At 72.5% G+C, this 57,671-nt stretch carries 44 protein-coding genes (2 of these 44 running past the window's edge); 20 read left to right on the forward strand and 24 right to left on the reverse strand.

What is annotated here, in order from left to right; all coding sequences use genetic code 11:
* The 7 genes from ACZ6I3_RS12285 to ACZ6I3_RS12315 form a co-directional block, all read left to right on the forward strand.
* Positions 1-1,112: the 3' portion of an FAD-dependent monooxygenase gene (locus ACZ6I3_RS12285; RefSeq protein ID WP_469413996.1), read on the forward strand. It extends 55 nt beyond the left edge of the window; the window shows 1,112 of its 1,167 coding nt (coding positions 56-1,167); the start codon falls outside the window, past its left edge; its stop codon occupies positions 1,110-1,112.
* Positions 1,109-2,551 carry an MFS transporter gene (locus ACZ6I3_RS12290; protein WP_469413997.1) on the forward strand — a complete coding sequence of 481 codons (1,443 nt, stop codon included), beginning with the start codon at positions 1,109-1,111 and terminating at the stop codon, positions 2,549-2,551. Before ACZ6I3_RS12285 ends, ACZ6I3_RS12290 begins: the two co-directional genes overlap by 4 nt.
* Positions 2,552-2,610: 59 nt before the next feature.
* Entirely contained in the window at positions 2,611-3,102 is a 492-nt protein-coding gene (locus tag ACZ6I3_RS12295) for a nuclear transport factor 2 family protein (protein WP_469413998.1), read from the forward strand.
* Between the two features lie 81 nt (positions 3,103-3,183).
* Positions 3,184-3,483 (forward strand): WXG100 family type VII secretion target, encoded by a 300-nt coding sequence (locus ACZ6I3_RS12300; RefSeq protein ID WP_469414000.1) that lies wholly within the window; start codon positions 3,184-3,186, stop codon positions 3,481-3,483.
* A gap of 86 nt (positions 3,484-3,569) precedes the next feature.
* Entirely contained in the window at positions 3,570-3,860 is a 291-nt protein-coding gene (locus tag ACZ6I3_RS12305; RefSeq protein ID WP_469414001.1) for a hypothetical protein, read from the forward strand.
* Complete coding sequence (locus ACZ6I3_RS12310) at positions 3,847-4,566, forward strand: hypothetical protein (protein WP_469414002.1); 720 nt, start codon at positions 3,847-3,849, stop codon at positions 4,564-4,566. The genes ACZ6I3_RS12305 and ACZ6I3_RS12310 overlap by 14 nt, the downstream gene beginning before the upstream one ends.
* Positions 4,567-4,575: 9 nt before the next feature.
* Positions 4,576-5,946, forward strand: a complete 1,371-nt coding sequence (locus ACZ6I3_RS12315; protein ID WP_469414003.1) for a putative T7SS-secreted protein — start codon at positions 4,576-4,578, stop codon at positions 5,944-5,946.
* Positions 5,947-6,015: 69 nt separating this feature from the next.
* Here the strand turns inward: ACZ6I3_RS12315 and ACZ6I3_RS12320 are convergent, their stop codons facing one another.
* A complete protein-coding gene (locus tag ACZ6I3_RS12320) occupies positions 6,016-10,401 on the reverse strand; it encodes an FtsK/SpoIIIE domain-containing protein (RefSeq protein WP_469414091.1) in 4,386 nt (1,461 codons plus the stop codon).
* Positions 10,402-10,800: 399 nt separating this feature from the next.
* On the opposite strand from ACZ6I3_RS12320, the gene ACZ6I3_RS12325 reads away from it, so the two are divergent.
* A complete protein-coding gene (locus tag ACZ6I3_RS12325) occupies positions 10,801-11,763 on the forward strand; it encodes a hypothetical protein (RefSeq protein WP_469414004.1) in 963 nt (320 codons plus the stop codon).
* On the opposite strand, the gene ACZ6I3_RS12330 is transcribed toward ACZ6I3_RS12325, so the two are convergent.
* From ACZ6I3_RS12330 to ACZ6I3_RS12340, 3 genes are all read right to left on the reverse strand, one after another.
* The gene (locus tag ACZ6I3_RS12330) at positions 11,745-12,341 is read right to left on the reverse strand and encodes a sigma-70 family RNA polymerase sigma factor (protein ID WP_469414005.1); all 597 of its coding nucleotides are present in this window, start codon (positions 12,339-12,341) and stop codon (positions 11,745-11,747) included. The two genes, ACZ6I3_RS12325 and ACZ6I3_RS12330, sit on opposite strands and share 19 nt — an antisense overlap.
* A gap of 103 nt (positions 12,342-12,444) precedes the next feature.
* Positions 12,445-13,197 carry a LamG domain-containing protein gene (locus ACZ6I3_RS12335; protein ID WP_469414007.1) on the reverse strand — a complete coding sequence of 251 codons (753 nt, stop codon included), beginning with the start codon at positions 13,195-13,197 and terminating at the stop codon, positions 12,445-12,447.
* Between the two features lie 131 nt (positions 13,198-13,328).
* A complete protein-coding gene (locus tag ACZ6I3_RS12340) occupies positions 13,329-14,006 on the reverse strand; it encodes a uracil-DNA glycosylase (RefSeq protein WP_469414009.1) in 678 nt (225 codons plus the stop codon).
* 108 nt (positions 14,007-14,114) lie between these two features.
* Here ACZ6I3_RS12340 and ACZ6I3_RS12345 point away from each other — a divergent pair, with 108 nt between their 5' ends.
* Together ACZ6I3_RS12345 and ACZ6I3_RS12350 are read left to right on the forward strand one after the other, a co-directional pair.
* Positions 14,115-15,116 carry an N-acetylglucosamine kinase gene (locus ACZ6I3_RS12345; protein ID WP_469414010.1) on the forward strand — a complete coding sequence of 334 codons (1,002 nt, stop codon included), beginning with the start codon at positions 14,115-14,117 and terminating at the stop codon, positions 15,114-15,116.
* Between the two features lie 125 nt (positions 15,117-15,241).
* A complete protein-coding gene (locus ACZ6I3_RS12350) occupies positions 15,242-16,165 on the forward strand; it encodes a sirohydrochlorin chelatase (protein ID WP_468189070.1) in 924 nt (307 codons plus the stop codon).
* Between the two features lie 96 nt (positions 16,166-16,261).
* Here ACZ6I3_RS12350 and ACZ6I3_RS12355 read toward each other — a convergent pair whose 3' ends face one another.
* Entirely contained in the window at positions 16,262-17,290 is a 1,029-nt protein-coding gene (locus tag ACZ6I3_RS12355) for a lactonase family protein (protein ID WP_469414012.1), read from the reverse strand.
* Positions 17,291-17,406: 116 nt separating this feature from the next.
* Complete coding sequence (locus ACZ6I3_RS12360; RefSeq protein WP_469414093.1) at positions 17,407-18,897, reverse strand: FUSC family protein; 1,491 nt, start codon at positions 18,895-18,897, stop codon at positions 17,407-17,409.
* A 197-nt stretch (positions 18,898-19,094) separates the two neighbouring features.
* Here ACZ6I3_RS12360 and ACZ6I3_RS12365 point away from each other — a divergent pair, with 197 nt between their 5' ends.
* The 4 genes from ACZ6I3_RS12365 to ACZ6I3_RS12380 all read left to right on the forward strand — a co-directional run bounded on the left by ACZ6I3_RS12365 (position 19,095) and on the right by ACZ6I3_RS12380 (position 24,195).
* Complete coding sequence (locus ACZ6I3_RS12365; RefSeq protein WP_469414014.1) at positions 19,095-19,571, forward strand: Lrp/AsnC family transcriptional regulator; 477 nt, start codon at positions 19,095-19,097, stop codon at positions 19,569-19,571.
* Between the two features lie 44 nt (positions 19,572-19,615).
* Positions 19,616-20,311 (forward strand): HAD family hydrolase, encoded by a 696-nt coding sequence (locus ACZ6I3_RS12370; RefSeq protein WP_469414015.1) that lies wholly within the window; start codon positions 19,616-19,618, stop codon positions 20,309-20,311.
* 136 nt (positions 20,312-20,447) lie between these two features.
* Positions 20,448-23,276 carry a beta-L-arabinofuranosidase domain-containing protein gene (locus tag ACZ6I3_RS12375; RefSeq protein WP_469414018.1) on the forward strand — a complete coding sequence of 943 codons (2,829 nt, stop codon included), beginning with the start codon at positions 20,448-20,450 and terminating at the stop codon, positions 23,274-23,276.
* A gap of 151 nt (positions 23,277-23,427) precedes the next feature.
* Positions 23,428-24,195: a DUF4142 domain-containing protein gene (locus ACZ6I3_RS12380; RefSeq protein ID WP_469414019.1), complete on the forward strand. Its 768-nt coding sequence runs from the start codon at positions 23,428-23,430 to the stop codon at positions 24,193-24,195.
* Between the two features lie 45 nt (positions 24,196-24,240).
* Here ACZ6I3_RS12380 and ACZ6I3_RS12385 read toward each other — a convergent pair whose 3' ends face one another.
* Positions 24,241-25,029 carry a LysR family transcriptional regulator substrate-binding protein gene (locus ACZ6I3_RS12385; protein WP_469414021.1) on the reverse strand — a complete coding sequence of 263 codons (789 nt, stop codon included), beginning with the start codon at positions 25,027-25,029 and terminating at the stop codon, positions 24,241-24,243.
* A gap of 58 nt (positions 25,030-25,087) precedes the next feature.
* On the opposite strand from ACZ6I3_RS12385, the gene ACZ6I3_RS12390 reads away from it, so the two are divergent.
* From ACZ6I3_RS12390 to ACZ6I3_RS12415, 6 genes are all read left to right on the forward strand, one after another.
* On the forward strand, positions 25,088-25,471 hold the full coding sequence (locus ACZ6I3_RS12390; protein ID WP_469414023.1) for a DUF5997 family protein: 384 nt from the start codon (positions 25,088-25,090) through the stop codon (positions 25,469-25,471).
* A gap of 182 nt (positions 25,472-25,653) precedes the next feature.
* The gene (locus tag ACZ6I3_RS12395) at positions 25,654-26,982 is read left to right on the forward strand and encodes an ABC transporter substrate-binding protein (RefSeq protein ID WP_469414025.1); all 1,329 of its coding nucleotides are present in this window, start codon (positions 25,654-25,656) and stop codon (positions 26,980-26,982) included.
* Positions 26,979-27,890 (forward strand): carbohydrate ABC transporter permease, encoded by a 912-nt coding sequence (locus ACZ6I3_RS12400; RefSeq protein ID WP_469414027.1) that lies wholly within the window; start codon positions 26,979-26,981, stop codon positions 27,888-27,890. Before ACZ6I3_RS12395 ends, ACZ6I3_RS12400 begins: the two co-directional genes overlap by 4 nt.
* On the forward strand, positions 27,887-28,831 hold the full coding sequence (locus ACZ6I3_RS12405; protein WP_469414028.1) for a carbohydrate ABC transporter permease: 945 nt from the start codon (positions 27,887-27,889) through the stop codon (positions 28,829-28,831). The genes ACZ6I3_RS12400 and ACZ6I3_RS12405 overlap by 4 nt, the downstream gene beginning before the upstream one ends.
* A gap of 28 nt (positions 28,832-28,859) precedes the next feature.
* Entirely contained in the window at positions 28,860-29,768 is a 909-nt protein-coding gene (locus ACZ6I3_RS12410) for a 5-dehydro-4-deoxyglucarate dehydratase (RefSeq protein ID WP_469414029.1), read from the forward strand.
* On the forward strand, positions 29,765-31,015 hold the full coding sequence (locus tag ACZ6I3_RS12415) for a glucarate dehydratase family protein (protein ID WP_469414031.1): 1,251 nt from the start codon (positions 29,765-29,767) through the stop codon (positions 31,013-31,015). The genes ACZ6I3_RS12410 and ACZ6I3_RS12415 overlap by 4 nt, the downstream gene beginning before the upstream one ends.
* A gap of 37 nt (positions 31,016-31,052) precedes the next feature.
* Here the strand turns inward: ACZ6I3_RS12415 and ACZ6I3_RS12420 are convergent, their stop codons facing one another.
* From ACZ6I3_RS12420 to ACZ6I3_RS12500, 17 genes are all read right to left on the reverse strand, one after another.
* Positions 31,053-31,949, reverse strand: coding sequence for a peptidoglycan-binding protein (locus ACZ6I3_RS12420; protein WP_469414032.1), 897 nt, complete (start codon positions 31,947-31,949; stop codon positions 31,053-31,055).
* Positions 31,949-33,493, reverse strand: a complete 1,545-nt coding sequence (locus tag ACZ6I3_RS12425) for a DUF6519 domain-containing protein (protein WP_469414034.1) — start codon at positions 33,491-33,493, stop codon at positions 31,949-31,951. The genes ACZ6I3_RS12420 and ACZ6I3_RS12425 overlap by 1 nt, the downstream gene beginning before the upstream one ends.
* Positions 33,494-33,552: 59 nt before the next feature.
* On the reverse strand, positions 33,553-35,700 hold the full coding sequence (locus tag ACZ6I3_RS12430) for a hypothetical protein (RefSeq protein WP_469414036.1): 2,148 nt from the start codon (positions 35,698-35,700) through the stop codon (positions 33,553-33,555).
* Positions 35,700-39,503 carry a putative baseplate assembly protein gene (locus ACZ6I3_RS12435; protein WP_469414037.1) on the reverse strand — a complete coding sequence of 1,268 codons (3,804 nt, stop codon included), beginning with the start codon at positions 39,501-39,503 and terminating at the stop codon, positions 35,700-35,702. The genes ACZ6I3_RS12430 and ACZ6I3_RS12435 overlap by 1 nt, the downstream gene beginning before the upstream one ends.
* Positions 39,500-42,610 carry a putative baseplate assembly protein gene (locus tag ACZ6I3_RS12440; protein ID WP_469414039.1) on the reverse strand — a complete coding sequence of 1,037 codons (3,111 nt, stop codon included), beginning with the start codon at positions 42,608-42,610 and terminating at the stop codon, positions 39,500-39,502. Before ACZ6I3_RS12440 ends, ACZ6I3_RS12435 begins: the two co-directional genes overlap by 4 nt.
* Positions 42,607-43,011, reverse strand: coding sequence for a GPW/gp25 family protein (locus ACZ6I3_RS12445; RefSeq protein ID WP_469414041.1), 405 nt, complete (start codon positions 43,009-43,011; stop codon positions 42,607-42,609). Before ACZ6I3_RS12445 ends, ACZ6I3_RS12440 begins: the two co-directional genes overlap by 4 nt.
* Positions 43,008-43,352 carry a hypothetical protein gene (locus tag ACZ6I3_RS12450; protein ID WP_469414042.1) on the reverse strand — a complete coding sequence of 115 codons (345 nt, stop codon included), beginning with the start codon at positions 43,350-43,352 and terminating at the stop codon, positions 43,008-43,010. Before ACZ6I3_RS12450 ends, ACZ6I3_RS12445 begins: the two co-directional genes overlap by 4 nt.
* Positions 43,353-43,368: 16 nt before the next feature.
* Complete coding sequence (locus tag ACZ6I3_RS12455; protein WP_469414044.1) at positions 43,369-43,905, reverse strand: phage baseplate assembly protein V; 537 nt, start codon at positions 43,903-43,905, stop codon at positions 43,369-43,371.
* Positions 43,906-43,947: 42 nt separating this feature from the next.
* On the reverse strand, positions 43,948-45,087 hold the full coding sequence (locus ACZ6I3_RS12460; protein WP_469414045.1) for a hypothetical protein: 1,140 nt from the start codon (positions 45,085-45,087) through the stop codon (positions 43,948-43,950).
* On the reverse strand, positions 45,080-45,454 hold the full coding sequence (locus tag ACZ6I3_RS12465; RefSeq protein ID WP_469414047.1) for a hypothetical protein: 375 nt from the start codon (positions 45,452-45,454) through the stop codon (positions 45,080-45,082). Before ACZ6I3_RS12465 ends, ACZ6I3_RS12460 begins: the two co-directional genes overlap by 8 nt.
* A gap of 8 nt (positions 45,455-45,462) precedes the next feature.
* The gene (locus tag ACZ6I3_RS12470; RefSeq protein WP_469414049.1) at positions 45,463-46,164 is read right to left on the reverse strand and encodes a hypothetical protein; all 702 of its coding nucleotides are present in this window, start codon (positions 46,162-46,164) and stop codon (positions 45,463-45,465) included.
* The gene (locus tag ACZ6I3_RS12475; RefSeq protein ID WP_469414051.1) at positions 46,161-46,844 is read right to left on the reverse strand and encodes a hypothetical protein; all 684 of its coding nucleotides are present in this window, start codon (positions 46,842-46,844) and stop codon (positions 46,161-46,163) included. Before ACZ6I3_RS12475 ends, ACZ6I3_RS12470 begins: the two co-directional genes overlap by 4 nt.
* Positions 46,845-46,883: 39 nt before the next feature.
* Positions 46,884-53,774 (reverse strand): eCIS core domain-containing protein, encoded by a 6,891-nt coding sequence (locus ACZ6I3_RS12480; protein ID WP_469414052.1) that lies wholly within the window; start codon positions 53,772-53,774, stop codon positions 46,884-46,886.
* Positions 53,771-54,016 (reverse strand): hypothetical protein, encoded by a 246-nt coding sequence (locus ACZ6I3_RS12485; RefSeq protein ID WP_469414053.1) that lies wholly within the window; start codon positions 54,014-54,016, stop codon positions 53,771-53,773. Before ACZ6I3_RS12485 ends, ACZ6I3_RS12480 begins: the two co-directional genes overlap by 4 nt.
* 98 nt (positions 54,017-54,114) lie before the next feature.
* Positions 54,115-56,391 carry an ATP-binding protein gene (locus ACZ6I3_RS12490; protein ID WP_469414054.1) on the reverse strand — a complete coding sequence of 759 codons (2,277 nt, stop codon included), beginning with the start codon at positions 56,389-56,391 and terminating at the stop codon, positions 54,115-54,117.
* Between the two features lie 32 nt (positions 56,392-56,423).
* Entirely contained in the window at positions 56,424-57,254 is an 831-nt protein-coding gene (locus tag ACZ6I3_RS12495) for a Pvc16 family protein (protein WP_469414055.1), read from the reverse strand.
* Between the two features lie 73 nt (positions 57,255-57,327).
* Positions 57,328-57,671: the 3' end of a hypothetical protein gene (locus tag ACZ6I3_RS12500; RefSeq protein ID WP_469414056.1), read on the reverse strand. 409 nt of this gene lie beyond the right edge of the window; 344 of the gene's 753 nt are visible here — the last part of the coding sequence; its start codon lies beyond the right edge, outside the window; it ends in the stop codon at positions 57,328-57,330.

Below are 57,671 nucleotides of genomic sequence, written 5' to 3' on the forward strand. Positions count from 1 at the left end.
TGGGCACCCGCGGCCACAGCGTCACCGTGGTCGAGTACGCCCCGAACCTCCGGCTCACAGGCACACCCATCGACATCCGCGGCGACGCGATCGAGGCCGTGGACAGGATGGGATTACTCGAGAAGGTCCGGAAGCAACGGGTCCGGATGTCCGAGCTCACCCAGTTCGTCGACAGCGCGGGCGAACCGGTGGCCCGGATCCCCCTGGCGGAGATCAGCGACTCCGACGACGACATCGAACTCCTCCGTGAGGACCTCGTCCGCATCCTCGCCGAGGCGCTCCCGGACAGCGCGGCGATCCGCTTCGGCGACTCGATCGAGACACTGACCGACGACGGCGTGAACGGCGGCGTCGACGTAGGCTTCGCATCGGGCCGCACCGGGCGGTACGACCTGGTGCTCGGTGCCGACGGCCAGCACTCCGCCGTCCGCAGGCTGGTGTTCGGGCCCGAGAAGGACCACCTCCGGCACCTCGGCGTCTACTTCGCCCTCGCCGACCACCCCGGCGAGGCGCGATCCGAGGGCGCCAACTCGATCTACAACGTCCCCCGCCGGATGGCAGGCCTCTTCCGGTACGCGGGCAAGGCCGTCGCGGTCTTCCAGTTCCGCTCGGAAGCGATCGACTACGACCATCACGACCTGGACGCCCAGAAGAAGATCCTCATCGACGCCTTCGCGGGCCACCGGTCGTGGCGGATACCGGAGTTGCTGGACGCGGCCCGCGCCGATCCCGGTTTCTTCCTCACTCCCGCGAGCCAGATCCACCTGCCCTCCTGGTACCGCGGCCGGGTCGCCCTCGTCGGGGACGCCGGGTACAGCCCGGCCTTCCTGTCCGGCCGGGGCACCTCGCTCGCGCTGACCGGCGCCCGCTTCCTCGCGGAAGAACTCGAACGGTGCGGCCATGACCACACCGCCGCGTTCGCGCGGTACGAGGCCCGGCAGCGCCCGTACGTCACGTTCGCCCAGGACCGTGTCCACAGCGGTCGCGACCGCATGCTGCCGGTCACTTGGGCCGCCATCGCCGCCCGCAACGAGGCGCTGCGAGCCCTGCGGACCACGCCCGGCAGCCCTCAGCGGACCACCCCCCGACGCACTGGAGAGAACGCGGAGTGAACGACACACTGGAAAAACCCGCCACCGGCGCCCAGGAGCAACGCTGGAGCAAGCGGCTCATCCTCTGGGCGGCCGTCCTCACCCTCGCCAACGTCTTAGCCGATGTGGCCATCGGCTCGCCCATGATGGTCCTGCCCCAGCTGATGGAGCACTTCGACACCGACCAGGCCGCCTGGCTGAACGCGAGCGCGTTGCTGGCCGGGGCCATCTGGTCGCCGCTGCTCGCGAAGAGCTCCGACCTCTTCGGCAAGCGCCGGATCCTCATCGGCACGCTGCTCCTCGCCTGCACGGGAGCGCTGGTCTGCCTCGTCGCCCCCAACGTCTGGATCTTCCTGGTGGGGCGCTTCCTCCAGGGCGCCGCCTTCGCCGCGGTCTTCATCACGGTGGCCCTCGCACGCCAGATCTGCACCCCGCGGGTGGCGATGGCCCTGGTCGGGCTCGTGACGTCCGGCTCGTCGATCGTCGGAATCGTCGAGCCGTTCCTGATGCAGCCGGTCATCGACGTGTTCGGCTACCGGAGCGTGTTCATCGTGGCGGCGCTGCTCGCCGCGGCGGCCGCGCTCTGCGTGCGTTCCTTCATCCCTGAGTCGCCGATCCGCGGCACCGGACGGATCGACGTGTCCGGGGCTCTCCTGCTCGGCGGCGGCCTCGCCGCGGTGCTCGCCTACACCAGCCTGGGGAGCGACCTCGGATGGCTGTCCGGGGGCATGGTCGCGCTGCTGGCGGCCGGTGCCGCCGCGCTGGCCGGCTGGGCGTTCCTCGCGCCGCGGGTCGACGAACCCATCATCGACGTCCGGGCCCTCACCCGCCCGATCCTGCTGACGCTGCTGGCCCTGGTACTGGCGGCAGGCTCGTTCCGGAGCATGCTGCAACTGACGGGCATCATCGCCCAGGTGCCCCCCGGCCTGGGGCTCGGTTACGGGCTGGGCGACGGCGAGGCGGTCGCCGTGCTGCTCGCCGCGCCGAATCTGGGCATCGTGATCGGCGGCACGTGCGCCGGATGGATCGCGGGGCGGTACGGTCCCGCGCTGCCCCTGCTCGGCGGCATCGCCGTCGGGACGGTGGCGACCTTCGCGATGCTGGCGGGCGTGTCGGTGCTCCCGCTGGCGATCGCCTGCGGCACCCTGCTCGGCGTGGCCGCCGGGGCGATCGGCGCCTCCGGCTACAACCTGGCGACCGGCATCGAGGCGCCCGAGCGGCAGGGCACGATCGCCGGTCTGGTGTCGGTCGTCCTCGCCCTCGGCTCGGTCGTCTTCAACTTCGCCGGGGGCGAGGTGCTCAAGGCGACCCTCGTTCCCGGGACCTCTGCCGACGGCGCCCCGGTGAGCACGGCGACCGGCGTGTACCTCTACGTCGCGATGGCGGGAGTGCTCTTCGTCCTCGCCTCGGTGCCCGCGGTCATGCTGGCACGCAAACGGCCCGCCGCGACGGCGACCTGACGGCTGGGTGGGTGTGACGGACCCTCCCTGACCCTCGCCCGCCGCCCTAGCGTCGAGTCATGAACGCTGAACAGGAGATCGCGGACCTGCACGGCCGGTGGGTGTTCGGCTGGGAGCGCGACGAGGGGGACGCGCCGTTCGACTTCCGGCGCACCTTCGGCGAGTTCTACGACTTCGGCTCCCCGGACGTCCGCCTCTACGACGACTTCGACCCCGAGCAGCGTGTGGCGACGACGGCCGCCGGCTACGGCTCGATCTGGGAGCCCGGCTTTCGCGGGATGGTCTCCGCGCATCATGCCGTCGACGACGGGCCGCATGTCATCGCGGGCCACGAACTGGCCGCGTCCACCCTCACCTTCGTAGCACGGATCACCATGCCTGACGGCGCCACGGACATACGCACCACGACCTCCCTGGTCTGGCGTTCAACGCCCGACGGCTGGCGGATCGTCCGCGAACACAACTCGACCAAGGTCCTGGTCGCAGGCGCTCTCGACGGCATGCTGCCGGTCAATCGGCGCGGGCAGCATCGCCGTTCCGCGCAGGGGTGAACCACCCCGGCAGGTGCCCCGTAGAGCCCGGTGTACGCGGTCCGACGGCCGCGGCGACATGGAGCGACGGAAGGAATCGGCATGGCCGGCGGCAACATCCAGATCAGCCCGGACGAGATGCGGGAGGCCTCGACCTGGCTGCAGAACCAGAAGGAGCTGATGCAGCAGAGCCTCCACGAGGCCAACACCAAGATGGAGGAGATGGTCGAGGCGGCCTACGCGACGCCGGGCTCCGAGACCAAGTTCCGTCCGTTCTGGGAGGAGTACAAGAACGGCACCCAGGAGGCGATCGAAGGGCTGCAGGGCGTCAGCGAGTTCATCAAGCAGGTCGCCGACGCGTTCGTCGACACCGACGACCAGACGTCCGGCTCCATCGGCTGAACGTGTCCCTCACGGCCGGTTTCCGCGCGCTGAGAAGCGTCGCGGACCGGCCGTAAGCGGTGCGAGGAAAGGAAGGGGAGTTTTCGATGTCGCGTATCCGCGTTCCGGTGGACGATCTCACCGACACGATGGAAGCGCTCCAGGACATCCGGGAACGGATCGACAACACCGCCCGGCTCTACCAGGTCGGGTCGTCGGAGGACGTGGGCGACTCCGAACTCGCCACGGGCGTCGACAACTTCGACAAGGCATGGGTGGCCGGCCACGAACGCGTCCAGGACAACGTGGACACGTTCAAGGAGACCACGCAGGGCATCGTCGACAACTTCACGCAGGCGGACCAGGACACGTCGAAGGAGCTCGATGACCCCGCCTGAGACAGACGAGGACAAGGGGCACGGGCACATGACGGACACGGCCACCGAGCGGCCGGCGGACTCGCCCACCGGATACAGGATCAACTTCCCCAAGAGCTGGTGGCACTTCGACCTCGACCCCAGCACCCGGGACGCGTCCATCCGCCGACGGGTCGAGAAGGCCGCGGCCGGCCGGGACGACATCGACCGCGAGCGGCTGGACTCCCTCATCCGTGAACTGCGCGGGACGACCCGGGAGGCGCATGCCCGGGGCGCCCTCCAGGCGGCGGGGATGCTCGCCTTCCTGACCGACGGCAGCACGCTGACCGCCACGACGGTCGTGCTGCGCACCGAGATCCCCGAGGGCGAGCCGACCGACCTGTCCCGGCTGATGGTGTCCGCCGGCGTCCACAACAACAAGACCTCGGTCGGCCGGGGCACAGGCGCCAACACCGTGGAGATCATGGAGGTTCCCGAGCTGGGCAGCGTCGGCCGGATGACCGCGGTCGAGGATGTGGACTACGCCGGCAGGGCCACCGTGCGCACGGGGATGCACCACGTCGTGGTGCCCGTACCGGGCAGCCGGACGCTTCTGATCATCTCCAGCTCCACACCCAACATCACGATGCTGGACGAGTTCTTCGAGGTCTTCGACGCCATCGCGGGAACCTTCCGGTTCCGGGACGGCGCCGGCCCCGAGGGCGTGGACATCGAGAACGGAAAGTGAGGTCGGGACATGGTGCGGCCACCGCTGTCCGAATGGGAGGACGTGTTCGGCTTCACGGAGGATCCGACACCGGGCGACCCGGAGATCCTCGAACAGCTGGCGTCCGAGTACCGGAAGGTCTCCCACGACGCGGATGACGCCGGATCCGTGGTCTCCCGGCTCGACTCCAGGGACCTGGGCGAGGGCAAGTCCATGGAGGAACTCCGCGACAAGCTCGGCGAACTGCCGGACCAGGTGGGCCGTCTGGCGTCGTCGTACGAGAAGGCGGCCGCCGCGGTGAAGGAGTACGCCACCCGGCTTCGGGAGTCGCAGGAACAGGCGGACAAGGCCCTGCGGGACGGCCGTGAGGCCAAGGACCGGCTCGCCTCGGCCGTGGAGGTGGCGACCGCCGCCGGTGCCAAGGTGACCGGTCTGGACAACGCCGAAGCACCGCCGCCCGACGACGAGGCGGCCAAGAGCAGCGCCCGGCGTGCCATGGCGGACGCGAAAGCGGAGCAGGACGAGGCCGCGAGGTCCGTCGAGTCGGCCGAGGCGGATCTCGAGGCTGCCCGGAGACTCGCGCTCGACGCGCAGGACCTGCGGGTCTCGGACGCCGGCCTCGCCCGTCGGCAGCTGGACGAGGCCGAGGGGGAGGCGGTCGAGGGGAAGAGCACGTGGGACAAGATCTGGGACATCGTCGGCGCCGTCCTTGGTTTCGTCGCCGGTGTGCTCGGAGTCCTTGCGCTGTTCGTCCCCGGTCTCCAGGCGCTCGGGGCCACCCTGCTGATCGTCGGCCTGGGAGCCGCCTCCCTGGGCATCACCATCGCCAAGGCGGTGTTGACCGGCGAAGTGGACATCGTCGGCATCGTCCTGGGCGTCGTCGGCCTGGCGTTCGGCGGAGCCGCGATCTTCAACAGCGCCAAGGCGGCGATCACGGCGGGGACGAGCCTGGGCAAGGCCCTGTCCGGGATCGGTCGCGCGTTCAAGGGAGCGGGGGCCTATGTGAGCAACGTCTTCAAGGGGCTCGGCAAGCCGCCGCCCGTCGTGCAGGACATCCCGCTCAACACACTGGGACCGCTCGGCAACGTCGGGGGCGGCGGCCTGGGCGCAGGCATGGGGCGGTTCACCGCCGGATGGAAATTCGTCCTGCCCGGGATGACGGGCCAGATCCCGGGAGGCGACATCCTCCTCAAACTGGGCCAGGGGCTCAAGGGCTTGATGCTCCTGGACGCCGGTCTGGGCTTCAAGACCATCTGGTACGGCCAGTCGTTCACCCTCCCCGTCCTGTCCGGCCTGAACGACAGCGTCGGAGCGGTGTACGGGATGATCACCGGAATCCCGGGGGGACCCGACGGCGCCACCGCGCAGGCGAAGGGCGACTTCCCGATGGAAGCGGGTTAGGCACGCCCACGCACGAGGGCTCCCGCACCGGCCGACGCCGGTGCGGGAGCCCTCCGCTCGTACGGCCCGTCAGCCACCGGCCGACGGCAGCACCGTCTCCGGGACCTGCACGGTCCGCAGCACGCCGTCGCCCAAGTGCAGGATCGCCCGCCCCGGACGGGCCGCGCCCAGCCGGCTGCGCGGCACCTTGACGCCGATCAGTTCGCCGTCGCTCATGTTCTGCGGCTTCAGCAGCAGCCCGCACCGGTTCCGGCGGGCCTCGGTGTGCCAGCCGGAGAAGCCGGAGGAGAGCCGGTCGGTCTGCCCGGCGATCACCAGGCCCCGGCCGGTCTCGGCACCGGACTTGGCGATCTTCGTGAGGACCGGCTCGGCCTTCGTCTTCAGCAGCAGGTCGGCGTCGTCGAGGAGCACCACGGCCCCGTCGGGCGAGGAGGCCAGCGCCTCCTCCAGGGCCGTGGGGTCGATGTCGGACTCGTCGAACACCGCGAGCACGCCCGGCCGCCCGGCCAGGCCGCGCAGCGGCGAGCGGGCGGGAGCTCCGATCACGACCGGGGTACCGGACGCGAGCAGCGACAGTGCGACCGTCGACAGCACGGTGCTGCGCCCGGACCGGGCCGGGCCCGCCACCAGGAACGTCGGCGTCATCGAGAAGTCCGGTCCGAAGGCGGTCAGTTCGTCGCCGCCGACACCGGCCACCGCCCATCGCGAGTGCGGCCACGGCTGCGGTGCGAACCCGGCCGCCTCCTCCCAGGTGAGCCGGTCCGGCAGGGTGTCGACACGGAACGGCCGGGTGGCGGCGGGCAGGTGAGCCGAGCGTTCACGGCACTGCTCGGCGATCCGCTGGAGCGCCGCGGCCTGCGCCTGTCCCCCGGGGTCGTCCGTGAGGAGCGCGATCTGCACCTCCGCCTTGTCGGCGGCGCGCAGGGCCCGGCCCGGCGGGATCTCGTCGGGCACCTTCCGCTGGGTCACGCCGATCATGCCGTACTCGGACTTGTCGTTCAGCTTCAGTACGAGCTTGTCCTCGGTGGAGTTGCCGACCCGGCTGGAGAACAGCGCCCGGTCGCCGGTCATCACCAGGTGGACGCCGACGCTCGCGCCGTCCCGGAGCAGGGTCTGCACCCCGGACAGCAGATTCCCGGAGTCGTACTCGCCGAGCTGCTTGTCGAAGACCTCCCACCGGTCGATGAACAGCACGATGTGCGGCGGCCGTTCGTCCTCGGGCAGCGCGCGCCTCAGTTCCGTCAGGTCGGCGCTGCCGCGGGCGGCGAGCATCTCCTGCCGCCGGCCGAGCTCCGCCGTCAGCCGGGCGAGCAGCCGGGCCACCCGGTCCGGCTGGGTGCGCTGGGTGACGGCGCCGACGTGCGGCAGTCCCTCCATGGCCAGCAGTGCGCCGTTGCCGCAGTCGATGCCGTACAGGTGCAGCTGGGCCGGGGTGTGGGCCTGGGCCAGCATGCCGGCGAGCGTGCGCAGGGTCTGTGACCGGCCCTGCCGGGGCGAGCCGATGATGTGCAGGTGTCCGAGCGTCGCCGGGTCGATCACCAGGGGCAGCCGGGCCTGTTGGGCGGGCAGGTCCACCACGCCGTACGCGACGGGCGCGAGGTCGTAGTCCGAGGGCGGGGCCGGCGGCAGTTCGCCGGTGACCAGCTTCTCGGGCAGCGGCGGCAGCCAGGGGCTGTGCTGCGCGGGGATGCCCATCTCCCGGTCCGCGTCGCGGATCGCCTTGACGAGTCCGGTGAGGTCGGTCTCCACTGCGGCGGGGGCGGCCGCGCCCGCACCGCGGGGCCGTGGCGGGAGGGGCTCGCCGAGCCGCTCCCAGCCGACCGTCACCGCCCAGGGTGTAGGCAGCGAGGTCGCCGCGGCGCCGGGCCGACGGCCGCCGACCCGTCCGGACTGGAACGGCACGAGGGAGTTCTGGCCGAGCCGTACGTAGGCGCGGCCGGGGTTGCTCTGCGAGATCCCGGCGGCTTCGGTGGAGTTGATGACGTCCTGGCTCTCGCCGGAGTCCGTCACCCGCAGCGCGATGCGCAGGTTGGTGTTGGCGCGGATCTCCGAGGAGACGACCCCGCTGGGGCGCTGCGTCGCCAGGATCAGGTGGATGCCGAGGCTGCGGCCCCGCTGTGCGATGTTGACCAGGCCCTTCACGAAGTCCGGCAGGTCGCGCACCATCGAGGCGAACTCGTCGATGACGATGAGCAGCCGGGGCATCGGGGTGTGGCCCGCCGGGTTCCGCTCCAGCGCGTCGACGTAGTCCTCGATGTCCTTGGCGCCGGCCGCGGCCAGGATGTGCTCGCGCCGGGTGAGCTCCGCCGTCAGCGACACCAGGGCCCGCTCCACGAGGTGGGCGTCGAGGTCGGTGACCATGCCGACGGTGTGCGGCAGGTCCACGCAGTCCTTGAACGCGGAGCCGCCCTTGTAGTCGACGAGGACGAACGTCATCGCGTCGGGACGGTTCGCCACCGCGAGGGAGGCGACGAGCGTCTGGAGGAGTTCCGACTTGCCGGAGCCGGTGGTGCCGGCGACCAGCCCGTGCGGGCCGTCGCGCCGCAGGTCCAGGTGGAACGGGCCGTCCAGGGAGACGCCCACGGCCGCCCTGGTCGAGCGGCCCCCGGCGTTCCAGCGGGCCCGGATGCCGTCGGCCTGCGGCGGGTCGAGGGCGAGTACGTCGAGCAGCCGCGCGGAGCCGGGCAGCACCGCGGCCTCCTCGTCGGCCCCGCCCGGGTCGCGCAGCGGGCCCATCGCGCGGGCCAGCGAGCGGCACCAGTCCTGCGACACCGCGTCGGGCCGGATGCCCCCGACGGTGCCCCTCCCGGAGCGTCCAACCCGCAGGGTTCCGCCGGGCTCCTCCACGGCGACGGCGTGGCACTCCTCGGGCAGCAGCCGCTCCTCGGCGTCCAGGCAGACCGCGCGGACGCCGACGGACGGTCCGTCGCGCAGGATCTGCGCCACGCCCGGCAGCGAACGCAGCCTGCGGGCCCCGTCGAGGACGACGAGCACATCGGGTCCGGCGGGCCGGCTGCGCCGGTCCTCCCGTCCGGCGCGCTCGGCGATCAGCGCGGTCAGTTCGGCGACCCGGCGGGCGCAGGACTCCGTGCCGTAGCCGATGCTGGCCGGGGTGTCGCCGGACTTCTTCCGCACATGCGGCAGCCAGCGCAGCCAGGACCAGCCGTCCCGGCCGGGTCCGCCGGTCGTCAGCAGGTGGATCTGGAGATCACGGGGGCTGTGCAGGACAGCGGCCTGGGCGACCGCCCACCGGGCCACGGAGCGCGCGGCCGGGCCCTCGCCGGCGATGCCCAGGACGTCGTGCTCACGCAGCGGCACGGTCACCGGCACGTCGTACGCGGTCCACGGGTCCTGACGGCGGTGTTCGTCCTTGGTCGGGTCCTGGAGCACCACGTCGGAGGGCAGGTCGGCGGTCCCGACGCGCAGTTCCAGGAAGTCGGCGTCCGAGGTGCGGCGTTCCCACAGGCGGTGCCGGGGGCCCACAGCGGTCAGGACGACCTCGGCCGGGTCCGGGAAGCCACGGCGCCGGGCGGTGCGTTCGGCCGTCAGGGCCTGCTCCGCGTCGCCCTCGATGCGCGCCTTCTTCTCCTCGTAGGCGGCGACCGCCTCGGAGTGGGACTGGCGCCCGGTGCGCCGGCTCCTCATGTAGTTGCCGACGATCACGACCGGGGAGAGCAGCCCGAACAGCAGCATCGTCCAGCGGCCGAGAAGCAGCGCCCCGGTCACCGCCATCACCAGCGGGGCGGCCGCGGCGAGCCACGGAAGCGGCCGGGCGCCGGGCGACGCGGGCGGGGAGGGCAGGGTGAAGCGGGTGGCGTTCTCGGCCGGCCGCAGCCGCGGGGGCCGGTTGTAGTCCCAGCCGGTGCCGTCCTCCGACGGCTCCACGGCCGCGTCCGGCTTCTGCGGGAGGGCGAGTTCGAGCAGGCAGTCGCCGACGAGGAGCTGCGCTCCGGCCGGCCAGGCGGCGGCCTCGGCCAGGTCCGCACGGTCCAGTTGGAGGGTGCCGCCGGCCGGCGCGGAGGCGTCGGGCGCCACGCGGCAGCGTCCTCCGGGGCCCACGGTCAGGACGGCGATCGGACGCTCCGGCACGGTGCGCAGCACCTGGGCGGCCCCGTCGCGCGCCAGCCCGATCCGGTACTCGCCGATGTCGAGCCGGTGCACGGCGCCCGCCCCGGTGCCGCCGACCGCGCGGACCTCCGCCAGCCCGTCCGGTTCGGCCGACGAGGTACCGGCCGGACGGCCCAGGCCCACGACGGCCGCGTGATGGAGCGGTGCGTCCCGCAGCCGCATGTCCGCGGGCAGCAGCCGGTCGCCCACGTACAGGCCGAGGCCTTCCGGGGGCCGGACGCCGCCGGCCCCGGCCAGCGCCTCCGCGACGCCGCCCACGGGCGTGTCGGGGTCGGCGTCGAGGTGGACGTCGAACGCGTCACTCTCCCCATCGACCACGGTCAACATCAACGACACGAAACGTCCTCCAGCCAGCGTGTTTGCGGGGGCGCTTGAGCCGTGCTCGGCAGCTCTCGCGCCACTGACGGGACCTACGGGGCCGGGGGGGGGGGGGGGGGGGGGGGGGGGGGGGGGGGGGGGGGGGGGGGGGGGGGGGGGGGGGGGGAGGCGTACGNNNNCTGTCGTTTTGTTGTGGCCCCCCCCCCTCCCCTACCGCCCCCCCCACCCCCCCCGCGCCCCCACCCCCCCCCCACCACGCCTGTCCTTGGGCCCCCCCCCCCCCCCCCCCCCCCCGGGCCCCGTAGACGCCTTCGGGTGCTCGGCTCCGGGACTCCGCCGCTGTGCCGCCCCTCCCCCGCTTTCGACCGTCCCGGCTCCGCCGCCGGGGTCCCGACAAGGAGTCAGAAGATGATCTGGTACGTCCTGGCCGTGGTGCTGGGGCTGGCGCTGATCGGAGCGGTGGCCGCGCTGGTCGTCACCGAGCGGCAGCCGCGCCCGCCGAAGCCCGTCGCCCCCTCGGCCGCCGTCGAGGGGCGGGAGGCCCTGGACGTGGTCGACGCGGGCCTGCGCCGGCTGACGGGCGAGTGCCTGCGCTCGGGCCGGTCGCTGCCCGACATGTACGCCGTCGTCTACTCCGAGGAGCGGCTCGGACTGCTGCTGGCCGGCGCGGAGGAGGACGCTCCCGCGCCCTGGACCGCCGAGGCGGACGGCGAGCGCTGGACGGTCTCGTCCGACGCCCTGCTCCGCCGCGGCCCGGAGGGCGAACCGGCTCTGCCGTACGCGCTGACGGTGACGGTGGGTCTTGACGGCGCCGACCGGGTGCTGGTCGACCTCTCCCGGGCGTCGGGGCCCGTCTCCGTGGCGGGACCCGACGAGGAGGTGCGCAGTCTGGCGCGGGCCGTGGTCGCCGAGGCGCTCTCCGGCCCGGTGGGGGCTCTCGCCGAGGTCACCCTGGTGGGATCCGTGGCCGGGGAGGGGCTCGTCGCCGACGACGTGCCGCAGGCCTCGCGTCTGCACACCGCGGCCAGCCTGGAGGAGGCGTTCGCCGTGGCGGCTTCGGCGGGCCCGGCACAGCCGGAGCCCGGATCCCCCGACGTCACCCAGATCTTCCGGCTGATCGAGGGCAGCAGCCGGATCGCCGTCCAGGGTGAGGCGCCACACCTGTTCGTCGTGGACGCCTCACAGCTCCCGCGGCGGGAGGGCGCGCTGGACGGCCTGCGGCGCGGGGACGCGCTGCTGGTGCTCGGCGACGCGCCCGCGGGGTGGCGCTGGCGGGCCGGTGCGGGCGGATCGCTCGACACCGGACCGCTCGGCCTGGAGATCACCCGGCACGTGGGGCGTCTCGCCGAGTCTCACCCGGCGTCGCGGTAACGGCCGTCCGTGTACAGCCCTCGGCTGTACAGCGCCTCCCGCAGGGCGCGGGAGGCGTAGAACGTCCGCGACTTGACCGTGCCCGGCGGCACTCCGAGGACGCGGGCCGTCTGGTTGACGCTGCGCCCCAGGTAGTGCACGTGCATCAGAACCTCGCGCTGCGGCGGCCGCAGGTCCCACAGTGCCTCCAGGAGCACCTGGGAGGTGAGCACGCGGTCCACGTCGTCGGACACCGTCGGGTGGGCGAGTTCCGGGTCGCCGGTCTCCGCCGGTCTGGCCTGGCGGGCCCGGAGATCGTCGATGACGATGTTGCGCAGCACGGTGAACAGCCACGGTCTCGCCGCGTCCGTGGTCGGATCGAGCTCCCCGGCGTGGCGCCAGGCGCGGATCGCGACCTCCTGGAGGACATCTTCGGCGCGGTGCCAGTCGCCGTGCAGTCGCCGTGCGGCGAACTGCAGCAACGCACGGCCGTGAACCTGGTAGAAGGCTCTGAGGAACTCCTCGGGACGGAGTTCCGCGGTGGGGGGACGGGGTGTTCGGTCTTCGGTCGAGGATTCGGTCGAAGTGCTGGCCGACAAAGGCCTTTTCCTCTCCTGTCGCCTGTGGGGGTGGCGACGGTGAACGCGCCCCGGTACCGCCGTCGTTCCGGCGGCCGGGGCGCGTCAGTCCGGTGCGCGGGTGTCAGTCCGGTTCGCGGGCGGAAAGCGAGTCCACCTCACCGGGCGTCAGTTCCCGGTCGTAGACGTGCACGTCGGAGATGTCGCCGTTCCAGTGGTCGGCGGCCTCACCCCCGATCTTGCCGCGTCCGATCACCACGTCACCGGTGGGCTTCTCCTTGCTGGAGGCCTCTCTGCTCCCCGCGAGTCTGCCGTCCACGTAGATCCGCATCCGGTGGTCCTGGTCGCTGTACGTGCCGGTGAGGTGGTACCAGCGGTCGGTCTGCGGCTGCTCGGCCTTCTCCGCGACGGTACGGGCGCCGGGGAAGCTGAACGCGAAGTTCTCGTCCTGGCTGGAGTACTGGAGAAAGAACGTGCTGACTCCGAGGCCGTCCTGGGAGACGGCGGTGTGGAAGCCGTTCGTGGAGGTGAGCCGCACGCGTGCGGCGACCGAGTAGTCCGCTCCGGTGGTGTCGACCGGGGAGGCGGCGTCCACGTATCCGTTGCCGTCCAGCCGTAGGGCGCCGCCCTCGGGACCGTCGTCGGTCCACTCCACGTCGCCGCTGACGACCGCGTCGTGCTCACCGGCCTTGGCGGTGCCGGACCGGTGGAGGGGCCACCACCCCGCGCCGCGAAGCGACTGGACGCTCGTGTCCGGCGAGGCGCGCCGCTTCTCGGGCTCCCCGGATTCCTGACCGCGCACCAACTGGGTGACGACGAAGGCCAGGGCGACGGTCAGTACGGCGATCGTGGTGATGAGTGACCATCTGCGCGTCATGATGCTCCCTGGTACGCGCGGCAAAGCAATGTCACTGGTGATCAACTGTCCGTTCTGGAAGTAGTTTGACGTACCACCAAAGTGTGACAGGCCGATGTGAACACCAGCGCAAGTGCCCCGGACACCCCGGCCTACGGCAGCCGCCACTCCACCGGCGCGTTCCCCTGACGCACCAGCAGGTCGTTGGCCTTGCTGAAGGGGCGCGACCCGAAGAAGCCGCGGTCCGCCGACATCGGCGAGGGATGGGCGGACTCGATCGCCGGCAGGTCCCCGAGCAGCGGCCGCAGATTACGGGCGTCCCGGCCCCACAGGATCGACACCAGCGGCTTGCCGCGCCCCACCAGGGCCCGGATGGCCTGTTCGGTGACTTCCTCCCAGCCCTGGCCCCGGTGGGCGCCGGGCTTGCGCGGGGCGGTGGTGAGTGCCCTGTTGAGCAGCAGCACCCCCTGTTCCGACCACGGCGTCAGGTCTCCGTTGGACGGCCGGGGCAGCCCCAGGTCCGTGTGCAGTTCCCTGAAGATGTTCTCCAGACTGCCCGGCAGCGAACGCACCTCGGGCGCCACCGCGAAGCTCAGCCCGATGGCCATCCCCGGCGTGGGATAGGGGTCCTGGCCGACGATGAGGACGCGGACGTCGTCGAACGGCTGCTGGAAGGCCCGCAGGACATTCGCCCCGGCCGGGAGGTAGGTCCGGCCGGCCGCTATCTCGGCCCGCAGGAAGTCCCCCATCGCGGCGATACGTTCGGCCACAGGTTCCAGAGCCTTCGCCCAGCCTGCTTCAACAAGTTCGTGCAAGGGTCGTGGTGCCACAGCGCGTCACCCTACTGGCACACAACCGGTCCCCGCACGAACGCGGAAGCCCGCACGCGCGGACGCCGCCCCGGGGCTACTCTTCCTCCCCGGAAGGAGGGGATCCCGTTGCGTCCAGTGACCGTGACCGGGGCGCCGGAGGGATCCGGGTTTCTCGCCGTGGACTCCGGGGGGTCCGGACTCCGGGCGGTGGTGGGAACCGCCGCGCGCGGGCCGCTGGCCCGGCGGGAGTCGGCGGAACCGGTCCGCACGGGCGACCGGGGCATCGACCCCGCGCACTTCATGGCGCTGCTCATGCCCTTGGCGCGTGCGCTGACCGCGGAGGCCGGGCCGGTGCGGCTGACCACCGTCGTCGTCGGCGCCGCCGGGCTCGCCTCCCTGGGTGACGCGCTGCGCGCCGAACTGCCGGGTGCCCTGGCCCGGGAACTGGGCGTACGGAGGGTCGCGCTGGCCGCCGACGCCGTGACCGCGTATGCGGGCGCCCTCGGCCCGCGTCCCGGTGCCGTGATCGCCGGCGGTACGGGGCTGATCGCGATCGGCACCGACCTGACCCGCTGGCGTCGTGCGGACGGCTGGGGGCATCTGCTCGGCGACTGCGGGGGCGGTGCCTGGATCGGGCGGGCCGGTCTGGAGGCCGCGCTGCGCGCCCATGACGGGCGCGAGGGCGGCTCGGCCCGGTTGCTGGCGAGCGCCGAAGAGGTGTTCGGACCCGTGGCCGGGCTGCCCGGCGCGCTGTATCCGCGGCCGGACCGGCCCGCCGTCCTGGCCTCCTTCGCACCCCGGGTGGCCGCCTGCGCGGAGGGGGACCCCGTCGCGGCGGGCATCCTGCGCCTGGCCGCGCGGCACATGGCCGACTCCGCGGCAGCCGTGTGCCCCTCCGGCGGCGAGGCCCGCGTCGCCGTCACCGGCGGCCTCTTCAAGCTGGGCGAGCCGCTCCTCGGGCCCGTGGACGAGGAACTGGCACAGCGGCTCCCGCACGCGCGCCGGGTGCCGGCCGAGGGCGATCCGCTGCACGGTTCCGTGCGCCTGGCGACCGAGCTGAGCACCGGCCGCCTCACCCTGCCGGGTGACGAGACGATGCTGTCCGTGACAACCCGGTCGGGTGAATGATCCGACCCGCATGATCCGTACGTAACTCAATCCGTACGTAACTCATCAGACAAAACCGGACGTATACCGCTCACCTGCACCCTCCCCGAACAGGAGAGCCCAGGAAACCAGTAACATGCGGCGCCATGAGTTCCCCCACTGGACCCGAGTCCGGCCTGCCAGTACGAATGCCGCGACCCCGCCAGCCGGGACGGCACCGCCGCCCCGAGCCGCTGGTGGCTCCCGAGGGCGCGCCCGCGCTCGTCCTCGCCGTGCCGGGCACGCCCAGTAGCGCCACGCGCAGCCTCGCCGAAGAGGTCGTGAGCATCGCCCGCTCCGAGCTGCCCGGCCTCGACGCCCGCATCGGGTACCTCGAAGGGGACAACGCGGAGTTCTTCACGCTCCAGGCCGTGCTCGCGCACGCCGCCGAGGAGCGCACCGCCCGCTTCGAGCAGGCGCGTGCCGCCGGCATGGACGTCAGGGAGCCCGACGGGCCCGTCGCCGTCGTCGTGCCGCTGCTCGCCGGCCCGGACAGCGCGCTGCTGCGCCGGGTCCGCCAGGCCGTCATGGAGAGCCACATCGCCGCGGAGCTGACCGATGTCCTCGGCCCGCACCCGCTGCTCGCCGAGGCGCTGCACGTGCGGCTCTCCGAGGCCGGTCTGGCCCGCGCGGACCGTGCCCGGCTGTTCACCGTGGCGACCGCCGCCGACGGCATCGTCCTGGCCTCCGTGGGCGGTGACGAGGCCGTGCAGGCGGCCGGGATCACCGGCATGCTGCTGGCCGCGCGCCTGGCGGTGCCGGTGATGGCGGCGGCCCTGGACCAGGAGGGCTCCATCGCGTCCGTCGCCGAGCAGCTCCGCTCCTCGGGCTCGCAGCAGCTGGCCCTCGCGCCGTATCTGATCGGCCCGGAGATCGAGCCGGGACTGGTCGAGGAGGCGGCCAAGGAGGCGGGGTGCTCCGCGGCGGAGTCGCTGGGGCCGTACCCGGCGATCGGGAAGCTGGCGCTGGCGAAGTACACGACGGCGTTGGGCATCACGCCGCAGCAGGTTCAGCAGACGCCGGTTCGCTGACGCGACCGGCGGTATGTCGGCCGGGTGCGGGTGCGCTGTGGCTTGTCGCGCAGTTCCCCGCGCCCCTTGTGGGGGGCAAGCCCCCCACCCCCCCCATCAGCCGATGATCACGCACGAGGCCGCAGTCACCCTGATCGAGCCCCCTCGTCGCGGGATGCCCGTGCGCGGGTCGGTCGCGAACCAGGTCACGTCGCCGGAACGCTCGTTGGCCACGTACAGGAAGCCGTCGGACGCGGTCAGGGCGCGTGGCCAGTGGCCGCCGCAGGGGACCGTGGTGACCAGGTGCAGTTCCTCCCCCACGACGGCGAACACGGACAGGACGTCCTCGCCGCGGGTGGCGGTCCATACGAAGCGGCCGTCGGGTGAGGTGACGATCCCCGAGGGGTAGGCGTCGCGCGCCGGTGCGCCCGGCAGCACCGGGGTCTCGGTCAGCGGTGTCAGCACGCCTTCCGCCGCGTGCCAGCGGCAGACGGTGACGGAGGGGCTCAGCTCGTTGACGACGTACGCGTACGAGCCGTCCGGGTGGAAGGCCAGGTGGCGCGGCCCCGAGCCGGGCCGCAGGGCGGTCTCCCGGTGCAGGGCCGGGGCGCCGTCGATCAGCGTGCACACCCGCACCGAGTCGGTTCCCAGGTCGACGCTGACGGCCCAGCGCCCGCTCGGGTCGGGCTGCACCTGGTGGGCGTGCGGCCCCTGCTGGCGCGGGGTGTGCGGGCCCCCGCCGGTGTGCCGGAGCGCGCCGGAGGCGGACCGCGCGAGAGTGCCGTCGGGGCGGACGGGGACGGCGGTGACACTGCCCGAGCCGTAGTCGGCGGTCAGGACGTGTCCGGCGTACAGGCTGAGGTGGGTCGGCCCGCCGGCGTCGAGCGGCACGGGCGGTCCGGCGGGCTCGGGCTTGTCCCCGGTCACGCGGTACGCGGCCACCGCGCCCGCTGCCGTCTCACTGACCGCGTAGAGGGTCTCCCCGTCGGACGAGAGGGCGAGCCAGGCCGGGTCGGGGACGGCGTTCACGCTGCTCAGGAAGGTCAGCGCGCCGCTGCCGGCATCGATCTCCGCCGTGACGATCCCGGGGCCGCCTGCCGCCGTGAACGACCCGATGAACGCCCGCCGCCCGCTGCCGTCCGCCATCGCTGTGCCCCTTCGTCCCTGAGCTGTCCGGAATGACCGCGCGGTCGATCATGCGCGGTCTAGACCAAAGGGTCAAGGGGGCGTGACGGCTCGCCGCTCGGGCGTCGACCAGGAGGTCAGGCGCCGACCAGCGGGGAGCCCGACGGCGTCCGCAGCGGCCGGGCCAGCTCCGCGAGGGCCCGTTCCAGACCGTGCAGGTGCGCCAGGACCGGTTCCGTCGCGGACGGCCCGTCCGTCTGGACCAGGACCTCGCCGCCCTCGGTGAGCGCCTCGACCGCGGCCTCCACGCGCCGGGCGGCGGTGGCCAGACGGGCGTCGTGGGAGGCCTCCGGGTCGGCGGCGACGGCGACCAGGCCGCGGACCTCCCGGGCGCAGTCGTCGAGGAGGGCGAGCACGTGCCGGGCCCGCCGCTTGCGGCCCAGCATCGGGTTCAGCGGGTGCACCAGCGGCGCGACCGAGAGCCGCACCCGGGCGAGCAGCTGCTCCAGCTCGGCCACCCGCGGGGCCGGGTCGGCGTCCGCGGCGCCCGCCAGCCGCCGGGCCGTCTCGACCGTGCAGGCGTGGACGCAGCGCAGGGCCCGCCGGATCCAGGCGTCGGTGACGCTGTGCGTGGTGACGGGCAGGACGAGGATCACGGCGAGTGCGGCGCCGAGCGCCCCTACGCCGGTCTCGGCGAGCCGCAGGGCGAGCAGGCCGGGGCCCAACACGCCGAGCAGGCCGTAGAGCAGCCCCGCGAGCAGGGTCACGCAGAGCATCATCCAGGTGTACGACACGGCGGCCGTGTAGAAGATGCCGAAGACGCAGACGGCGGCGAGCAGGGCCGTGGCCTCCGGGCTCCCGTGCACCGGCATGGCGACGAGCAGCCCGAGGGCGATGCCGATGACCGTGCCGAGCAGCCGCCGGAAGCCCCGGACCAGGGTCTCGCCGCGCGAGGTGGTGTTGACGAAGATCCACCAGGTGGCGCCGACGGCCCAGTACCAGCGCTGGCCGGACACCAGCTGGCCCACGACGAGGGCGAAGCCCGCTCCGGCGGTGGCCTGGACCGCCTGGCGGGTGGTCACCCGGGCCAGTCCGGTGCCGCCCGGCGGGGCGGGCACGGCGGGCGGGGGCAGGCGGCGCTCGTAGCACCACAGCCCGAAGCGCACCACGGCGGCGGCGAGGACGGACAGCAGGACCGCGGCGTACAGCTCGGGCAGCTGGTCGCCGGTGGCGTGCAGGAACTGCGCCACGAAGAAGGTCATGAAGGCGAAGACACCGAGGCTGTGCCCGCGCGGGCCCCAGCGGCGGGCGTACACGCCCGCGCCGACCACGGCGAGGAAGGTGAGGTCACGGGCCACCGGGTGGTCGTGCAGTCCGGCCGCGGCGGTGAGCACGGGCAGTCCGACGACGGGCAGCAGCGCGGTGGTGACGGCTTGGCCGCGGACCGTGGCGTCGGTGACGGTGAACAGGGCGAGCAGTGCGGCCAGACCGCCGGTGACGGCCCCCGTGAGGGAGTGTCCGGCGAGGCCACAGAGGGCGACCGCGCCCGCGATGCCCAGCACGGCACGCGTGGCGAACCGCAACCGCGTCCGCCCCGGATCCGGAGCCATGAACACCCTCTTCAGCACCACTTACCGCCCCCTTCGCACGCCAGGCATGAGCAAGCATGAAAAAGGCGCCGCGGGGTCCGCAGCGCCATCGACGCGTCCATATGACCACCCCGGACGCCACTGGCTCAACCGGCTCCTTCTAGACTGGGCCATTGGCACAGCCGCAGCGGCCGGAGGACGGCCGCCGCAGAGCCAACGGACGAGGAGGGCGCGGCATGCCCGTGGACGAGCTCGACACCCGCATCCTGCGGCTGCTGCTGGAGCAGCCGCGCACGAGCGTGCGCGAGTACGCCCGTATCCTCGGCGTGGCGCGGGGCACGCTCCAGGCCCGGCTCGACCGTCTGGAGCGCGACGGCGTGATCACCGGCACGGCGCCGGACCTCTCCCCTGCCGCGCTCGGCCATCCGGTGCTCGCGTTCGTGCACATCGAGGTCACCCAGGGCCATCTCGACGAGGTGGGCGACGCGCTGGCGGCGGTGCCGGAGATCGTCGAGGCGTTCTCCATCACGGGCGGCGGGGATCTGCTGACCCGGGTCGTGGCGCGGGACAACGCGCATCTGGAGGACGTCGTGCAGAAGCTGATCAGCCTGCCCGGGGTCGTCCGCACCCGCACGGAGATCGCCCTGCGGGAGCGCGTCTCCCACCGGCTGCTGCCGCTGGTGGAGTCGATCGGTCGCACGGCCCGGTCCTGACCCCCTCAGAGCCACTGGATCATGGCCTTTGACATGCTGACACCATGAGCAATCTCGCCGGCATATCGGTCATCTTCGATCTCGACGGAACGCTCGTGGACAGCGAGCCCAACTACTACGAGGCGGGCCGGCAGACCCTCGCCGAGCACGGTGTCCCCGACTTCAGCTGGGCGGACCACGAGCGGTACGTGGGCATCAGCACGCAGGAGACGGTCGCGGACTGGCGGGAGCGGTACGGTCTGCGGGCCTCCGTGGAGGAGCTGTTCACCGTCAAGAACCGCCGCTATCTCGAGCTCGCCCGCGGTTCCACGCGCGCCTACCCCGAGATGCGCAGGTTCGTCGAGCTGCTGGCGGCCGAGGACGTGCCCATGGCGGTGGCCTCGGGGTCCTCGCCCGAGGCCATCGAGGCGGTCCTGAGCGGCACGGGCCTGGACGCCAGCCTGCGGACCGTCGTCTCGGCGGACGAGGTCGCGCACGGCAAGCCCGCTCCCGACGTCTTCCTGGAGGCGGCCCGCCGGCTCGGGACGGACCCGGCCGGCTGCGTGGTGCTGGAGGACGCCGCTCCCGGCGCCGCCGCCGCGCACGCGGCGGGGATGCGGTGCATCGCGATCCCGTACGTCCCGGCGCAGGCGGACGCCCCGGAGTTCGCCACCGCCGGACTGCTCCTGCGGGGCGGCCAGGAGGAGTTCACGGCACAGACGGCGTTCGACTGGCTGACTGGCTCGGCAGGCCCTTCCTGAACTCACCTCTCCCGACCCGTTGACGCTCCCCCGTCCCCTCCTTAGGGTCTGGTCGATCACTCGCACGTCGTTCGATATATCGAATGCATTGAACGCGTCGAGTCCGTGGACCCGTTGGCCCCGTGGAGGAGCACACATGGCACGGCCCCTCTCCAGACGATCCCTTCTCCAGGCGGCGACCCTCGCCGCCGCCGTACCCGCGCTCTCCGAGGCGGCGACAGGCGGGGCCGTCGCGGCCCCCGCGACCACCGCCCCCGCGACCAGCGCCGACATCCCGGCCGCCTGGACCGTGCGGCCCTTCGGGTTGGAGGACGTCAGCCTCGGCCGGGGTGTCTTCGCCGACAAGCGGAAGCTGATGCTGGACCACGCCCGCGGCTACGACGTGAACCGGCTGCTCCAGGTGTTCCGCGCCAACGCCGGTCTCGCCACGGGCGGCGCTGTCGCCCCCGGCGGCTGGGAGGGCCTGGACGGCGAGGCCAACGGCAATCTGCGCGGGCACTACACCGGCCACTTCCTGACCATGCTGGCGCAGGCGTACCGGAGCACGAAGGAGCAGGTGTTCGCCGACCGGATCGGCACCATGGTCGGGGCGCTGACCGAGGTGCGGGCGGCGCTGCGTCGCGAGCCGGCGGTGCTGAGCGTCGCCGGGAGGTTCGGGACCGCCACGGACCAGGTACGGGGCTCCTACCAGTACGTGGATCTGCCCGCCGCCGTGCTCGGCGGGACCTCGGCCGTCACCCTCTCCGTCTGGGTACGGCCCACGCACGACGCCGACTGGACCCGTGTCTTCGACTTCGGTAACGACACCACGCGTTACCTGTACCTGGCCGCCCGCAACCAGACCGGCGTGCCGCGCTTCGCCGTCACCACGTCAGGAGCGGGCGGCGAGCAGGCCCTCGACGGCACGGCCCCGCTGCCGCTGAACCGGTGGAGCCATCTGGCGGTGACGATCGCAGGCGGCACCGGCACCCTCTACGTCAACGGCACCGCCGTCGCCCGGAACACCGCGATGAGCCTCACCCCGGCGGCGCTCGGCACGCTGAGGAACAACTGGCTCGGCCGCTCGAACTACTCCGCCGACCCCGTCTTCGCGGGCGCCTTCGAGGAGTTCAACGTCTTCTCGCGGGCGCTGACGGCCGCCGAGATCACCGAGTTGCAGGGCCGCCGGGCCGCCGACGCCTCGACGGGCCGGGGCGACCTGGCGTCGTACGCCTTCGACGAGACGGCCGGCGGGACCTTCGCGGACGCCTCCGGACGCGGACTGGCCGCCACCCTGCGCCGCACCTGGGGCGCACCGAGCCACCCCGGGTTCCTCGCGGCGTACCCGGAGACGCAGTTCATCGACCTGGAGTCGAGGACCTCTCCCGACTACACGAAGGTGTGGGCGCCGTACTACACCGCGCACAAGATCCTCAGAGGTCTGCTCGACGCGTACACCGCCACGGACGACGACCGGGCCCTGGACCTCGCGTCCGGCATGTGCGACTGGATGTACTCCCGGCTGTCCAAGCTGCCGGAGGCCACGCTCCAGCGGATGTGGGGGATCTTCTCCAGCGGCGAGTTCGGCGGCATCGTCGAGGCGGTCTGCGATCTGCACACGATCACCGGCAAGGCCGAACACCTCGCGCTGGCCCAGCTGTTCGACCTGGACCGGCTGATCGACGCGTGCGCCGCGAACACCGACATCCTCGACGGGCTGCACGCCAACCAGCACATCCCGATCTTCACCGGGTACGTGCGGCTGTACGACGAGACCGGCGAGGAGCGCTACCTCACCTCGGCGAAGAACTTCTGGGACATGGTCGTCCCGCACCGGATGTACGGCATCGGCGGCACCAGCACCGCGGAGTTCTGGAAGGCCCGGGACGTGATCGCGGGCACCCTGGGCGCGACCACCGCCGAGACCTGCTGCGCGTACAACATGCTCAAACTGAGCCGGACCCTGTTCTTCCACGCGCAGGACCCGAAATACATGGACTACTACGAACGGGCCCTGTACAACCAGGTGCTCGGTTCCAAGCAGGACAAGCCGGACGCGGAGAAGCCGCTCGTCACGTACTTCATCGGGCTGACGCCCGGTCATGTCCGGGACTACACCCCCAAGCAGGGCACGACCTGCTGCGAGGGCACCGGCATGGAGAGCGCCACGAAGTACCAGGACTCGGTGTACTTCGCGCAGTCCGACGGCAGCGCCCTGTACGTCAACCTGTACAGCCCGTCCACGCTGACCTGGGCCGAGAAGGGCGTGACGGTCACGCAGACCACCGGATACCCCAGGGAGCAGGGCAGCACCCTCACCTTCGGCGGCGCCCGCGCCGCCTTCACGCTGCGGCTGCGCGTGCCGTCCTGGGCGAGGGCCGGGTTCCGGGTGACCGTCAACGGGCGTGCGGTGCCGGGCACTCCGGCGCCGGGGAGCTACTTCGCCGTGTCCCGGACCTGGCGGGCCGGAGACACCGTCCGGGTCACCCTGCCGTTCCGGACGCGGGTGGAGAAGGCCCTCGACGACCCGTCCCTGCAGACTCTGTTCCACGGCCCGGTCAACCTGGTCGCCCGCGCCTCCGCGACGGAGTTCCTGAAGGTCGGGCTGTACCGCGACGCCGGGCTGTCCGGCGACCTGACCGCCTCTCTCACACCGGTGCCGGGCAAGCCGCTCCACTTCACGCTGGACGGGACCGAGTGGGCGCCGTTCGCCGAGGGGACGGAGGACCCGACCCACGCCTACTTCCGGCGCGTGGAGCCGAAGGTCGTCTTCGGCGGCCGGGACTCGGGCGTCGCGAACCCCGCCAAGGCCGACGGCACCACCCTGCTGGACGAGGTCTGGGCCGGGGCACCCTTCCGGAACAAGGGGGCGCTGGTGACGCGGGTACGGTCCACGGTGGACGCGTGGGTGACGGCCGGACTGCTGAGCAGGGCCGACGGGGACAAGGTCGTGAGCACGGCGGGAGCGGCCTCGTACGAAGCCTGAGGAGACGGAGCGACGTTCGGGTGGGCCCGGTGCTGTGCGGTTCCGGCACCGGGCCCCGTCACATCCGGAACTTTTTTGCGGCAGGGGTGATTGTTTCGCGTCCTGCGTCCGTACTTCTCGGTGTTGGGCCGTTCATACCCCAGGAGGCACGATGCGCATCTCGCGCAGCACGGCAGGAACCGCGTTCGTGGGCGGTGCGATGATCCTGACGCTCACCGCGCTCGCCTACCCCAGCATGCTGGGTGTGGAGAACGCGGCTTCCGGCCAGGACCGCATCATCGCCAACACCCAGTGGGGCCCGCTGACCGAGGCGGACCGCGACTTCGTGGTGAAGGTGCGTGCTGCCGGGCTGTGGGAGCACCCGCTGGGTCAGCTGATCATGGAGCGGAGCACGTCGCCGGAGATGAAGGAGGTCGCGGAGCACCTTCTCGTGGGGCACGGCAGGCTCGACGCGGGCTGCCGCAAGATCTCCACGGACCTGGGCATCACCCTGCCGAACGAGGCCTCGCCGCAGCAGCAGAACTTCGTGGCGACGGCGGAAGGAAGCACCGGCAGGGAGTTCGAGTCCACGGCCGTGACCCTCATGCGCATCGCGCACGGGGGCATCTTCCCGACGATCGCCAAGATCCGGGCGACCACCCGGAACAGCATGGTGCGGGAGCTCGCCGACACGACCAACGACACCGTGCTCGACCACATCACAGTCCTGGAGAAGACCGGGCTGATCAACCAGGAGCAGGTCAGCTTCCAGATCACCTCCCCGCCCAAGCTGCCCCAGGAGCAGACGACACCGCCGCCGCCGCAGCAGGGCGCGCCGGTCCGGGTGCTGCCGGTCCCCGAGAACCTGAAGGATCTGCAGACGGTCGCTCCCAACCCGTCCTACGGGGCGCAGCCGTCTCCGTCTCCGTCGGCCGGCTGAGCCGACGCCGGTCCGGGGTCCGCGCTCCCGCGGCGGGCCCCTGGACTAGGAACGGCGGCGGGGCTTGCCGCGCCCGTCGCTCTTGGGCGCGCCGCGCCCGCCCTTGCCGGTGCGCTTCCCGCCCGCGGACCGCCCTGCCGTCGACTTCCCGGACACCGGCTTCCCGGACACCGGTTTACGCCGGGCTCCGCCCCGGTCGGACGCCGCGGACTCGTCCGGCTGCTTGCGGCCCCGGGTGCTGTTGACCGTGCGGCCGCGGACGATGCCGATGAAGTCCTCGACCCGGTCCGTCGTCGCGTCCTGGGGCCAGGCCAGTGCCACGCTCGACTCGGGGGCGTCCTTGAGGGGGCGGTGCGTGAGGTCCTTGCGGTGGTGGAGGCGGGCGAGCGACAGGGGCACGACGAGGACGCCGATCCCGGCCGCGACCAGTTCGACGGCGTCGGCCGTGGTGGCGGGGCGTTCGACGGCGGGCTGTCCGGGGAGGCCGTCCCAGTCGAGGACGTCGTCGAGAGGGTGCAGCACGATGTCGTCGGCCAGGTCCTCCGGGGACACCTCGTCGACCGCCGTGACCAGGTGGTCCTTGGGCACCACGACGACCGTCTGCTCGGTGTACAGGGGGATCGCGCTGAAGACCGTCCGGTCCACGGGCAGCCGGACGAGGCCCGCGTCGGCGTCCCCGCCCAGCAGCCGCTCGGCCACCGCCCCGGCGGCCACCTGCGTCAGGTCCAGCGGGACATCGGGGTGCCGCTCGTTCCAGATACGCACCCACTTGCCGGGCATCACCCCGGGAACGTATGCGAGCCGGAACGAGGGAGAAACATCCGAGCCTGTCACCGGGCCAGGTTACCGGGCGTGGTCAGGGGTCGTGCACACGCTCGATACGCTTGATGCCATGACGTCGCACCAGAGCACCCAGACGATGAAGCCCGCCACCGCGGCGAAGAAGCTGGGTGTGTACCTCGAGGCCACACCCGCCGAGTTCCAGGAGGGTGTCGTCTCGCGCGCCGAGCTGAACGAGCTCCAGGCGAACCCGCCGCAGTGGCTGCAGGACCTGCGGCACAACGGCCCGCACCCCCGCCCGGTGGTCGCGGCGAAGCTCGGGGTCTCCATCGCGGGGCTCGCCCGCGCCGGTGTCACCGAGCCCCTCACCACCGAGCAGATCGAGACACTGAAGCAGGAAGGCCCCGAGTGGCTGGAGCGGGAGCGCGCCACCCAGGCGGATGTCCGCAAGGAAGCCGCCCGCATCAAGAAGAAGAACGCCGAGCGCCAGGCCTGACACCCGGCGCCCTCCCTTTCGGAACGGCCCCCACCGGATCATCCGGTGGGGGCCGTCGCTGTTGCTCCTGGATGTCGTCAAAGTTTTCGGCCATGTCTTGACATGGCGAGGAGACGATCCGTAGCTTGGCCGATCATTTAGATTCGTGAAGCGCGTTCACGAATATGAACGGAGCAACCACCATGCGGGATCGCCTGCGAAGTCACCGCCTGGCCGCCGCGCTCGCCGTCTCAGGACTCCTGTTCGGAACGGCCGCCTGCGGCTCCGGCTCCGGCAGCGCCCGGGCCGGTGATCCGAACACGCTGGAGGTGTGGACCCGGAGCGATCCGGAGTCCGCCCAGACCTACCAGAGGGTCTTCGCCGCCTTCACCAAGAAGACCGGCATCAAGATCGACTACCAGCCGGTCATGAACTTCGACCAGCAGTTGCAGAGCCGCGCGTCCACCAAGGACCTTCCGGACGTCATGATCAACGACACGGCCCTGATGGGCAGCTACCAGGCCCAGGGCCTGCTCAAGCCCATCACCCCGGACTCGATCGCCGGACATGACGAGATCACCGCCAAGTCCTGGTCGTCCACGGTGGGCCGCGACGGCAGGCACTACGGCATCCCGTACTCCCGTCAGGCCATGACCCTGTTCGTCCGCAAGGACTGGCGCGAGAAGCTGGGCCTGCCGCAGCCGAAGACCTGGCAGGACACCCTCGCCCTCGCCAAGGCCTTCGCGACCCGCGACCCGGACGGGGACGGCAAGAAGAACACGTACGGCATGGTGGTCCCGGGCAGCGCGCAGAACGGCTATGTCGCCTGGTGGGGTTCGAGCTGGCTGTGGCAGGGCGGCGTGCAGATCCTCCAGAAGGAGGGGTCGGGCTACCGGCCCGCCATGGACTCGGCGGCGGCCCTGCGCACCGTCACCTGGATGAAGAAGAACCTCTTCTGCGGCGACAGCGGTGTCATCCAGCCCAGCGCCCTGACCTCCGTCACCGCGAACACCACCAACTTCCAGGACGGCAACGCCGGGATGTACCTCACCGGTCCGTACAACATCTCCACGTTCGACCAGGCGCTCGGCAAGGGCAAGTACGAGGTCCTGCCCGCGCCCACCGGCCCGGCCGGGAACAACGACGTGCTGGCCGACGGAGAGAACATCTACTTCGGCGCGAAGACCGGGAAGGCGAAACAGGAGCAGGCACTCGCCGCGTTCCTCGTCTCCCCCGAGGGCCAGGAACTCGCCATGACCGGCGACCACCAGCCCGTCGTGCGCATCCCCGTCAACTCCACGCTCGACGCGGCGAAGGTGCGCGAGGACCCCCGCTGGAGCGTGGTGCAGAAGGCCTACGAGACGGCCTCCGTGCAGTTCCCCAACGCGCCCGACTTCGCTCCGGTCAAGCAGGACACCGCCGACGCGCTCAACGCGATCTTCACGTACTGCGGCAGCGACGTCCGCTCCGGCCTGAAGGAACTCAACGACACCCTCGCCGGTGACCTCAAGGACCAGGACCTGTTGAAATGACCGCGACCGTGACGACTCCCGGGCCGCGCAGAGCCCGGATCCTCGGCAAGAAGGCCGTACTGCCCTGGCTGTTCCTCGCCCCGGGCCTGCTGCTCGCCCTCGTCTTCAAGTTCCTGCCCATGGGCAAGGGCGTCTGGCTGAGCTTCTTCGACGTACGGCCCTTCCTCGGTGACAAGTGGGTCGGCCTCGACAACTACACCCGCGTCCTGACCGACCACCGCTTCCAGGACGCCATCGGCCACACCCTGCTCCTGGGCATCGGGATGTCCCTCGGCGGCATCGTCGCCGGCTTCGCGCTGGCGCTGCTGCTGGAGGGGCAGGCCCGGTCGCTGAAGCTCATCCGCACGGCCGTGTTCCTGCCCGTCGTCACCGCCACCGCCGTGGTCGGCGAGCTGTGGCGGCTGATGTACTACCCGACCTCAGACGGCCTCATCAACAGCGGTCTCGGGCTCCTCGGTCTGGGGCCCGTGCCCTACCTGGACAACCCGAACACGGCGCTGTGGGCCACGATGGCCATGGGCGTCTGGATGCTCGCCCCGTACAACATGGTGATCATCCTCGCCGGGCTGGCGGGCGTGGACCGCTCGTTGTACGAGGCCGCCGCGATGGACGGCGTCTCGCTGTGGCAGCGGCTGCGGCACATCACGCTGCCCGCGATCCGCCCCGCCCTCGGTATCGTCCTCACCCTCGCCGCCATCCGCGGGCTGCGCGTGTTCACCGAGGTGTACGTCCTCACCGGCGGCGGCCCGGCCGGGTCCACCGATGTGTGGATGACCCGCGCCTACACCCTCGGCTTCACCCGTAACGACATCGGCGGCGCCTCGGCCGCCTCCGTGATCCTGCTCTGCGTGACGCTGCTGCTCACCGTCACGGTCAACTACCTCCGCAAGAGGGGAGACGTGAGATGAGCGCCCCCGCCATCGACCCCGTCCGGACCCCGGTGACCGCCTCCCCCGCACGCGAGTCCGCCGGGAAGCAGCGCACCACCCCCGCCCGCTTCGACACCGCCCTCGGCTGGAGCGACCGGCCGGGCCCCGCCTGGGCGCTGCGCGTCCTGCTCTGCGTGCTCGCCCTGGGCGTCTTCGCGGCGCCGTTCCTCACGATCTTCTCGGGTTCCTTCAGCGAGAAGGCCAGCGGCTCCACCCTGTCGTTCCTCCCCCACCACCCGACCCTGTTGAACTTCCGGGTGGCGGGCGAGCGCGGCATCTGGGACTACTTCGGCAACTCGCTCGTCATAGCGGGCGGCGGGCTGCTGCTGCAGCTCGTCGTCTGCACGCTCGCCGCATACGCGCTGGCCCGGCACCGCTTCCGTGGACAGGCCCTGATCCTGACCCTGTTCATGCTGACGATGATGCTCCCCGAGGAGGTCATCGCCATCCCGCTGTCGCTGGTGCTCGGGCATGTTCCCGTGGTCGGCATCGACCTCAAGGGCACCGTCTGGGGCGTGATCCTGCCGCTCGGCGCATGGGGATTCTCGGTGATGCTGCTGACCGAGTTCATGAAGGACATCCCCACCGAGATCGAGGAGGCCGCCCGAATCGACGGCGTGGGCGAGCTGCGGATGCTGTGGCAGGTCGTCCTGCCGCTGTGCAAGCCCGCGCTCGGTGTGGCCGGGGTGCTCGGCTTCATCATGATCTGGGACCAGTACCTGCTGCCCCTGATCGCGGCCAAGGACCCCACCGACTACACGGTCACCGTCGCCCTGTCCATTCTGCGCACCGACCCCGAGGTCGGCTCCGGGGTGGTGCTGGCCGGTGCGGTCATCGCCCTCGTCCCCAGCCTCGTCGTCTATCTGCTCCTCCAGCGCTCGCTGGTCACCGGCATCGCCGCCGGGGCCACGAAGGGCTGACCACCCACCCCCCACGTATGAGGGAGACATGAAGTTCCACGGAGTGCTGTTCTTCCCGGTCACGCCGTTCACGGCGGACGGCTCACTGGACGAGGAACGGCTTGCCCAGCACATCGAGTCCGGTGTCGCCGCGGGCGCGGGAGGTGTGTTCGTCGCCTGCGGCACCGGTGAGTTCCACGCGCTGTCGCCCGAGGAGATCGAGCGGGCAACCCGGGTAGCCGTCGAGACCACGGCCGGACGTGTGCCGGTCCTCGCGGCGGCCGGCGGCCCCACCCCGGTCGCCCGGGACCAGGCCGCCCGCGTCGAACGGGCCGGTGCCGACGGCATCCTGCTGCTGCCGCCCTACCTCGTCAGCGCACCGCAGCAGGGTCTCGTGCGGTACGTCCGGGAGGTCACCGCCGCCTCGGACCTGCCCGTCGTCTTCTACCAGCGGGGCACCGCCCGGCTGAGCGCCGAGACCGCCGCCGAGATCGCTGCCCTGCCCGGGGTCGTCGGACTCAAGGACGGAATCGGGGACATCGAGCGGATGCACCGCATCGTCCGCGCGGTGCGTGCCGTGCCGGGCACGGAGGACTTCCAGTTCTTCAACGGCCTGCCCACCGCCGAGATGACCGCGCCCGCCTACAAGGGCGTCGGCGTCGAGCTGTACTCCTCGGCGGTGTTCGCGTTCGCCCCGGAGATCGCCCTGGCCTTCCACCGGGCTCTCGCAGAGGACGACGACGCCCTGGTCAACCGGCTCCTCGACGAGTTCTACGGCCCGCTGGTCGCCCTGCGCGACGAGGTCCCCGGCTACGCGGTGTCGCTCGTCAAGGCCGGAGTGACCTTGCGCGGCCTGGACGTCGGCGGCGTACGGGCGCCGCTGCTCGATCCGGAACCGGAGCATCTCGCCCGGCTCTCCGAACTCCTCGACCACGGACTGAAGGTGGCCGCCGCATGACCTCCACGCGCATCCGCGAGCTGATCATCACCCCGATCGCGTTCGGCGACCCGCCGCTGCTCAACTCCAACGGGGTGCACGAGCCGCTCGCCCTGCGGATCATCCTCCAGCTGGTGCTGGAGGACGGCACGGTGGGCCTCGGCGAGTCCCCGGGCGGCACGGCCCGCCTGGAGCGGCTGCACATCGCCGCGCGGACGGTCGTCGGCATGGACGTCTTCGACACCACGGCCGTGGCCGCCGCGATCGACGCGGCCCTGCTGCCGACCGTGCCCAGCTCGCACGAGCGCGGCTGGACCACCTCGGCGATCGAGGTGGCCTGCCTCGACGCGCAGGGCAAGCTGCTCGACCGCCCGGTCAGCGACCTGCTCGGCGGCAGGGTCCGCGACGCGGTGCCGTTCGCCGCGTACCTGTTCTACAAGTGGGCCGAGCACCCCGCCCTCGACGGCCGCCCGGCCATCACCGACGACTGGGGCGAGGCCCTGGACCCGGCCGGGATCGTGGAGCAGGCCCGGCTGATGCAGGAGCGCTACGGCTTCAAGTCGTTCAAGCTCAAGGGCGGCGTCTTCCCGCCCGACGAGGAGATCGCCGCGATGCGGGCGCTCGCGGAGGCCTTCCCCGGGCAGCCGCTGCGTCTCGACCCCAACACGGCGTGGACGGTGGAGACGTCGAAGTACGTCGCCCGTGAACTCGACGGTGTCCTGGAGTACCTGGAGGACCCGGCCAAGGGCATCGAGGGCATGGCGGAGGTGGCGAAGGACTCCCCCATGCCGCTCGCGACCAACATGTGCGTGATCGCCTGGGAGCATCTGAGGCCGGCCGTCGAGCAGAACGCGATCCAGGTCCTGCTCACCGACCATCACTACTGGGGCGGACTGCGCCGCACCCGTGAACTGGCCGCCGTCTGCGAGGCGTTCGGGCTCGCCCTGTCGATGCACTCCAATTCGCACCTGGGCATCAGCCTCGCCGCGATGACCCATGTCGGCGCGGCCATTCCCAACCTCGACCACTCCTGCGACACGCACTACCCGTGGAACTCGGCGGACGACGTGATCGTGCCGGGCGTGCTGGAACTGCGCGACGGGGAGGTCAAGGTGCCCACCGGTCCGGGGCTCGGTGTGGAACTCGACCACGACCAGCTCGACCGGCTGCACCGGCGGTACGTCGAGTCCGGGATGCGCAGCCGGGACGACACCGGCTATATGCGGCGCTTCCAGCCGGAGTACGAGCGGCTGCTCCCCCGCTGGTGACACCCGTGCGCCCCTCCCCGAGGAGGGGCGCACGCTCTCACTTCCCGGACCGGGGCACCTTCAGCCGGTCCCAGGTGTGCTTGCCGGGGATGCCGTCGGCGTCCCGTCCGGAGAAGCCCTGCTTCTGCTGCCAGAGCGCGTAGGACCGGCGGTCGGCCTCGGACCAGTCGGGGCTCGGCCCCTCCTCGTAGCGGCTGCAGCCCTCGGCGACCAGGCGGCGGCCCATCGCCGTGATGATCGGGGAGCGCTGTCCGACGTGGAAGAACGCGGCGCCCGGGAACGGCTCGTAGGACGGCTTGGGCGCGGGCTCGGGCTTCGGGTCCGGCTTGGTGCTGCCCCCGGCGCCCTTCAGCCGGTCGGAGATGCGCTTGCGCATGCCGTCCATGGTGAAGCCGCGCGGGTCCACCTTGCCCGGCTGCCACTCCTTGTGCCCGATGACGGACCGCTCGGACCAGCCGTGGTGGCGGCAGATCGCCGCCGACACCTTCTCGATGGCCTCCTTCTGCGCCTCGGGCCAGGGGTCCTTGCCGTTGCCGAGATTGACGCACTCGAAGCCGTAGAAGTGCCGGTTGCCGTCGGTGTCGGCCTCGTTGTCGCCCGGCAGCTTCGACTCGTTGACCACGGCGCGCAGGACGTCCCCGTCGCCGAGACCGGCGTGGTTGGCGCGGCCGTTGCCGACCAGGTGCACATGGCCCTTCTTGTCGATGACGCCGTGGCAGAGCGGACCGGGCAGGCTCGCGTGGCCGTCGTAGCAGATGTCGACGGAGGCGGCGGTGCCGGAGGTGACGGTGTGGTGGATCATCACGCCGTTCACCGGGCCCCAGGGGCCCTTGCTGTTGCGGTTGTGGGTGCGCCAGCTGCGGACCTCGTGGACGGTCACGCCCTCGGCCCGCAGGATCTCCACCAGCTTCGACGCGCTGAGCGGCTTGGCCATCAGTTGTCTCCTTCGACGGCGGCTTCCGCCTCCGCTGTGGTCTGGGACCTCCCCTGTGAGGGGTCCTCGGCGGCCAGCTCCTCGCGGCGGGCCTGTTCCTCCGCGGCGAGGGTCGCCTCGTCGGCGGCCGGCATGCTGGTCGCCAGCGGGCCGAACGCCAGGCGCAGATCGACCGCGCTGCCCTCGCCCTTGACGAGGGCCAGCGGGGCGAAGTGCCGGGCGATGCCGGCCGGTCCGCGCAGCAGCGGGCGGCGGGCCGGGTCGACCGGCCATTCGACGCCGCCGGTGGCGGTGCGGGCGGGCACGATCCAGTGGTCGCCGGTGCGGTAGGCGCCGCCCTTGGCGAAGTACACCTCGACGCCGTCCTCCAGGGGCAGCCACTCGCCCTCGGTGACGGGGATCGCGCCGCCGCGCAGATCGGTGCTGCGGCCCTTGCGCCTGGGGCCGCCGCGGTGGTCCCAGCGGCGCAGGTACGGGTTCAGGTGCGCCAGCCGTCCGACGCCCGGGTCCGGTTCTGCCGAGAGGCGGACACGGCGGCCGGGCAGGTCCAGTTCCTCGACGCGCAGCAGCGGCAGGGGCTCCAGGCGGGAGGCGTAGGCGGTGTCGGTGAACTCCACGTGGTCGCCGACGTCCAGGTCCAGCTTGTCGTCGTGGCCGAGGGACGCCAGCCGAACCCAGGTGCCGTCGAGTTCGTCGACGGGGAAGACGACGGAGCCGTTCTCCCGGGACCACTTGAAGGTGGCGTCCTTCGCCTCGCCGCCGGCGTGGACCTCCACCCGGTACAGCTGGTTCTCCGGGCCCCGGTAGCGGGCGTCCGGCTTGACCAGGCACGGCTCCTCGTCCGCGTGGCCGGGCCGCTCGCTGCGGGCGGCGAGCCGGGCCGAGACGGCCGACCGGCGCTGCGCCCAGCGGGTGAACGCGGCCCGGACGACCTCCTTGGACGGGTCGGTCTCCTCGATCTCCAGCTGGGTGAGGGACAGCGGCAGTACCTGCCAGACGACCTTGAGGCGGGCGGCGGTGTCGGGCATGGCGGCGCCGAGGGCGACCTCGCGCAGCGCGGGGTCCTCGGCGGCGTTGACCGAGCGCTCCCACACGTTCAGGTAGACGAGGAACGGGGTCTGGGCGGGCGAGGGCAGCCGGTCGCCGGGCTTCTCCGGGTCGCGGAAGGCGTCGGGCTGGTCCCAGTAGGTCCACTGCGCGGGCGGCTCCGGCGCGGACTCATCGCCGTCCTCGTCGGTGACGGGCACCCCGGCCGCCGGGCGGTCGGCGTCGCACAGGATGCCGTCGACGTAGTAGCGGCCGCCGTGGACGACGAGGGTGTCGATCTCGTGCTTGCCGCCCACGTACTCGATGCGGAAGCCGGCGGCGTCGCGCGGCCCGCCGTGCGGTCCGATCAGGTCGGCGGCGAGGCCCCGGGCCTGGTGGAGCTGGATCGCGGTCTGCTCGTTGAGGTCGGCGTCGAGCTGGACGCGGCCCTGCTGGGCGACGACCGCCGAGTAGTGCCGCTCCGGCCGGAACGTGGAGCGGGAGAGGTCTGCGTGCATGAAGGGTGCTCCCCTGTTTCAGAAGTGCGGGTTCACAAGGTCGGTGGTGGGTGCGCGCCTCACGTCACGAAGAAGATCCCGGCGTCGGTGCCGGCCGGCGTGTACTCGGCGAGCCGGGCCCTGAGGCCGTCCTCGCGCTGCGGCCGGTACAGGTCGTGGAAGGCGCCCAGCTCGGCGCCGTCGTCCGCGCCGCGCCGGATCTCCTCCGGGCAGCGGTCCGCCAACAACCCGTACCAGGGCGTGCCGTAGCGCTGGGAGGCGAAGAGCGGCTTGGTGTCCGGGCAGCGGTGGCGGCGCGGGGTGCGCGAGCCGGTGGGGACGTAGGAGTAGCGCACGCAGCCGATGCCGCGCCGGGCCACATGGAGCCGCCCTGTGAAGACCGAGTTCTCGGCGATCCGCACCGCGTGCGTGTGGATCTCGCCGATGACGGTGGTGCGGTGCAGGTGCAGCACGGCGTGGGCGTGCCGGCAGTCCGGGGCGGACAGGGCCTCGCGGTCGTCGGCGGTGGCGTCGAGGACGCTGTCCCGGATGTGGATGTCGAGGGGGTCCTCGCCCACCTCGTCGCCTATGACCTCGATGGTGCCGAGGACGCTGTGCTCGATCTGGAGGCAGGCGGTGGTGCGGTCCAGGACGATGCTCGGCTCCTCGGGCGAGTGCGGATCACACTCGGGCTCCAGGGACCAGCCGGGCACGAGCGTGCTGTGCCGTACGACGACGGCGCCCATCGCGCCGGTGACGTTGATGCCGCGGCCGGCGACCAGCAGCCCGTCGAGGACGACACGCGGCCGCTCGTGCGGGGCGCAGTCCTCCGACACCGCGCGGATGTTGAGGGCGTCGGGGCGGTTGCTGTACCAGTCGAGCAGACGGATCACGGGGCGGGTGCCCTCCGCCGCCCGCACTTCGAGCCGGTCGCCGGGGTCGAGGTCGAAGTCCAGCTGCTCCTGGTAGGCGCCGCTGTGGGTGATCTCGATGATGCCGTCGGGTCCGGTGCGGCCGGCCCGGCGGTCGTGCTGCCAGGCCCGGTAGGCGTCCATGATCTGCCGGTACGGCTGTCCGGGCCCGACCCGGTAGAACTCCGCGTCCGGGCGCGGCTCACGGTCGCGTTCGTACTCGCCGCCGCCCATGTCGGCCGCGAACGCGTAGTGGTGGTCGACCCATACGCCCTGCCGGGGCGCGGACCGCGAGCCGAAGGCGATCCGGCCCAGCTCGGGGTCGACGGCCACCTGGCCGCGCTTCGGCCGGTAGCGCCAGTCCGACAGGTCGGCGACCACGATGTCCGAGGGCGGTACGGGGTTGTCCTCGCCGTCGCGCCGGATGACGAAGCTCTTGCCGGGGCCGTAGTAGTCGAGCAGCCGGTCGTGCAGGAGACGGCGGGTGACGAACGCCGGCACGTTGTCGACGGTGGCGATGTGCGTCGGAGAGGGCTCCGGGAACGGCTTGGTGACCAGCGGGGTGTCGTTGCCGAGGATCGAGAAGGTGTAGAGGTTGCGGGCTCGGTCGATGCAGTAGGCCGGGGTCCGGGTCAGCGCGTACGCCTTCAGCCGCCATACGAACAGTGCGACGCCGGCCGGGGTCCAGCCGCCCTGCCGATGCCGGGACTCGGCGCGGCGGACGTCGGCCGTACGGGCGTCGTTCGCGAAGGGTCCGCCGCCGAGGGCGAGTTCGGCGCCGTCGCGCAGGTCGGTCAGCCGGCCGCGCTCACCCCGGTGGGTGCCCGTGCCGTACAGCTTCACCGGCTGGGTGTGGGCCACCTGCCGGGACAGTTCGACAGCCCGGGCGGGCCAGGCCGCGACCTGCTCGGACAGTTCCTCCAGCAGGTGCAGGGTGCCCTTGCGGCGGCGGCTCGCGACCGTGGCGGCCACGTCCCGGCGCGGGGCGACGGCCTCGGCGAGGGCGGCCCGGCCGCCGTCGTGCAGGCCGGTGGTGAGGACGCGTTCGTAGCCGGGCAGGGTGCGGTAGCCGACGAGGTCGCCGAGGTACGGCAGCACCCAGGGGGCCGCCGTCTCCACGAACAGGTCCTCGTAGCCCTGCTGGACGCCGTCGCGGACGCGGTCGATCTGCTCGGTGATCACGGCGAGCAGCGCGCGCAGCGGCTCGCCCTCCTCGGCGTCGCGCAGCCGGTGCCAGCGGGGCAGCAGGTCGGCGAGCCCGTCCGGCTCCCTGGGCAGCACCGGGGCCGGCGTCTCCGACTGGGGATCCGGGGACATCACTTGACCTCCGTCAGAATCAGGGTGTCCGCGGCGCGGGGCGACAGCAGCGCGAGCTGGGCCGGGCGGATGCCGCGGAAGACGTACACCGACCGGCCCTTGGGCAGCCGCCGGGTGTCGGTGATGTCGGGGTTGAGGCGCAGCAGTTCGGCGAGCGGGACGCCGTACCGGGCGCAGATCTCCGACAGCGTCTCGCCGTTCGCGGCGCGGACCGTGTGGATCTTCTCGTCGTACGTCGCCGGGTGCGCCGGGACCGACGCCTTGGGCGGGCCGGGCCGGGTGAGCAGCTCGGTGAGCTCCTCCGGGGTCGCGGAGGCGGGCACGCCGGTGAAGACGTCGACGTCCACGTAGTCGACGCCCGGCACGGTGTGGGCGGTGGCCAGGACCTCGGAGAGGCGGGCGGGCCGGCCCAGCTCCCGGCCCTCGAAGCCGAGCCGGTTCAGCAGGGCCTGCCGCAGGCGCGGCTCGACGTTGTGCCAGGCATGGTCGGGGGCCACCTTCACCCGCGCGGCGATCAGCAGCAGGACGAGTTCCCGGCCGTCCACGCGGACCGGGAGGTTGGGGTCGCCGTACTCGGTGAGAGCGCCGCGCAGGGCGCGCAGGGTGTCCGAGTCGGGGGCGATGGGCACGTCGTCCGTACCCGCGACCGTCACGTGCAGCACACGCCGCCGCCCGTCGAAGAGTTCGCGTGCCGAGGCCCGGCCGATGCCGGCCCGGGAGCGGGCGAAGTCCTCGTAGTCGGACTCGGACACCAGCCGGTCCAGCGCCGAGACGGCCAGCGGGACCGTACGGCGCGTCAGGCCGGGGCCGTCGGCGTCGGCGCCGCCGGTGGCCGGGCGCGGGTTGGTGACCCCGGTGACGCCCAGGGGCCGGGTGAGGGGCTGGGTGACGCGGTCCGCGGGCACGTTGGCGGCCCTGCCGGTGCCGAAGCGGTAGCGGGCGCGGACGTTCTCGTGGCCGGAGGGCAGCCGGGCGCCGTGCACACCGTCGCCGAAGGTCACGGTCGTCCGGCCGTCGGCCGTGGCACCGCTGATGTAGACCCGCTCGGTCGGGCCGCGTCCGGCGAGGCTGTCGACCTCGTGCCACAGCACGCCGTCGACACGGAGTTCCAGCACGGGGGTGGCGCCCAGGGGGTTGTCGTCGGCGAGCCAGGTCAGCGGGGACTGCCAGAGCGCGAAGGTCTGGTTCACGCGGCCCGAGTCGCCGCTGCCGATGGCCTCCTCGCGGCTCTCGCCGTGGGTGGCCTCGACGACGTTGCCGAGGACGCGGACCGTCTCGCGACGGTAGCGGTGGGCGAGGTCGGCGGTGAGGGTGAGCCGGGTGTGGACGTGGTCGCCAGGGAGTCGGGGATCGACCGCCGGATCGGCGGCGGCGACCGTGACCACCTCGGTGGCCCTGACGCCGCCCGGGATGTCGCCGCGTTCGCCGGCCACCATGAGCGTGCGGCCGGGCCGCAGCCCTTCGTACAGCTCGGCGAGTTCGATCTCGTTGCCGTGCACGTCCTCGCCCAGGGGCTCGTCGGCGAGACGCAGCGGCTCCCCGGCCGCGTGCACGGTGGTGTCGCGGATGTGCGACAGCAGAACGTCGAACTCGTCCAGCCAGGGGTCGGCGAGGGTGAGTTCGGTGCCGCGGCCGGTGATGCCGTAGTTGGTGTACGCGGCCGTACGCGCGGCCACCACCTGCGTGGTGACGAACGCCAGCTTCTTGTCGCCGGGCACTCCGCCCTCGGCTCCCTTGGCGGGCCGCTGGATCGCCACCCAGCTGCCGACCGTGATGCCCTCGTGCACGGTGTCCAGCTGGAGCGTGCGGCGGTTGACGGGCTCCGGCTTGCTGGCGATCACGACCTCGACGTTGGGCTCGGCGCTGCCCAGTGTGTACTTGAGGCTGACCTCGTGGTCTCCGTGCGTGAACTGCTCACTGGCGCCCGGCCGCAGGGCGATCTGCTCGGAGGTGCCGTTGTGGACGCCGACGTGGACCAGGCCCTCGTCGTCGGGCCGGGACACGAAGAGCGTGCGCTCGGGCAGGGCGGGGAGGAAGCGGGCCGTGACACCGGGCTCCTGGGAGTCGGCCGGACGGCGGTTCAGCCAGCTCAGGTCGCGGTCCTGGCCGGAGCGCACGGACAGTTCGACCTGGCCCGGGCCAAGGGTGAAGGTGACGGGCTGGGCGACGGGCAGGTTCTCCGCGCGCTGGTCGGAGCTGCTGCCCTCGACGTACTGGAACTCGGCCCGCACCGGGGACTTGCCCGCCGTGTCGAAGACGACCCGCATGGTCGCCAGCACCGCGCCGGTCAGGGGCCAGTCGGCGGTGCGGATGACCCGGCCGCGGTCGTCCTGGACCGGCTTCAGCGGGGCCGTGGCACCGAAGGGAGCCGCGGTGACGCGCAGGGCGAGCAACTCGCGCAGCAGCTGCGGGGTGCCGGGCGCGGCGGCCGTGCGCCAGGCCGGGTAGAGGCTGCCGAGGCCGGGGTTGAGGGCGGAGAGGAGACGGGCGGTGTCGGTGCCGGGGAGCTGCCGCCGGGTGGTGCCAAGGGGGTTAGGGGCCGTGGCACGGAGGGCGGGGAGTACCGCGCCCAGGGCTTTCAGAGCGGCGGCGTTGGTGTCGTCCCTCAGGGGCGCGGGGAACTGCGCGACCAGCCCCGACGGCCCCGCAGACGGCCGACCACCCGCATCCGTCTGCGCAGGCGCCAACTCCAGTGCCCTCTCAGCGAGTTCCGCGAACACCGCCTCCAACCGCTCGAACCACTCCGCCACCCCCTCATACGGAGCAGCCAGCACCTGCGCCTCACCGAGCCGGGCAAGAGGCTCGACGAGACGGCCCGCGAGCCGCTCGGGCGTCTTGACCCCCTCCAGGTCGTTACGGAGCGGTTCGAGGACCTGGTCCTCGAAGTCCTCGATCAGCCGGCTGACCGGCCGCGGGTTGGGCACCTCCGGCGTGGGCGGCTCATCTCCCGGTTCGCCGGGGGCAGCGGGCTCGGCGGTCCAACGCCGTACCTCATCGACGAGTTCCTCAACGGTCCGCGGCGCCGACTTCGGCAGGGAGATCGCCGTGATCTCGTCGTCCCGGTCGACCCGCGTCCTCGCCACGGGCAGCAGCTTGCGCGCGCCGCCTGCGCCCTCCCCGAAGACGAACAGCAACTGGTCGCCGGTCTGAAGGGAGAGTCCCGTGCCCTCGACGAACAGCTCGGAGCGCTTCTCGAGGTCCTGCGGGGTGAGGAGCGAGGGACGGCGGCGGCGGACCTTCAGCTCGTTGAAATCCCAGCGGGCCGTCAGGTCCCGTGCGGTCTCGAACGTCAGCGACGCCTCATCGGCGGAGGCCGGCACGCTGTGGCTGCGCGCGCCGCGCGGGATCAGCACGTTCTGCGCCTCGGCTCGCGGGTCACGTTCGAGGGTGTACGCCAGGTGCGTCGCGGCGGCGACACCGGGGCGCGGGCGGTGCCCGACGAGCCGGCCGAGCAGCACCAGGGAGCGGTGCTCGTCGGCGGTGCGGAGGTAGGCCTCGTCGGCGATCCGCTCGGAGTGGAAGGTGAGCAGGTCGCCGAGGACGGCCGTGGCGTCGAGCAGGCCGATCGCCGGGTCGTCCGGGGTGCGGACGGTGAGGCGGTTCAGCGCCGGGTAGGCGGGCGAGGCGAGCCGGTCGAGCAGGGCGGCCAGGAAGGAGCCGTACTCGCCGACGCGGTAGTCGAGCGCGGTGCGGCCGGGCGGGTTGTGCGGCGGTGTCGGCACGAGGCGCTCGTCGTGGCCGCCGCGGCAGGCGCCGCCGCAGCCGCAGTCGTCGGTCGCGGGGACCGGATGCGGGTCGGTCATCGGGCACCTCCCAGGGATATCGCCAGCAGGCCGTTCTCCGGCCGGTCCGGGTCGTTGTCGCAGGTGGCGATCTCCAGCGGGCCGAGCCGCAGCACGCCGTCCTCCCTCTCTCCTCGGTCCTGTCCGGACAGCCGGCGCAGCCGGGTGACCTCGACGCTCTCCACCCCGGGCACGGCCGCGGCGACGGCGACCAGGCGGCTGAGCCGGACCGGTTCGCCGAAGGTCAGCGCGTCGGGGTGGAAGAAGCCGAGCCGTCCGCCGGGCAGCCGTCCGCTGCCGAGCACGCGGTACAGCTCGGCCAGGATCTGCCCGTGCTGGTGCCCCGGCTCGGCGCAGACGCTCAGCGCGATGTCGAGCGGCACCAGTCGGGCGGGCGCCACGACGAGGTCGTGGCCGATGCGCCGGTACGTCTCCAGCGCCTGGACGACCGAGTCGAGCAGGCCTGGCGACGGGTCGGCGGTGCCGTACGCGTCGATCGCGACGTGTGCTTCCTGGACGCTGCCGGTCCAGCGGATCTCGGCCGCCGCCCGCTGCACGCCCGGCAGGGCGCCGGCGAGGGCGGCGTAGTCCTCGGCGGTGACCGCGCGCAGCCGGGTGCGGCGCAGGTCGAGCGGGGCCAGCTGGCGTACCTGCTCGACGGGTTCAGGCCGGGTGCCGCCGGTGGCGGGCAGCGGATTGCGTACCACGGCGGCCGGGGCGTCGCAGTCGCCCTGCACGACCAGGTGGTTGATGGCCTCGGCGCCGACGTTGCCCGCGGTGCCGCCACCGAGCCGGTGACGCAGCTCCAGGCGGGAGCCGGGCGTGGGCTTCGCGCCGTGCCGGCCGTCGCCGAAGCGCAGCGCGAGGCGGCCGTCGTCCTCCAGTTCGCCGACGAAGTGCCGCTCGCGCGGACCGCTGTCGAGCAGGTCGCGGCGCGGCTCCCAGGTCTCGTTCCCGTCGTGGGGGCGTACGGCGGGCAGCGCCCGGCGCGGGTCCTGGACGAGGGCGGCGGTCGCCGAGCCGCGCAGCACCGTCTCCTCGGGGTGGAGTCCGCTCGCGTAGGCCGGGCCCCAGGCGTGGGCGATCTCCCAGGCGATGTGCCCGTCGAGGACGGTTCCCGCCCGGGCGCGGGCGGCGAGGACCTCGACACGGCGGAGTTTGGTGTCGAGCAACTGGTCGCTGCGGTAGAGCAGTTCGCGCAGGGCGCGGACCGGGTGGCGGTGCAGTTCGAACCGCTCCAGCACGTTCAGGCCGTAGATCACGGCGAGTTCGGCGATCTCCTCCTGGCCGAGTCCGTCCCGGTCGCGGGCGCTGCGCCACAGCTCGACGAGCCGCTGCCGCACCCGGCCCGGGATGGCCGCGATCCGCTCGGCCTGTCCGGCGGCGACGGTGCCGGGGTCAGGGAAGGGCACGGCCTGGGTGACGGGCGTACGGCCGAGGACCGGGCGGAAGCGGGGCGCGATGCCCGGGTAGACGGACTGGGCGAGCAGGGTGCGCAGGGCGGCGGCCTGGGCGTACGCGGTGCCGGGCACGACCTGTTCGTGCCGTTGCCCGGCGCTTTCCAGGCCGAGGCCGGCGCGGTTGGTCGCGGCCTCGCCGACGACGTCGAAGAGTTCGCGGACGTCGTCGGGTACGAGGGCCCGGCCCGACTCGGTCCGGTCCGTCAGGGCGTTGATCAGCCGTGCGGGGGCGTTGCCCTCCTCGGTGTCCTGGCAGCCGAAGGCGGGAGGGTCGCAGGGAGCGGTGACGGCGGGCACGGGCGGCACGGTGACCGTCTCGGGCAGGCCGGTCAGCGTCCGCCCGTGGTCGGCGAGGACGACATTGCCCCGCGCGAGGGTGACGTCCTCGACGGGCAGGCAGTCGCGTCCGCCGCGGGTGGTGAGGCAGAGCGGGAAGCGCAGCGCGTCCTCGGCGGCCCAGGTGATCTCCAGGACCGGCTGGTCCTCGATCCGGTCGAGTCCGGGTGTGACGGAGGTGATCCGGACGGCCTGGCGGTGGGCGGGGTCGGCGTCGCCTGGGGTGCCGGTGCGCGGGCCCTTCACCTCCTCCAGGACGAGCACGTCGCCCGGCCTGAGGGCCAGCCGGCGCTCGCGGCAGGTCTCCGGATCCACCCAGGCGTCCCTCAGCGTGGCGGCGGTGGCGCCCTGTGGCAGGGTGCACACCTCGCCGCCCCAGGTCCACAGCCGGATGGCGTTGTGCGCGACCCGCAGCTCCAGCGGGTCGGTGGCGACGACCGGTTCGAAGACCTCCACCGAGCCGCGCTCGTCGAGGTCCCCGAGGTCGGCCTCGTCGATCACCGTGCCCGGTTCGGGGCGGTCGTGCGGGTCGAGGCTGCGTACGTCGACGGAGGCGAAGCGGAAGGTGCCAGGGGCGAGCGTGACGTCGTCGGCGGTCCGGACGGTGACGTAGGCGCGGGCGTTGCAGCCGTCGTGCATCGCGTAGTCGATGAGCTTGACGTGACGGCGTACGGAGACCCGGCGGCGGGCGGTGTCGAGGTAGGCCTCGGTGGCGACCGCGTCCTGGTGGTAGCTGATCTGGTCGCCGGTGTGGGCGAGGAGTTCGACGAGGGTCATGCCCAGGTCGGCGGGGTTGCGCTCGGCCCAGTCGGGAGTGGTGAGCGCGAGCCGGTCCAGGAGCAGCTTGCGGATGGTCTCGTAGTCGCGGGCCGTGTAGTCGATGACGGGCGCGGCGGGGAAGTCCGGCTCCGGCCGGTGCCCGTCCTCGCAGTCGAAGGGGGTGGGGCCATCGGGCCGGAAGGAGAACGCGGCGCTGTGGTACCGCTGGTCGAAGCCGCGGTACGGCTCGGTGCCGGGCCGTCCGTACGGGTCGGCCTCGACGAGGGAGAGCCGGTAGCGAGAGGTGTCTCCGGCCCGGTCGAGGGTGACGTAGAGCCGGTCGTCGAGCTCCGGGTCCTCCTCGCGTTCGACGCTGACGTCGACGGCGGTGATGCCGGTGACGCGGCGGCCGCCGTCGACGCGGACGTTCTCGGGGCCGAGGCCGTGCGGGGCCTTGCCGAGAAAGGTGACGGTGAGGAGCAGGCCGTCGTCGCCGGTCTCGACGGTGTCGACGCCGCCCAGCTGGGCGGCCCTCACCTTGCCGCGGCGGGATGCTGTGGTGCCGGTCGTCATGCGGCGGCCCTCCCTTCGAAGACGTCGTCGCGCCGGGCGCCGGTGGCCCGGACGGCGTACGACAGGTACACGCGGACGACGCCGTCCGCACCGCCCTCGCTGACGATGTCGAGGGCCTGTACGTCGATGAGGTCGCCGAGCCAGCGCTGCAACGCGGCCTGCACGGACAGTTCGAGCGTGCTGATCAGCTCAGGGCTGTTGGGCGCGAACACCAGGTCGAGGAGTCCGCAGCCGAAGTCGGGGCGCATGACGCGTTCGCCGGGGCTGGTGAACAGCAGTTGCTCGATCAGGTCGTGCACGTGCTCGCCGTGGCCGGCGTGCGCGGTGCGGCCGCGGCGGTCGGCACGGAAGGGGAACGCGATGTCGGAACGGGGCCTGGCGGCCCGGCTGGTGGTGTTCATCGGACGGTGACCTTTCGCTGCGCGGCCTGGACGACGGGCGGCCCCTGCGGGACGAAGGCCGCGCTGAAGCACTGGGCCGCGGAGGTGTCGAGCAGCACGGGCGCGCCGTCGACCGTGATGCCGGTGGTGTCGGCGGTCCAGCGGACCGTGACGCACGGCGAGGGCACCCGGTCGACGGTGTGCGGGCAGCCGGTGACCACGTAGGCGTGCGCGGCCGTGGCGACGGCGGCACCCGCGACGCGGACGCCGCCGGAGGGCGGGGTGGCCGCGGTGACGCGTCCGCCGTGCGGGCAGCCGAGCACGGTGCCGGCGTCGAGAAGTCTTCTGTTCGTTCCTGTCACTTGCTGGCTCCCCCGTCTATCGCTTCGAGAGCACGGTCAACTGGCCCTCGTTGATCGTCACTTCACGTCCGCGCAGCACGACCTCGGCACCCGCGCCGGTCGCGATGACCACGGCTTCCTTGGTGACGCGGATGTAGGCGCCGCCCTGGGCCTGGAGGAGGATCCCCTGCTCGGCGCCGGGCGTGTCGTCCATGACCAGCTTGTGCGCCTGCGGTGTCTGCACGACGACCGGCTTGCTCGGCGAGTTCGCCTGGAGCGCGCGGCGGGCGTCGGGCGGCAGCTCCTCGGCGGCGCCGTACCAGCACCCCGTCCACACCGGGAAGCTGGGGTCCCCCTGCTCGAACTCCACCCACACACCCGCGCCGGGCGGCGGCACCACGAACTGCCCGGACTCCGGCCCGGTGAACGGCAGGCAGGGCAGCGCCCAGGTCGACGGCTCGTCGCCGAGCACGTCCGGGACCTCGACGGTGACGCGGCCGATGCGCAGCGGGTCGTTGTTGTCGACGACCCGGCCGCGGAATTTGCCGAGGTAGCGATTGCTGGGTGCCGCCATGGTGGAGGTGCTCCTGGTCGATGGTCTGGTGGAGGGGGTGGGTCACGGCCGGACGTAGTCGCTGCGGGCTTCGAGCCCTTCCCTGGAGAGGGTGAAGTTCTGCTGGTACGAGCCCGGCCGCAGGTTGTGCGTGACGGACTTGACGTAGTAGTCGCCGTCGTAGGCGCGTCCGGCGCCCCGTACGCCGACGAGCTGGCGCGGCTGGAGGATGTAGCCGTGCCGGTTGACGTCGAGGGAGCCGGAGCCGGAGACGACGTCGGCGGAGACGGCCGCGCGGGCGAGCAGTTCGGCCTCGGCCTGCTCGCGCTGCTGCTTGGCCGTGCCGGACAGCGTCCTGCGCTTCAGGGCCGGGGTGGGGCGCCTGCCGAGGGGCGGGCGCAGCGGGCTGATCGGCGGTTGCGGCAGCAGGGTGGACTGCCGGGTGCCGGGGTCCTGCCAGCGTGCCTGCGGCTCTTCCCTGGCCGTCCCGTCGTAGGCGAACGTCAGCTGGTCGACGGTGGACTGGGCGTCCATGTTGACGTTGAGGGCGTGCTGGCGGATGCCGAGCCGGACCTCGGGTCCCCAACGGGCGGACGACTGACCGGGGTTGGGCCCGGGCTCGAGGTAGAAGGTGTAGCCGTTGGCGCGGGCGAGTTCGGTGACGTACTGGAGGTCGGTGCCGGTCTGGTAGTGCACGCGCAGGTCCTGGTGCGGGGGCTGGGCGACCTTCTCGGTGTAGACGTCGGGCCGGATGCCGTAGTCGGAGTAGCGGCGCAGGATGGCCAGGGCCCGCTCGGAGGGCGGCAGGTTGGGGTAGCGGGCGGTGCGCTCCTCCAGGTCCATCAGCAGGGTGAGGTCCTCGCCGGTGACGGTGAGGGTGGAGTGGCCGGGCCGGTTGCTGGCGCCGACCTCCTGCCGTACGACGAGCCCGTCGAAGAGCACGGCGGCCGTGCCCCGCACAGTGACGGTCACGATCAGCCGGGTCTTCGGATCGAAGTACCCCTCGGGCAGCAGCCGGCGGCTGATGACGCCGTTCTTGGTGAGGTCGAAGGCGAGCTGGAACCCGCTGCGCTCGCCGGCGGTGGCGGTGATCTGCGCGGAGAGCAGGGCCTCGGTGACCTCGGCGGGCACGGGGCGGGCGAGCTTGGGCCCCATGAGGAGGGTGATGTGCACGGGGCCCTGCCCCACGGGCAGGTCAAACACGCCGGTCCCCCTGCGGGAAGCCGCCGGCGGTCGGTATGCCGATGATCCGCCCGGCCTCGTCGGTCAACTCGCGTGGGTCGAGCACGGGGTTGGCGTCGGCGATCTGCCACCACTGCCCGGGGTCGCCGAAGTACCGCTGGGCGAGCAGGTCGGGCCGCTCCCCCGAGGCGACGACATGAGGCTCAGCCTCCTGCCGGCCGCCGTCGTCGAGGGGCGGCAGCAACCGGCGCCTGGTGTACCGGACTTCGCTTCCGTCGAGGCGGCGGTGCACCCCGATCTCGGCGTCGTGGTACCGGCTGGTGCGCGGATACGGATGAGCCCCGGGGATGGCGTCCAGGGCGCTCTCGTACGGTTCGATGTCGGCCATGGTGTTGCTCAGCCCCTCCTGATCGATGCGCTCGCCGCTGCCCCGAGTCCGCCGCCGAGCCCCAGCGCGCCGAGGCTGCCGCCCCTTGCCGCCGCGGCCAGCCGCTCCTTCTGCGCGAGGTGTGCCATGTACAGATCGGCGCCGCGGTGCCCGGCGGGCAGGTCGCTGACGGTGAGGATCTTCATGCCGATGCTGAGGGAGGCGCGGATGGGATTGAGGTTCACGTCGAAGGCGGACTCGTTCACGGACAACTCCGTCAACCGCACGGGCATGACCCGCTTGCTTCCCCACGTGAACAGCGTCAGCGGCATCTCGATCGGGCTGATCTCGATGGCGCCCTTCTGCGACAGCCGGCTGGCGGCGCGCAGTTGCGCGGTGGTCGGCTGTACGAGCATCTCCAGCGTGGCGAGCTGCGGATGGATCCCGTCCGGCGCCGCGACCTCGAACTGGTCCGTCGCGTCGATCTCGGCGGTGAACTTCCAGGTCTCCTGCGCGGGGCCCTTGAGCCGCAACGCCTCGTTCCGGTCCCCACTACCAGCCCCTCCGCCTCCGGCGTCCCCGCTGTCACCTGCCGACTGAGGGCTCACACTGCGTTCGAGGGTGTCCGGGTTGAACTGCAGCACGATGATGCGTTGGGGGGTGCCGGTGTCGGGGTTGACCACGACGATGCCGGAGCGGATGGGTTTGGGGATGTCGGCGTAGCGGGTCACAAGCGGGCCTCCAGACGGGCGCGAAGGTCCGTGTAGTCGTGGTCGGGGAAGAGGCGGGGAAAGAGGTCGAGCATGTCCGACAGCCTCCGCGCGGTGCCCTCGTAGTCCTCCTGGGCCAGCGCAACCTCCGTGAAGAGGTACTGCCAGCCGAAGGTTCCCTTCGTCATGCGCAGGGCATCCAGATACGCGCAGTGGTCGATGTCCATCCGGTGCAGGCCGAGCGGGCCGGCGTCGAACCACAGCTCGGGGTTGGTGACACCGGGTTGGACACGTAGCGCGGTGAGGTGCCCCACCCCGGTCATCGTGGTTCCGTCGAAACTCCGCAGTTGGGAGAGAAGCTCACGTTCCTCAGGGGTGGGGTTCGGCCGGCCCAGCTCGGGAGGGTCACCACTGACCACCTCCGAGATGTGTGCGACATCGAACTCACCGGCGATGGACGTCTCCGAATCGACGACCTCCCATGCTGCGGAGATGGAGACGAATCGGAAATAGCACCTCTGCAGCGACGGATCCAGCGAGATGTCCTCAAATTCCGCCAAGTTGGAGAACTCTGTCGGCGCATCACCGAAAACCTGGCTCACCGGTCCCTGCTCAGCCCGGGAAACCCGGAGCGCAGCGCAGGATCGCAGCTCGTCGAGCACGCTGACCCAACTGCGTTCGTAGGGTGTCAGATCTGTCATCTCTCCTCAATTCCCAGGCATGCGTCACGCAGGGTTTGTTCAGTCTTCGTAGCGCAACATGTGCTTGGCATCCTTCAATTGCTGGATAGCCGCGCTGCGGTTCTCGTTGAGGCCTCCGGAGGGCACCCCACCTGCTCCTGTGAGGTCCAGCCTGGCCTGCAGTGCGCGGGTGAGCTCCGAGAACTTGTTGAAGACGATTCCCTGCTCCCGGATCTTCACGATGGCTTCCGCGAAGTGCGGACTGATACCGGTGGCCGCCCGGATGGTGGTGGCGGCCGCTGTGTTGACATTGACCGTGGAAGGCTTTCCCGGCGGATCGAACTTCCCTGGCCAGCTCCCCTTCGCGTTCCTGTCCCGGACCCACTGGTTGTTGGTGACCTGGTATCCGCCCCAGGTCACATCGACGGTCTTCGGGAATCCCTTGTGAGCCGGCCAGTAGTCGATGTCCACGTCGTACCAGATCATCTTCTCCGGCCTTCCCGTAGGACCGGCTCCCTTGACCGTGTGCCCCAGGGCGCGCGCCGCGGGGTGTTCCACCACATTGGCCGCATCGTTGTTGTTGATTTTGCGGGCGGGGACGAGATTGGACGTGGACGCATGGCCACCGAGCCGGGCCGGGAGCATATGCATGCGCACCCAGTTGTTCTTCCGCTCGTCGTTCGCGGTCGGCACGGCGTTCCATCCCTCGGGCAGGGCGCCGGTCCGGTTCTCCGCCTCTGTTCCGGCGGGCGTCGACTTCTTGATGTACGACGCCTTGAAATTGAAGGCGAGAGGCCCGTCCGCGAAGGGCGGAAGCACAGTGGGGGGCAAGGGAGGTTCGCCCTCGGCCGACCGGCGCTGTTCGAGAAGCTCGGCCAAGGACTCCATGAGTGCCCTGAGACTCTCGATCTGGCTCTGGAACGCCTTGTCGCCCAGGGGTTTGCCGCTGATGCCGTACGGGCTCCGGGTCGGAGGCAGGGCGTCCTGCGCGCCCTCGACCACGTGGTGCTGGGCCTCCGCGGCCCTGTGGGCCCGGTCCTGCCGGGACCAGAGGTCCGGGTCCGAGTCCTTCAGCCCGGCGATCTCCTTGCTCCAGCCATTGAGGTACTCCCTGATTCCCTGCAGTCTGCTGCGCGTCGCGAGATCGGCGCTCCTTCCCTTGCCCCTGAAGAGCAGGGTGTGCGGGTCGCCGTCCATGGTCCTGAACCGCACCTGCGGCAGGTCGTAGTCCCTCCTGCCCTCCGGCTCCCGCTGCTTCTCCCGGTCCTGTGTCCGGCGCTTCTCGCGGTCGCGCGTCCGCTCCTGCCTGCGCCGCCACTGGTCCCTCAGACGCCGCAGCCGGTCGTTCAGCAGGTTGCCTGTCCTGCGGCGGGCCTTGCCGAAGAGCCTGCCGACTGCGCGGCGGGCCCGGTTGACCGCCGCCTTGAGGGTCTGGCGGGCGCGTCGGAGAGGGCGGCGGCGCGGGCGGCCGCCGGGGCGGCGGTCCTTGTCCGTGTCTCGGCGGCGGTCGTCGTCTCGGCGGTCGTTCCTGCGGTCGTCGTTCCTGCGGTCGTCGTCCCTTCGACGGTCGTCGTCACGTCGGCGGTCGCCCCGACGCGGGCTCTTGGCGTCGCGGTCACGGTCACGGTCGCTGTCGTCCCGGTCGCGGCGACGGTCCGGGCGTACGGTGTCACGCCCCGGCCCCCGGCGGGCAGGGGCGTCGCGGCGGTCGTCCCTGTCGTCGTCCCTCGTCCTGCGGTCCGCGTCCCGCATCCGCTTGCGGGCCGCGTTCACCTCGCGCCCCTCGTCGCGGCGTTCGTCGTCGTCGCGGCGCTTCCTCGGGCGGGTGGTGTGGGCCGGGCGGCGCTTCTTCTCCGGGGTGGGGCGCTTGCCGGGGCGGGGCTTCGACGGGGGGCGGGACGTCTTGTCCTGGGACGGCTTCCGCGGGGCCGACGGGCGGTCGGTGGGCCTGTCGTCCGTGCGGTCCGGGGACGGGGTGCGGTCGTCCTTCGGCTTGGTGGGGGCGTCCGGTGGGGACGGCGCGTCGGGCGGGCCCGGCTTGTGCTTCTTCGTGCGGAGGTTCTTGAGCATGTCGCCGAGCCGTTCGGCCACCTTGCCCATGAAGCGGCCGACGCCCTCGACGAGGAACTCGTAGACCAGTTCCAGGAGTGCCACGACCCCGGCCGCGACCGCCTTCGCGAACGGCAGTGCGCCGTTGCCGCTCTTGACCGACTTCAGGAAGTCCATGAACAGGCCGAAGGCGGCGAGGATCTCGCTGAGGGCGCCCCACGCGGTCTGGAGGGCGTCGATGACGGCCATGACCCAGCCGGCGCCGGGGATGAGCTTGGCGACGACCTTCTCGACGACCATCACGCCGATGATGACGGGGAGTTGGGGAAGGGCCTCGTCCCAGGCCATCTGCGCCATCTGCTCGACGGTGACGCCGCCGGAGATCAGCTCCTGGAAGTCCTCCATCGGGACGCCGATGATCTCCTGGACCTTCTGGTTGAACCAGGCCCTGACCGCGGTCTTGATCTCCTCGAAGAGGTGTTCCTTGGCGCCCGTCTCCGCGGCGGCACCGGCCTTGCTGATCCAGTCGCCCGGGTCGGAGACGATGTCGTTGAAGATGGCCGCCCACTCACCGAGCGCGGCGACCGCGGCGGCACCGAACTCCAGCGCGCCGACGGTGACCGTCTCCGCGATGCCGACCGCCGCCAGCAGGCCGCCCTCCAGGGCGTCGAGGCCCGCCAGGAGCGCGCCGCACAGGCCGTCGAGGAGCTTCCCGGCGACCTCCTTCAGCGCGTCCGCCGCCTCGTTGACCTTCTGTACGGCCCAGTCGCGCGCGCCGTCGATGGTGTCGCGCCACTTGTCGCGCATCGCCGGGTAGTCGGCGAGGAGTTCGTCGCCGAGGGCGATCAGGGCGTCGGCGAAGGTGTTGATCTGGTCGATGACCCAGTTGCGGGCGTCGTCGATGAGCTTGAAGACCTGCTGCTTGAACTTGTCGATGAGGTCGGTGACGACCTGACGGGCCTTCTCGAAGACGCTCTTGATGGCGTTCTTGAGCTTCTCGAAGAACTCCTTGAGCTTCTCGATGGCCTCTTCGAGCCAGTTGTCGGCGTCGTCCTTGCCGTCCTCCTGCTTCTTCTCCGCCTCCTTCTCGGCGCCCGTCTGCTCGTCGTCGATCTTCTTGTTGTCGTCCTCGGTCCGCTTGTCGACGTCCTTGTCGGTGTCCTCCTCCTTCTTCTTGATGTCGTCGCGGACCTTGTCGTACTTCTTGCCCTTCTTGTCGTCGATCTCCGAGACCTTGGCGTCCTGCTCCCCGCGCCACCGGTCCCGTGAGTCGGCGATGTCGGAACGGCCCTTGTCGCGGGCGTCGGACTGCTTCTTGCCGCTGGCCGTGACCTCCTTCCGGAGGTCCTGGTCGTGCTGCTCGCGGTCGCCCGCCGCCTTCTTGTCCTTGGCCTGGCGCTCCTGCCCCATCCTGTCCCGGCCCTGGGAGAAGCCGGCCTGGATCTGCGGGCCCCGGTCGTGCTCGGCGACCGCGGAGGCGGACTCGATCGGCACACCGCCGCCGGACACCGACTTCGCACCGCCGGTCTTCGCGCCCTTCTTCCCGCCGGCCACCTTGCCGGTCAGGGTCTCCTTGGGCACGTCGGGATAGATCTGGTCCTCGCCCATCGGGCGGGCCGCGTCGTCCCGTCCCGACCGGTGCAGTTCGTTCTTCCGGTCGTCGAGCTTCTGTCCCTGCTCGTCGGTGCGCCGCGGGTCGGAGTCGTTCTCCAGCGGCAGCCTCGGCGCGTCGCCCACGCGGGCGTTCCTCAGCCCCTCGTCCTTGGTCGGCAGCCCCAGGATGGAGTCGATCAGGTCGTCGAGCGGAAGGATCTCCTTCAGCAGCTTGCCGAACAGCTGGGCGCCGATGGTGACGGCGATGTCCCACCAGCTGGGCTCCGGGACATTCGCGCCCGGGACGTCGCCTTCCGGCTTCTGCTCGCCCTTGATCTCGGGCGTCCTGCCCTGAGCCGCGTCCGTACGGGCGACCTTGGCGTTCGTGTACGTGCCCGGGGCAGCCGCACGCGGGCCTCCGGGGACCGTGCGCGGGGAGCCGGAGGGCCGCTGCGTCTTCGGCGGCGCCTTGCGCAGGCTGGTGCGCTCCTTGTCGACGGAGCGGCCGACCGCACTGCCGACGCCCTTGAGCGTTTCCAGGGCCTGGTGCGGCTTGAGCCCGGCAGCCGTCGACAGGCCGGACTCGGGGGTGGCGTTGGAGACGTCCGGGGGCGGGGTCTCCTTCTTGGCCTTGGCCTTCGATCCGCCGGATGCGGCGGGGCGGCCACCGCCGCCTCCGCGGCCGCCGGAGCGGACGGGTGCGGGGGCCGCGGACTTGCGGCCTCCCCCTCCGCCGCTTCCGCCACCACGGCGCGACGCGGTCCTCGCGGCCTGGCGTGCCGCCTGGCGCTTGCTGCCCGCCGGGCGGGAGCGCGAGCCCGTGGAGCCGCCGGACGATCCGGCGGGGGCCGCGGACTCGGTGGCCTTGGGAGTGTTGGTCTTGGGTTGCGGCCCCGCGGCCATGGGCGAAGGGCCGTTGCCCGGTGCCAGTTTCGGCGCGCTCGACGGTCCCGGGGTGGAGACCTTGTCCGGGCCGCTCTCCGGGCCGGGTGTGGTGGCCGGGCCCTTGCCCTCGGAGGCCTCCGGGCCACCGGGGGACGTGTCAGGTGCGGGAGCCGTGGTTCCCTGGTCCCCGGCGGTGTCGCGCGGGCCGGTCGCCCCGCCCTCGGACCTGTCGGCCTGCTTTTCCTTGTCCTTGCCCTTGTCGGCTCCGGAGTCCGCTTCCTTCCCGCCGCTGCGGTCGGGAGCTCCGGCTTCCGGTTTCCGGGCGCTCTCGCCCGCGTCGTCCTTCTCCGCCGCGGTGCTCGACGGTGAACCGGCGCCCTGTGTACGGGCGTCCTCGCCCGACTTGGCCAACTGGTCGGGCGCGGCGGTCTCACCGGGACCCGCAGCGGCGCCGGTCGCCGCGGCGTCCGAGGTCCGGGCCTCCTCGTCGCGCCGTGCGGCCTCGGCATCCTCCTGGCGTTCGTCGGACTGCTTCCGGTCCCGGTCGGTCCCGGCGGCATCGGCTGTCGAGGCCGCGCCGGGAGACGCCGTACCGAGCCCACCGCCGATTCCGGACGCGTCGGTCTGCTCCGCGTCGGCCGTACCGCTCAGGAGGTCCTCGAAGGACCCGCTGCCTTCCTCCTCCTCGGAGTGCGCCGCGGCGTCCCGGGATGTACTGCCGGGCGTGGCCTGGCGCGGTGCCGTGTCCGGCGCCGGGGCTTCGGAGGCGGACGACGGACCGGGCGGCGGGGCCGTGCCCTTCCGCCGCTCCTCGACGAGGTTCGGGTTCTTCGCCGCGTCCGTGTACCCGACGAGTTCGGCGTCGGGCACGGGCTGCGCGCCGGCCGCCCCGGCCGGGTCGTCGCCCGCCTCCCGCTCCGCGTCGTCCTGTGCGGACTCCGCGTCCAGCCCCAACGGCTCGTCGTCCGCGTCCTGTTCGTTCTCGGGGTCCCCCGCCGCACGGGCCGTCCCGGTGTCACCCCCGGTCCGGGACTTCTCGCCGGGCTCGGCGCCGCTGCGGTCGACGGTGCCCGGGGCGGGGGCCTGGCGGCGGGTCGCCTCGGATGTGGCCTCGTCCTCGCGCCGCTCCTGATCGCCGGCCTGCTTCCCGGGCTCCTGGGCGGCCTCGTCCTCAGGGCCGCCCTGGTCCTCCTCGGTGTCGCGCTCGTCCTGCTTGTCCTGGTCCTGCTGGTCGCGTTCGGTGTCCGAGGCGTCCTTGCGTTCGTCGGCGGCGTCCTTCTCGGCGTCCCGGCCGGAGGCGTCCTTGTCCTCCTGCTGGTCCTGCGAGCGCTCCTGCTCGTCCTTGGAGCCCTCCTGCTGCCGCCCGGCCGAGCCCGCGCCGCCCTGGGCGTTCTCGTGGTCGGCGTCGCCGGAGGCGGATCCGCCGTCCTCCTGGTTCTCGGCGTCCGCTTCACGGTCGCCGCCGGGCGCGGGCCGGCCGTCCTGCGGTTTCCCGTCCGGCTTGCCGGGCGCGTTGGGCCGTACGTCCTGCTCGGGGACGGGGTCGGACTCGGAGTCCTCGCGAGCGCGCCGCTCCTCCTCGATCTCCTCCGCCGCGCCGGGGACGGCCGACGGAGCCGCCGCGGTGTCCATCGGCAGCGGACCTGCGTGCTCCGTCTCCTCCACGCCTTCCAGCAGCCGGTCGACGGCGGGCGCGGGCAGTCGCAGTTCCAGCCGGTCCAGGACGCTGTCCTGCACCTCGGGCGCCATACGGGCCAGCTGGATCCGGACGCGGCCCGACCGGTCCTCCGGGTCGCCGCGCAGGGAACGCAGGAGGCCGTTGGCGAGGCGGTCGACGAGGGTCGCGGGGTCCAGTTGCTCCGTGCGGCGGCGGTCGGCGTCGACGGTCGCGTAGCGGAGCCAGCCGGGGGTGGCCTGCGCCTGGTCGAGGTCCGCTGTCGTGTCCGGGCCCTGTTCCGGGTCCCGTACCAGGTCCTGTGCCGCCGACTCGGCCTCCCGTTCGATGGCCTGCTGCGGCAGACTCACCGCCCCCAGGTCGCGGCCGGCGCGCAGGGTGCCGAGGCCGTGCGGGTTCTGGACGGTGTGCAGGAGTTCGTGGGCGAGCAGCCGGCGGCCCTCGTCCGTGCCCGGCCGGTACGCGCCCTCGCCGAAGAAGATGTCCTGGCCGACGGCGACCGCGTCCGCGCCGAGCAGGTCCGCCAGCTGACCGGCGTCCCGGCCGGTGTGCAGGCGTACGCGGCTCAGGTCGTGGCCGAGGCGCTCCTCCAGCTCCCGTCGCACGCCGGGGTCGAGCGGCTGACCGGCACCGCTGACGATGTCCTTCGGCTCGGGGGCCCGGGACGTGGCCGCACGCTCCTTGCGCTTGCGGCGGCGCTGCTCGGCGGACTGCTCGGAACGGCTGTCCTGGGTCGGGGAGTTGCTCACGACGTCACCTCCCCGCGGCCGCACAGGCCTTCGTGCACCGCGCGGGCCAGTTCCTGCCCGAGGCGGCGGGCGGACAGGCCGGCGGGCAGCGGCGGCAGGCCGGACAGGACGTCGGCGGTCCACGGGCCGTCGGCGGGCATGCCGTGCTCGCGGACCAGCCGGGTCAGCTCGTCCTCGAAGGCGGCCGAGACCCGGTCGGGGTCAGCGCGGAAACCGTCGAGGACCAGCTCGCCTATCTCCACGCGGATCTCGCGCGGCGCCGGTGCCCCACCGGGGCGCGTCCCGCCAGGGCCTGTCCCACCGGGGCCTGTCCCATTGGTCGGCGTCGCCCCCGTCTGCGTCACACCCATCCGCGGACCTCCGTCGGCGTCAAGGAGCGTTCCAGCTTGAGGTACTCGGTACGGGCCCCCGCGAGCATGTGCCGCATCTGGAGCGCCTCGCCCTCCTCGGCGGCGAGGAACGCGCCGGACAGGGCGATGTTGCGGATCGAGCCGCCCGCCACGGTCAGCTGTGCGAGCAGCTGCGGGTCGATGTCCTTCACCGGGGCCTGCGGCGGCAGCACGCGGCGCCAGATCTCGGCGCGTTCGTGCTCGGCCGGGAAGGGGAAGTCGACGACGAAGCGGATGCGCCGCAGGAAGGCGTTGTCCAGGGCCTTCTTCATGTTGGTGGTGAGGATGGCGAGGCCGCGGTAGGCCTCCATCCGCATCAGCAGGTAGCTGACCTCGAGGTTGGCGTACCGGTCGTGGCTGTCCTTGACCTCGCTGCGCTTGCCGAACAGGGCGTCGGCCTCGTCGAAGAGCAGGAGCGCGCCGCCGCGTTCGGCGGCGTCGAAGACGCGGCGGAGGTTCTTCTCGGTCTCGCCGATGTACTTGCTGACGACCTGCGAGAGGTCGATGACGAACAGGTCGAGGCCGAGTTCCTTCGCCATCACCTCGGCGGCCAGGGTCTTCCCGGTGCCGGAGCCGCCCGCGAAGAGCGCGGTGACGCCCAGGCCGCGGCGCAGGGTGGCCGCGAAGCCCCACTCCTGGTGGACCATGGCGCGCTGACGCACATGCGCGACGATCTCCCGCAGCACGCCGGTCTGCCGCTCGTGCAGCACGAGGTCGTTCCAGCCGGCCTGCGGTTCGATACGGCGGCCGAGTTCGTCCATGCCGACCCGGGCCTCGTCCATACCGGCCCGCCAGGCCAGCCCGGCGGCGTCGAGCTCGTCCTCGTAGGGCAGTTCACGGCGTACGGTGGCGGCGGCGGACCGTACGACGTGCGGGGGCAACTGGAACTGGGCGATCAGGGACCGCAGTTCGGTCTGCTCCAGGTCGGCCACGTCGTCGAACGCGTCGGTCCACAGGGCCAGTTGCTCCTCGTCGTCGAGGCTCGGCGCGCTGACCCGGGTGCCGTGCGGGCGGTCCGTGCGGCGCGGGTCGGCGCTCGACACGACGACGGGCACGGCGGCCCCGGCCAGGAACGCCTCCGTGGCCGCCTGCTGGTCCCGGTCCGGCTCGCCGTACTCCAGAAGCAGCGCGGCGGGCAGCAGGATCGCCTCACGCTGCCACAGCCGGGCGAAGCGGTCGCGCTCGGCGGGGTCGACGGGGATGTCCTCGGCGCTCAGCGCGTACAGCCCGAGCCCGGCACGCGCGGCGGCCGCGGCGGCGATGTCGGCACGGCTGCGCAGGTCGCCGCCGACCAGTTCGACGAGCAGCGGCGCGTCGGGGCGGGCGCCGTCCGTCCAGCCGGCCGCGACCGCGCTCGCGGCGAGGTCGTACGACGGCGGCAGCCGGTCGGGCACCGGCGTGCGGCGCAGCTGGCCGTGCAGCCGGGCGTCCAGGTAGGGCGAGCCGAGCAGGAAGTGCAGGATGCGTTCGTCGAGCCGGAGCCGGGAGGTCGTCAGCCGCGACGCGTCGTCCAGCTCCACGATCCGCCAGCGGCGCAACGGCGACACGGGCGGCAGCGCGCTCCAGTGCGGTTCGTCCAGGGCGGCCAGGGCGAGCGAGAAGGTCGGGTACGCCCGCTCCGGATCACCACTCGCGGCGGCACACCGGGCGCCGGTCGTGGGCTCCAACTCCTGCGCGGCGGCGAGCAGCACGAGGTCACGCTCGAAGACGGTGAGCCCGAAGCAGGTGACCAGGGCGTCGAGGGGACCGACACCGGGGCCGTCGACGACGGCCCCGGGCACGGGGGCCTGGGTGGCGTCGCGCCCCTCCGCAGGCTTACCGACACGATCGGGGGCACCGCTGCTCTCTGGATCCCGCGAGACGCGCTGCGCGGCGCCGCTGCCGGGGCATCCATCCGCGACGCGCTCCGCATCGGCGTGCTCCTGCGACCCATGCCGCGCGGCCGTCCCGGCAGCACGTCCGTCCGCGGCGCGCCCCGCACCCGCACCATCCTGCGCAGCGTGCGACGCAGCGACTCCGCCACCACCTTCGCCCGCAGCGCGACCCGCACCCGCGCCGCCCTGCGTAGCACGACGCGCGGCCGTCTCCCCGGGCGTCTCCCCCGCCGCCCGTCCCGCGTGAGCGTCGACGCGGGCCAGGACACGCCGGATCTCGGCCGTCAGCGTCGTGCCGGCGCCCAGCGCCGCGGCAGCCGTCGCACCGGCCGGGGCCGTGCCGTGCGCTCCCATGTCCTCACCTGCCCCCGTCGCTCCCATGGGCCTCAGTTCTCCGGGTCCTCGTGTCCGCGCGTGTTCTCCGCCACCGGCCGGTTCTGCGGGGACTTGGCGGCCGTCTTCTTCGCGGCCCTGGCGGGCGACGCCGGCTTACGGCCCCGGGTCGCCTTCGCAGGCGGCTTCGCCGGTGCCTTGGCAACAGCCTTCGCAGGTACGTCCGACGGCTCCGCGGCACCCTGCGAGGGCGGGCCGTCCGGCGCCGCAGCCGGCGCCCCCAACGGCAGCACCCGCACCTCCGGCCGCTCCACCCGCTTCGCCGGCACCGGCGTCTCACGCCCGTCGATGAGGACCAGGACCGCCTGGTAGACGACCGACAGGGTGTACGGCGTCTGGTGGAGCATCCCCCACAGCTTGGACGTCTCGTCCACGTCCATCGCCGTCGGCGTGAACCGCACCCGCTGCACCGCCTCGGCCAGGTCGCTCCCGCTCAAGTGCGGCCGCTGACCGGCGAGTTCGATGATGTCCCCGGGCAGTACGGGTATCTCGTGCAGAGTGCGCACCACCGAACCGATCAGGCGCTGCCCGACCAGTTCCGCCTCCTCGCCGTACGCGCTGATCAGGTAGTGCAGGTCGAGCGCGGCGGCAGGCCGCCGGACCAGTGTCCCGTCGGAGGCCCGGACCGGCAGGTCGTTGTTGCGCTGCGAGGTGTTGGGCGTGACCTGGTACAGGAACACGGTGATGGTCGGCTCGAGCGGCGGATCGGCCGGCGGCTTGCGCGGCTCGACCTTCACCGCGATGTCGATGTCCGGCGGAAGGTTGGCCTCGATCAGCAGGGCGAGGGCCTGGGTGACGTGGGCGAGGGCAAGTGCGTTGCTCATGGCGTCGGTTCCTCGGTCCCTCTCCTCGTGCTGGTCTGTCTCGTCGTACGGCTGCCGTGCCGTCGCGGCTCGCTCACTCGCGTCCCCTGGCCAGATAGTCCGCCAGGCTCACCGCGGCCCGGGGCCGCTCGGCGTCCCGGGGCCGGGGCCTGCCGCCACCGCCCTGCGGCGCCCCGCCCGCGGTGACCTCCAGCCGCCCGATCTGCACCTGCACCACCTGCTCGGCAGGGCGCCCGGGACGGCGGGCCGCCGCCTGCCGGACGGCGTCCCGGGCGGCCGCCGTGTCCGCCGCGCTGGGGAGCAGCGGGGCGGACACGGCGGCGGGGAAGGCGGCGTCCGCACCAGGGGGGGTCGGCACGGACGCCGCGTTCGTGGGGGCGGCCCGCTCGGTACGGCCCCGGCCCGCCGCGCGGCGCG

The organism is Streptomyces sp. NPDC041940 (assembly GCF_055589465.1).

Excerpts from the sequence above, each read along its gene's own strand:
- ACZ6I3_RS12295 (WP_469413998.1), top strand. The coding sequence starts at position 2,611 with ATGAACGCTGAACAGGAGATCGCGGACCTGCACGGCCGGTGGGTGTTC.
- ACZ6I3_RS12300 (WP_469414000.1), top strand. The coding sequence starts at position 3,184 with ATGGCCGGCGGCAACATCCAGATCAGCCCGGACGAGATGCGGGAGGCC.
- ACZ6I3_RS12305 (WP_469414001.1), top strand. The coding sequence starts at position 3,570 with ATGTCGCGTATCCGCGTTCCGGTGGACGATCTCACCGACACGATGGAA.
- ACZ6I3_RS12310 (WP_469414002.1), top strand. The coding sequence starts at position 3,847 with ATGACCCCGCCTGAGACAGACGAGGACAAGGGGCACGGGCACATGACG.
- ACZ6I3_RS12315 (WP_469414003.1), top strand. The coding sequence starts at position 4,576 with ATGGTGCGGCCACCGCTGTCCGAATGGGAGGACGTGTTCGGCTTCACG.
- ACZ6I3_RS12320 (WP_469414091.1), bottom strand. The coding sequence starts at position 10,401 with ATGTTGACCGTGGTCGATGGGGAGAGTGACGCGTTCGACGTCCACCTC.
- ACZ6I3_RS12325 (WP_469414004.1), top strand. The coding sequence starts at position 10,801 with ATGATCTGGTACGTCCTGGCCGTGGTGCTGGGGCTGGCGCTGATCGGA.
- ACZ6I3_RS12335 (WP_469414007.1), bottom strand. The coding sequence starts at position 13,197 with ATGACGCGCAGATGGTCACTCATCACCACGATCGCCGTACTGACCGTC.
- ACZ6I3_RS12350 (WP_468189070.1), top strand. The coding sequence starts at position 15,242 with ATGAGTTCCCCCACTGGACCCGAGTCCGGCCTGCCAGTACGAATGCCG.
- ACZ6I3_RS12355 (WP_469414012.1), bottom strand. The coding sequence starts at position 17,290 with ATGGCGGACGGCAGCGGGCGGCGGGCGTTCATCGGGTCGTTCACGGCG.
- ACZ6I3_RS12365 (WP_469414014.1), top strand. The coding sequence starts at position 19,095 with ATGCCCGTGGACGAGCTCGACACCCGCATCCTGCGGCTGCTGCTGGAG.
- ACZ6I3_RS12370 (WP_469414015.1), top strand. The coding sequence starts at position 19,616 with ATGAGCAATCTCGCCGGCATATCGGTCATCTTCGATCTCGACGGAACG.
- ACZ6I3_RS12375 (WP_469414018.1), top strand. The coding sequence starts at position 20,448 with ATGGCACGGCCCCTCTCCAGACGATCCCTTCTCCAGGCGGCGACCCTC.
- ACZ6I3_RS12380 (WP_469414019.1), top strand. The coding sequence starts at position 23,428 with ATGCGCATCTCGCGCAGCACGGCAGGAACCGCGTTCGTGGGCGGTGCG.
- ACZ6I3_RS12390 (WP_469414023.1), top strand. The coding sequence starts at position 25,088 with ATGACGTCGCACCAGAGCACCCAGACGATGAAGCCCGCCACCGCGGCG.
- ACZ6I3_RS12395 (WP_469414025.1), top strand. The coding sequence starts at position 25,654 with ATGCGGGATCGCCTGCGAAGTCACCGCCTGGCCGCCGCGCTCGCCGTC.
- ACZ6I3_RS12400 (WP_469414027.1), top strand. The coding sequence starts at position 26,979 with ATGACCGCGACCGTGACGACTCCCGGGCCGCGCAGAGCCCGGATCCTC.
- ACZ6I3_RS12405 (WP_469414028.1), top strand. The coding sequence starts at position 27,887 with ATGAGCGCCCCCGCCATCGACCCCGTCCGGACCCCGGTGACCGCCTCC.
- ACZ6I3_RS12410 (WP_469414029.1), top strand. The coding sequence starts at position 28,860 with ATGAAGTTCCACGGAGTGCTGTTCTTCCCGGTCACGCCGTTCACGGCG.
- ACZ6I3_RS12415 (WP_469414031.1), top strand. The coding sequence starts at position 29,765 with ATGACCTCCACGCGCATCCGCGAGCTGATCATCACCCCGATCGCGTTC.
- ACZ6I3_RS12420 (WP_469414032.1), bottom strand. The coding sequence starts at position 31,949 with ATGGCCAAGCCGCTCAGCGCGTCGAAGCTGGTGGAGATCCTGCGGGCC.
- ACZ6I3_RS12425 (WP_469414034.1), bottom strand. The coding sequence starts at position 33,493 with ATGCACGCAGACCTCTCCCGCTCCACGTTCCGGCCGGAGCGGCACTAC.
- ACZ6I3_RS12430 (WP_469414036.1), bottom strand. The coding sequence starts at position 35,700 with ATGTCCCCGGATCCCCAGTCGGAGACGCCGGCCCCGGTGCTGCCCAGG.
- ACZ6I3_RS12435 (WP_469414037.1), bottom strand. The coding sequence starts at position 39,503 with ATGACCGACCCGCATCCGGTCCCCGCGACCGACGACTGCGGCTGCGGC.
- ACZ6I3_RS12440 (WP_469414039.1), bottom strand. The coding sequence starts at position 42,610 with ATGACGACCGGCACCACAGCATCCCGCCGCGGCAAGGTGAGGGCCGCC.
- ACZ6I3_RS12445 (WP_469414041.1), bottom strand. The coding sequence starts at position 43,011 with ATGAACACCACCAGCCGGGCCGCCAGGCCCCGTTCCGACATCGCGTTC.
- ACZ6I3_RS12455 (WP_469414044.1), bottom strand. The coding sequence starts at position 43,905 with ATGGCGGCACCCAGCAATCGCTACCTCGGCAAATTCCGCGGCCGGGTC.
- ACZ6I3_RS12465 (WP_469414047.1), bottom strand. The coding sequence starts at position 45,454 with ATGGCCGACATCGAACCGTACGAGAGCGCCCTGGACGCCATCCCCGGG.
- ACZ6I3_RS12475 (WP_469414051.1), bottom strand. The coding sequence starts at position 46,844 with ATGACAGATCTGACACCCTACGAACGCAGTTGGGTCAGCGTGCTCGAC.
- ACZ6I3_RS12490 (WP_469414054.1), bottom strand. The coding sequence starts at position 56,391 with ATGGGAGCGCACGGCACGGCCCCGGCCGGTGCGACGGCTGCCGCGGCG.
- ACZ6I3_RS12495 (WP_469414055.1), bottom strand. The coding sequence starts at position 57,254 with ATGAGCAACGCACTTGCCCTCGCCCACGTCACCCAGGCCCTCGCCCTG.